The organism is Bacillus sp. FSL L8-0199 (assembly GCF_038005705.1).
GTDB classification, from domain to species: Bacteria; Bacillota; Bacilli; order Bacillales; family Bacillaceae_G; genus Bacillus_A; species Bacillus_A cereus.
Genome location: NZ_JBBOTS010000003.1, coordinates 1 through 57,671 on the forward strand (window position 1 = coordinate 1; position 57,671 = coordinate 57,671).

Consider the following 57,671-nt stretch of genomic DNA (forward strand, 5'->3'; position numbering starts at 1 on the left):
CACAATGAAGTGGTTAAAAAGGCATAGACTATGGACACCAGTAGTAAGATACTGGAATGGAAGTCCATACGCAATGATTAATGATTTGTATCCAAATATATATTTGAAAAGTTCATTCAGAGGATATATAAATAAATCTTAATATTATTAAACATAATTTAATTGACATGATAACTCGAATAATTAATAAAGGATTTTGTTTTAAAGTTTTCTAAATGAAACTACATTCTAGAAAAAGTCGTAAGGAAAGACATAAATGAGATATTTTAAAGGAAAACAGTTCAAGCAAGATATTATTTTAATAGCTGTCGGCTACTACTGTCATTTTTCTTTAACTTATCGTGATGTCTCTGAAATTTTTAAAAGAACGTGGAATCTCAATTCACCCAACAACTATCATGTGCTAGGTTCATGAATACGGAAACCTTAGCTATCAAATTTGGAAGAAAAAAATAAAAAATACAATTATCTTGGAAATTGGATGAGACCTATATAAACGAAAATAAAATTTGCAACAGAACTGATAATATTATAGCTAGAAAGCGTTGATATTCTTGTAACTTACTCTTTTTTCATAAATATTACTCCGATTTGAAATATGAAAATAAGACTTCTAAAATGTTAGGTCTTAGAAGTCTTAGATTTTCCATATATGGGTCTTGTAATATTATCTTTCTTGTCCTTCTGTTTGATTCGCTTGGAACTCCATTTTCAGCGCAATACTATCTCCCTGGAACATATTCTGGTCCATTTTATTGTCTTCAAAGATAAACTTTATCCAGAACCAATCCATCTTACCCACCTTTAATCCACCCGTCTCTGCCCATTTTGAAAGGAATATTTTATGGGACGTGACTTCCGGATTTTGTGATTTTAATTCTGCAAGAGTTGTTTCGTATATAGGACTTTTAGCTGGATCCCAATCCCAAAGAAATTGTACTTTAATATGTTTACCGAAATCATCTTCCTGATTATCTCGTTTTAAATCGTTCACGGTATAATCTACTTTCATTAGAACATCTTTAATATCTAACGTACCACTATTTTTTAAATTGAATTTCTTTAAAATTTTATCCCCAGGTTTTAAATTATCTAAATTAAGAGAAGTGGTAGGCTGCATAGCAAGATCTAATGTCCCCGCGGCTAATGCGTTATTTGTCACAACTTGATCACTAAAATAAGCATATGTCCCTCCACCAATTAAAGATAAACCAAGAGCGGCTGAAACCACTCCCACACCTAATTTCTTTTTCAAAGACATGTTTTATTCCTCCCTATATTATCTTTCCCTATTCAATCAAAAACCTTTCCTCATACAGCTGTAACATACATTCGAATTTTCTTATTAATCATAAGATACACCTATATTGAGAAAATCACAGGAAGATTCTTTATGTATTAGGTTCCCGTGTCCGTCGACATAAGAAACTTTATTCTCCCAAGTATCAAAAAATCTTATTCTTTCTAAATAAGTTAAATAGAAAGAACGACGAAGTAACCGATAAAAAAGAGACTAAAAAAATATTTCGTAGTCTCTTTTTTGATTTTACTTATTGAACCATGGCAGATACGATTACAGTAAATTCAGATGTAGCATTCTTAGGATTGGCAATATAAAGGGATCTTTTAGATATAACACTTGTGCGATTGCCGCTTAATACACCCGAGAAATGAGTAGGATCCGTTGCAGCCGACTTATCTTCCATTACATTAAAGCTAATAAAATCTGGATCTCCGCCACCTATAACCTCCCATTTCAAGTATTTTGTTCCTGCAGGAAGATTCTCAGTACTAAAGTTACCACTTGAACGATTTTTCTGTCCTGGTTGTGGCTCTTTACCTGATCTTACTCTTGCAATCTCTACTGTCGCTTTTGTTTCCATATCCATTCCCCATTTCATAATAAATATATTTTAGTTAGGTTACTACAGCAACCTAACTAAAATATACAATTTGTAGAAAAAAATGGGTATTGAGAAATATTGCGGCGTCTTTATTCATAAATTAAAGCATATATGTTTATTCCAACTAATGATGTAGCATTCCGAACATTATCAATGTAGAGTTCTTTATTTTGTACTACTTCAGTTCGATTTTCATGTAAAACATCACTAAAAATAAGGTCATCTATGTCCCAGAATTTATCTTCCATTACGTCAAAAAGAATATCATCTAAATCACCGCTACCTGCTAATTCCCATTTCAAAAAACTCGTGCCTTCGGGTAAAGTTGCAGTACTAAATAACTGACCTGGATATATAGTTGCTACCAATTGCCTCTTTTTTATCTTCATGTTCATTAGCCCCTTTTCCAATAAGCATCATTTACTAAAATATATATTTTTTAGAGGTATTTAGGTATTGATAAAATCTACAGAATACTTATTATTGGTGAATGCGAAAACATAAAGATAGTCTAAAAAAATTACTTTATTAGGTTGAGATTTTTTAACCGTTTACAAAGGTATACCTTTGTAAACAGGCGGTCTATATCTATGAAACATTGAAATATCAAGTTTATAAAGGTTATACGAATAATTTTATAAACGTTTATTTTTAATGAATACCTTTATAAACAAGTGTGGTATAATTGAGGTAACAAATGTAAGGAGAATACCAAATGTGGCAAATATTTATGGATATATACGTGTAAGTACAAAAGAACAAAATGAACAACGTCAGTTACATAAGATGATGGAACGAGGAGTGGAAGCTCGACGTATTTTTGTTGATAAAGCAAGTGGACGTAATTTTGATCGCCCACAATATCAATTATTAAGAAAAATATTGAGTCCAGGTGATATTGTGTATATAGATGCTTTAGATCGTATGGGACGTAATTATGATGAAGTAATTTCGGAATGGAAATACATAACAAGAGAATTACTAGCTGATATTGTTGTTTTAGAAAATGAAACATTGTTTGATAGCCGGAAGTTTCGTGAGATGGGAGATATGGGCAGGTTAATGGAGGATCAATTTCTATCTTTACTTTCTTATGTTGCGGATCAAGAGCGTAAAAAAATTCGTCAGCGACAAGCTGAGGGGATTGCTGTAGCCAAATCTCAAGGAAAGCATTTAGGGCGTCCTCAGTTTAACCTTTCAACATTAAATCCAAAGCAACTACAAATAATAGAAGAAACTTATCCAAAGTGGAAAAATAGAGAAATAACAGGGGTACAGTTTATGGGGTTAATTGAATTGAAGAAAAATACTTTCTATAAAATAATGAAAGAATACGAGGTAAACGATTTGAAAAATAGCTTCTAAAAAATAAGAGGCGAATTTTTCTTAACCTATATTTTCTCTTAAACCACCATATAACTAGTAGATAAATCCTGGAAACTATATTAAAGTAAAGAATTAGTGGATGTACTTATATTGTATAGTTGATTCAGAAGGGGGTACAATTAATTGCTGTAGTTGTAAACATTATTCCATTTGAGGAAGAAACTATGGATTGGATATCCTTCACGCTAAACATTTTTTGCGATGAAATAACATCATTTTGAATTAAAGAATTAAAGGTGTGTGAATTAATGTACAGTGAGATGTTAAAAGGAATATTAGAAGGTTGTATTTTGCATATTCTTACAAAAGAAGAGACTTATGGATATGAATTGAAAAGTAAGTTAGATTCATTTGGTTTTTTATTTGTAAGTAAAAATAGTATATATCCAGTATTATCACGTCTTCAAAAGGAAGGTTTAATTGTAGGGCAAATGAAAAAATCCTTAGCTAGTGGACCGGATCGTAAATATTACCAATTAACCCAAGAAGGATTGGAGCGCTTAAAGGTTTTCTATAATGATTGGTCAGAAGTCTCTGAAGCTGTAAATTGTTTAATTAATGATGTACATTCAGTTAAATTGAAACAATACAACCGTAGTATATAAATATTACAGTTGTATTGTTTTTTTAAAAATTTTATGTACACCAGGTATAAAGTTTTATTTTGATAACTTTTAATCGCGTTTATTATTATTTTTAAATAATTTCTATTTTAAAACAATTTTTAGTTTTAATACTTGATAAATAAAGAATCAGGATTGATTTGCTGGAAGAATGCAGTAAGAAATAGATTTTCAAGAAATATGCAATAATGCATATTCCTTGAAAATCTATTTCTTTTTATCGTGGTTCTATGATATTATCAATCACGAAATACTAATATACTAATTTATTTGAAGGGAAGTTATTTTATGAAAATTAAAAAAGTATTAGCAGGTACATTAGGTTTAGGAGTGGTAGGTTCTGTACTAACGCTTAATCAATTATCTGGTAGTGGTCTTGCCAATTTAACACTTCAGTACGACATTAGCGCAGTAAATGCAGGTCGAATTGTTAGTGCTTTAGAGTGGGCTTCTGATATGGGTGCGGTTATTGGCTTAGCGGGAGCAATTTTAGGAGCTGGAATTGGTGCTGCAGCTATCTCAGCGGCAGTTGCTATTGCGAAGAGAAAACTTCTTAAAGAAGGTAAAAAAGCAGCAGTATTATACTAAAATTTGTGTATTAACAAAAGAGAGTTATCAAGAATATACTTGGTAACTCTTTTAATTATATTGTATTGGAGATTTATGAATGGAAAACATACAAACAGCAAGTAGTTCGAACGTAAGTGGTGTAAAGTGGTTCGATTTTTTTATTAGCCCTAAAAGATTTTTTGAAAATGTAAAAGAAAAGCCAAATGTATGGAAGCCTTTTGTTCTTGCGACTATTCCGATCATATTAATGTATATGGTTATAGTACCTAATATGATGGACATGTTTACAAGTCATTTTTCAGACTTGAATTTCGGAGTATCAGGTCGAATTAAATCTCTTATGTATATACTGGTATGCTCATTTTCAATATTTCAGACTATCATGGCTTTATTCTTAGGGGCAATAATCCTGCATCTAATGTGTATTCCAATGTTAGGGAAAGGGAGTATAAGACAAACAACTTCATTGTTTATGTTTGTTAGTATCCCAAGTGCAATTAAAGCTATAGGAATTATAATTTTTAGTTTTGTTATGGGCTCTGATTTTTCTGAATTTATTAAAGGTTTTTTAGTTGAAAAAAATATTTATTTAAGCCTCTTTGATCCATTCTCTATATGGACGACATTACTAATAATTATTGCATTAAATGTTATCCATGAAATTTCTTGGTTAAAAGCTTCCATAATATCTATCATTCTTTTAGTAATTAAAATATTATTATCCTAATTATCTTATGTAATTAAGATAGTAACATTTAATTGCTTTTATTATAAAAATTCGGTATAGAGGTGAATGCTTCATTGAGGAACATTCTTAATTACATAAGAATATTTTGGGTAATTTATCTTGTCGATTTAAAAAGACTATTTAATCGCCTTATTTCTGTAATGCCTAGTAATTTAATAAAGGGGCAACCCAAAAAATATATATTTATTGCAATTGCTGTTTTTGGAACCTTAATGTTCATTTCAGTAATTGCTTTTATTTGCCTACTATTTGAACTACTCTCTAAAGATGTACTAAATGAGAGTATAGTTCTACCTGTTATAAGTAGCATTGTTTTATTTCATTTTATTTCTGGATGTATTGGTACTATACAATCTTATGAACGTGCAATACAACCAGAAGATTTTGAAATTATAGTTCGTAGCCCTACACCTAAGTTTCTTTTTATTATTAATCGCTTTGTTTCAACCAAACTATTTAATATGGTGTTTTTAATTATTTTTATAGTTGAGCCTGTATGCATAGCATCTACTTGGATATTTGGAGAAAATGTACTTGTATTATTGTTTGGACCTATAGTTACATGTCTATATTATATTTTTTATCTGGGATTCACAGGCATAGTTGGGTTTTATGGTTACAAAGTTATTCGTCAGTGGAACTTAACAGCTATTCGAATAGTTAGTAATGTCATTTTTATTATTGTAATGGGATGTACGGTAGTTCTTTCTGTTTTTTGGTTATTTTTTAATAAGGAACTTACCATAGAGGTTTTATTTGATTTTGTAACAGGATTAGCAAAAAATATAATGATTCCAACTAACTGGTATGTTTATTGCTTGGAATCATTAATTAAAGGTAATCAAATTACATTTTTAACTTGGTTCGCCATATTGATAATTTGCTCTATTTTAGTTTTTAGCTATTTTTTAAGGTTAACAAAATATGCAGATATAAAACCAATGTTTAGTCTTGTAATGGATGGAACATTGAAAAATAATTTTTGGATCTATAAGTTATGTGAAAATTTAGTTGCTAAAAGTGCATCTGATCATAATTATATCTTAAATAAAGATATAAAGAGCTTAATGAGAGTAAGCGAAATGGTACGTTATCGCTTATTGAAAATGTTTTATGTGATTGCTTTTATAATTGGTGGCGTAATGGGATTAGGGGTTATTTGGCAAAAATTTAATATTGGATACTGGGGAGTTATATTCATGAGTATCTTGCTGTCTAAACTATTCTGTTCATTTTTAGGAGAAGGTTTATTACCAATAACCTCTATTGATTCAGAGAAAAACAACATCAATCTATTTCTACATAAGGGAGTACAACCACAAAAATTATTTTGGTCAAAATTAATATTACATGTGTGTTGTCTATTGGTATTTAATCTCGGATTTATCATAATTGCATTACCATTTTTTACTTTTTCTGTAAGTATGATTATTACATGTATATGTTTAATTTTTATATTTTCTATAACGTATGGATGTATTCAAGTAGGAGTAACAGCTATCTACCCTAAATTTGATTGGGAGCATTATTTTGAAATTGGAAGATCGAGACGGGCAGTGTGGCTTGGGAATATATTGTCTACGATTTATTTGATGTTGATATTACAAGGAGCTGGAGGATTCGTAGCCTTGTATCATTTTAATAGTATTTCACTTTTAATAATGCAGTGTTTATTAATAATTTGGTACTTAGTTATCGGCGGAATTATGGTATCAATTAGTCTTGCGTTAATTAATAAGAAAGGAACTAAACATTGGGAGGGAATTCGTTGAGCCTATTAATTTTGAACGAAGTTGAAAAATCTTTGAGTGAAAGAAAAATACTAAAAAAGGTTTCTTTAGAAATTAATGAAGGAGAAGTTTATGGCATTTTAGGATCAAATGGGGCTGGAAAATCAACTTTGCTTCGTGTTATTGCAGGGTTAACAAGTATAGATGAAGGGAAAATTGAAGTGGCTGGATATTCATTAAGCAAATATCCAAGTGAATATAAAAAAATGTTAGGGTATGTGCCAGATATTCCATTTTTATATGGTTATTTATCAGGAAGGGAATATTTGAATTTTTTGGGTGATCTATGGGAAATTGAACGGGAGAGAAAAAGAGATTTAGTAGAAGAAAATCTCAAGTTAGTAGGACTACTAGAAAGTGCAGATGCAATGGTTACAACTTATTCCCATGGTATGAAGCAAAAATTAGCAATAGCCGGTGCTTTAATAACAAAACCACGTGTATTAATTTTAGATGAACCTATGACTGGATTTGATCCACCAAGTGCAAAATTTATGAAGGATTTTTTAAAAAATTATGCTAAAGAAGGAAATGCAGTAATAATTACAACACATATATTAGAATTGGCACAACATTTTTGTAATCGAGTTGGTGTATTAAGCGATGGGAATCTTAATGTTGAGTATAATGACCTGGAGAATTTAAAAAAAGATTTTGAAACTTTAGTTGTCACATCTATGGAGGGAATAAAATGAAGACTATTTTATATAGAAATAGAGTCGTTTTTATTATCTCAATACTAATTTATTTTGTTAGTTTTACCATAGGTATATTTTATCCGGATTTTATTTCTATTTTTAGTAGTAATAAGCATGTCGAACTGGAATATAAGAATCTTGTAATGAATAACTTAAATTCTATCTTCGCAATAATTTTAGGATTTTTCTCATTCGGTTTCATAAGTGTTTTCTGGCTTATTGCTAATGGAATGATAGTGGGCATGGTAGTCTCTTCTGCTTTAATGAATAATATTTCTTGGTATGAAGTATGTCTTACTATTTTGCCCCATGGAGTTTTAGAGATACCTGCATTAATTATTGCAGGTGCTGTTGGATTTAAAAGTTCAGATTGGTTAATTACTAAAATGTTAGGTAACTCTAGGAAGAATGTTATCAAGGATTCTTTGATATTAATCATGGTTTCAGTATTATTTATACTTATTGCCGGATTTATTGAAGCTAATATTACACCAATCGTGACTAAAACCTAGGGAAAGGTGATTAAGAAATGTTTCAAAAAATAAAAAATAGTAGGATACGTCGTCTTCTTGTTGCCGTATTTTGTTCATTTGGGGCTACAGTGTTTGTATTATTTAGCAAATTAAAAGGATTAATATTGTTAATTAAATGGGGGAAAATAGGGGGTACCATAATTAGTATGTTTGCATCTATGTGGGCTTACACATTATTGTATCCTTGGCAATTTGCAATTGGATTAGTCTTATTAATTTTTATTCACGAGTTGGGACATGTTGGATTTGCTAAATATAAGGGAATACCAATTACAGCCCCTACGTTTGTTCCTTTTTTAGGGGCCTTTGTTATAACTAAAAGAAAAGGATTATCGTTAGAAGAAAAAGCATTTATTAGTTATGGTGGGCCATTAATTGGATTTATAGGTGGATTAATATTTTGGGGGATTGCAACTTATGTGAGACAAGAATGGATGCTAGCGGTCTTAAATTTATTTTTATTAATAAATTTAGTTAATTCTTTTCCGTTTAAGCCTTTGGATGGATATTGGATTTTAAAGATAGTTGGCTATAAGAATAGCATAATCCAGAAAACGTTATTTGGTTTATTTATTTTAATGGGTTTTGGTTTAAGTATTTATTTTAAAAACTGGACAATATTCATTATTTATGTGCTTCTTCTGATAGAAACATGGGCAAGCAAAGAAGGGGACAAAAACAAGGTATATTCACAAAATAAGTTGTTAGTATCAAAATCAATATTCTCAGATAAAAATTTGATGATTCCAAGAAAAAAAAGAGAAGTATCTTTAACTTATAAATCAGAAAATAATACGGATGGGATTGATATTTATTATCCAGGCGTAGGGTTAATTGGAACAATTCAGGAGAAAAATAAGGAGATTAATATGTTTAAATTAACATCAACTGTACCACATGGAGAACAGTTGTTATTAACGATACAAGGAGAAGTTAGTAAAGATGATTTAAATAATGATGTTCCACTAAAAACTCAATATCGATATGCTGTTTCTTATATCAGTTTAATATTGGTTCAATCTGTTTTCTTATACTATATTCATGGGTAGGTAGATATCTACATAATATTTTTAAGGAGATTAATTATGTTATCAAGTAACGTTCAGGGTTCTACTAAAAAGAAAAGAAGAATTATTATTGGTGTTATTACACTATTTTCTATTATTATAGCAATTAATATTTTTTTAATACAAGGAAAGAAGAAAGAAAATAAAAAAGTAGATGCTGTAAGTTTGGAGAAGGTGACAGAGCGCAAGCTTAATAATACTAAGTTAATTTCTGGTCAGGTGAAGCCTGGGAATATTGAAAGTTTCTATGCGGATCCGACTAAAGGAAAAGTGAAAGATATTGCAGTGAAAGAAGGACAAGAGGTAGAGAAGGGAATGAAATTATTCTCTTATGATAATGAAGAAATTAATCTTCAAATAAAGCAAGCTGAGCTTGATCAGAAAATGGCTGATATGCGTTATGATCAAGGGAAAAAGAAGATTGATTCGTTGAAGAAAGAAATTAAGAAGGCAAAAGATGGCGGGGCTGGGAAAGAAGTAACAGACCCAATGGAAGAGCAAGTAAGTGAGTTAGAAATGCAGCAAAAAACAACTGATCTTGAGAAAGAAAAAGGGAAGTTGCAAAAAGAAGAGTTAAGTAAAAAACAAAAAGATCTTACGATTTATAGTAATTTCACTGGTGTTGTCCAAAAGTTAGATAAAGATGCAGCACAAAGTTCATCTCAAGCGTTAGGTGGTCAAGGGAAAGCATTCTTACAAGTAGCTTCTAAAGATCCGTTCCAAGTTCAAGGGACTTTAACAGAGCTTCAAAAGTCACAAATTCAAAAGGATCAAACGTTTACTGTAACTGCGAAAGCAAATAATAAGAAGAAGTGGACAGGTAAGATTACTGAAGTAAGTGAGTTCCCAACAAGTGCAGAGATGGCTCAAGGGGCTAGCTTAGGGGAAGCGTCTCAAAATATGTCTCAATATACATATAAAGCAAGTCTTGATAGCCAAGATGGCTTATCTCCAGGTTATCACGTCTCTTTACAAGTAAATTTAGAAAATAAGACGATGATTGCTGTTCCAAGTAAGAGCATTGTAGAAAAAGGTGAAGATGCATTTGTTTATATCGAAGAGAAAGGAAAGCTTCGTAAACAACATGTGAAAAAAGGTGCTACTGATGGAGACTGGACAGAGATTGTTGAGGGCGCAACAGTGGGGCAAAAGGTGGTTAAAAATCCTTCCGACAACGTGTATGACGGAATGGAAGTGAAAGAGAAATGATTACGTTAAATCATATTGCTAAAACGTATTATCAAGGGAAATTGGCAGTGCCAATTTTACATGGTATTAGTTTAACAATTCAGAGCGGTGAGTTCGTTTCTATTATGGGACCGTCTGGTTCTGGTAAATCAACGCTTATGAATATTATCGGTTGTTTAGATCGTCCGACAGAAGGCGAATATATGCTGAGTGATGTAAATATCTTAACGGCAGACGAGTCAAAACTAGCTTTAATTCGTAATGAATATATTGGCTTTGTGTTCCAGCATTTTAATTTACTGCCACGTCTTTCAGCAGTGGAAAACGTTGAACTTCCGCTCATCTATGGTGGGGTGAAGAAAGCAGAGCGCCGTCAAAGAGCTCTGGAAGCGCTTGGGAAAGTTGGATTGTCAGATAGAGTGCAACATTTACCTAGTGAGTTATCAGGTGGACAGAAGCAACGTGTAGCAATTGCGAGATCGATTGCAAATAATCCAACGTTCATTATGGCCGATGAGCCAACAGGTGCACTTGATACGAAGTCTGGTGAACAAGTTATGGATATTTTCACGAAGCTCAATGCAGAAGGTACGACGATTGTTATGGTTACACATGAAGAGGAAGTAGCAGCTTATTCTTCTCGTCGCATTGTACTGCGAGATGGGAAAATTACGGAAGATAGAAGGTGTGCAGTATGAGTTTACTAGATAGTATGAAAATTGCCCTCTCTTCTATATTAGCTCATAAATTGCGCTCAGCCCTTACGATGCTCGGGATTATTATCGGTGTAGGTTCAATTATTACTGTTGTAGCGATTGGCCAAGGCGGGGAAGCCGCCCTAAAATCACAATTTGTTGGATCAGGAAATCAAACAATTCCTATTCATTATAGTCCTGATATAAACGATTCTTTTAGTATGGATATGCTCGAAGTACCAAAGATAACAGAAGAAGATATTTTTGAAATCAAGAAGATCCCAGAGATTGCACATATCGTAACAACAAATTCAAGTATGGAATCTCTTGATATTGAAGATAAAAAAGAGATGGTGAATATTACAGGATTAGACAGTGAGTATTTCACGGTGAATAAAGTGAAAGTACTTAAAGGACGTTCGCTGCAAGAATTAGATGTGGATCAAGGTAATAACGTTGTCATGATTAATAAACAAATGGAAGAGAAGGTATTTAAAGATGTCAATCCAGTTGGTAAAATCATTGAAATAAAAAGTCAACCGCTGCAAATTATTGGTGTCTATCAATCAGATAATGAATTTATGGGAATGGGACCATCAGAAGCACTCGTTCCAATTTCATTATGGCCGACAATGTATGGAAAAGATGAGATTCAAAATATTTCTGTTCAAGCAAAAAATGTAGATCATTTAGAGCAAGCCGGTAAAAAAGCTGCGGATGTTTTAAACAGTCGCAAACCAAGTGATACAACTGGTAAATACGAAGTTATGAATTTAAAAGAGATTCAAGAAGGTATTTCAAAAATGACGGGTATTATGACAATGATCATCGGTGGTATCGCTGGTATTTCATTAGTCGTTGGTGGTATTGGTGTTATGAATATCATGCTCGTATCTGTTACAGAGCGTACACGTGAAATTGGTGTGCGTAAAGCACTTGGTGCAACACGTAGTAAAATTTTATTACAATTCTTAATTGAGGCAGTTATGTTAACGCTTCTTGGTGGTTTAATTGGTATTGGTCTTGGATATGGCGGGGCATATATTGTTTCGACATTTGCAAAATGGCCACCACTTGTTTCATGGGAAGTTGTTGTTGGGGGCGTATTATTTTCAATGACACTTGGTATTATTTTTGGATTAATTCCAGCAAATAAAGCTGCAAAATTAGATCCAATTGAAGCACTTCGCTACGAATAGTTTACTAGAGTAGTAGAGATAAGTACCTCTATTACTCATGTATATTGTTCGAATAAATTGTTTGAATCATCCTTGAAGAGGATTATATAAATCGAAGGAGGCGCTATAATGGAAGCGAATATGAATATACAAGATGTAGGTGCGAAAAAGCCATCATTATTTGGAATGATTACATCTCCTGGGGTACAATTTGAAAGAATGAAAACAAACAAGAAAGTTTGGGGTATGTTCCTCTTAGTAGCACTGTTACAAGGACTCCTAGGTGGTTTAAGTGCGTATGTTTTACATACCTCACCTGAGATGCTTGAAATGAAAAAAGAGTTAGGTGAATTGGCTGGACAAAGTTCACTTACATCCGAAGTGATTTCTGGAATTGGATCAAGCTTTGCTAGTGCGATGATTGGAACACTATTCATAGCAGCTATTTATAAGATGTTTATGATGTTTTTCGGGAATGATACCCCTTATAAAACCCTATTGAACATTGTAGTTTATACAAATATGGTCCTTATTATTGGTGGACTTATGAATACAATTTTAAGTCTAATCTTTGGTACTGGAATGACTCAATATACGAGTTTAGGGTTATTATTTACGGAAGGTACGTTTGCATATGGAATTGGTAATACAATTGAAGTATTCTATGTATGGAATTTAGTCTTAATTTGGCTTGGATTACATATTACAGCAGGATTAAGCAAAGTGAAAGCATCGATTCCAATTATTATTCTATTCATTATTAAAGCATTCTTCTTAGCGGCAATTATTGTATTACTAGCGAAGTTTTTACCAGGTATGCCAATGTAAATAAATTAAGTCATTATAAATAAGTTTAGTAAAAGATTTGCAACATCAATAACCAGTTCCTTAACGTACAAGGAACTGGTTGTTTTGTGTCCAAATTGTGTCTAAACGTACAATTTTCTTTTTTTGATATGGTGACCCCTTGAAGGGAAAAAATCGTATTGTAATCCAGGCGAAACGCTACGGAATGAAAAATAGAGTCGGCATCAGTGCCGTACAGGAGATATATGCAGCACAAGCCTATTACAAGGCACAAGAGGGCTGGGTTGTAACGAACAGTGTGTATACAAGACAGGCGAAAGAATTAGCGGAAGCTTGTCATGTAAAACTAATAGATCGTGTAGAACTTCAGAAATTGATTAATAAAATCAATCCCGAATATTCGGCTGAAGATGTGTATCAAGGGGTAACACCTGCAGCACGGAAATGTCCAACATGTAAACATGATTTAGTCGTTCGTAATTCAAATCAAACAGGAAATAAGTTTTTTGGCTGTTCACAATATCCGACATGTACACATACAGAACCAATCAATACATGAGCTGTGATGAAAATCCAGCTCTTTTTCTTTTTATTTAGGCGCTGTTAAAAATACTGCAAATGAATAATCCTCTATTATTTACGCAATCTAATCCATATTATGCAGTAAGTTTGGAGTCAATTATATGTTTAAATGGAAACTGTTAATGACATTTTGCGGAGTTATAATGATGGTTTTATTTACATCTCCAATAGAAGGAAAGGCAGAAAATATATCTAATAAAGATTTTTATGATTCTTATAATACTTTATTAGCTCCTTACGCAAGTGAGATTATCCGAAGTAAACTTGGACCAGAACACCAGTATAGTTTAACGGATACAAAAATTATAAAAATTGAGCGTTTTCAAAAATATACCTTCACCTTTATTGTAGTAGCTAAATATAGAACGTATACTAACGCTCACAATCCACCTAATCATGTTGTAACAATAACTTATAATGTTAGTCCAAGTGGGGTAAAAGTTATCGATTTCAAACAAAAAAAAGAAAGAAAGTGAGTTTACAACTCATTTTCTTCCTTTATCAATAGGCAGAGTAGCTGACTTTTGGAATTCAAATAAAACAGGAAATAAGTTTCTTGGTTGTTCTTACTATCCAACATGTACACATACAGAACCAATTCATACATGAGCTGTGATGAAAATCCGGCTCTTTTTTCATTTGTTTAAAGAATGCATGAAAAAAATCAGTTTAACTAAAAAATGAACCTTCAGATTTAGTTGTATGAGGTTTTGATATGGTTATTAATACAATAAGTCATATTTGTTATAAAAACGCATGTAAAGGTAGAGAGGGAATTTAAATGCGTTTTTAGGTTTTTTAGGAAAAATAAAAAGGGTAGCCATTATTTACGACTTAACCCTTTGTCTACAATCTGACGAATTGCTTCATTTCGGTTCTTCAGCTTATTTTCATGCCAATAATCTTCTATTTGTTCTACTTGTTCTTTTGTAAAAGTCACTAAAATTTGTGTGTACTTGTCTTTATTAACCGCCATATTACAACCTCCTCTTTAAAAATAATTATAAGTTATATAACTTATATTGACAACTGGAAAAATGAGTAATAGAATAGTTATATAAGTTATATAACTTTATTGAGGAGGTTATTATATGGAACGGAAAGTTAAAAAGATGATGGCTGATCTTCAATTTATTATGAATCATGGTCAAATAAGTGTAGATTTTATGGATCAAGGATATAAAAGAATGCTTTTTAGTGCATTAGAAGCTACGGGAAAACAGTTTAATGTGCATACCAATGAACATAATGAAACAACCCTGTTCTTAGAGTTAGTTTAGTAAATTTACGCAATGAGGAGCTGTTAATGATGGAACAGTTAACTATTTTTGACGTAATGGATGAAACTAAAAATAAGCTTTATGAGGTATTAGAGAAAAATGAATTAAATTATAAAATTCATAAATACTATTTATATTCGAATTATGAAGGGGCTGTTCAGTATTATTATATAAGAACAACTGATAATACAATTATTGATTTGTGTCTCTCGGATTTTCCAGAAATCTTCGCTGTCCATGAAGGAGTTAGCGATAAACAAATTAGAAAGATTTACAACTGGAACTTATAAGCTATATAAATAACAAATTTAATTATTGGAGGAATAGAAAATGAAAATTGGTGTATCTGAGTGGAAAGCATTGAAAAGAGAGACAAAGTTAAAGCTATTGCGCTATGCGATGTTAGAAAGTAAGTATAAGTATGCAAAATAAAAGCTCTTCATTTGCAAAAAGCAAACAAAGAGCAAAGACATGAGTGACCATCTGGGAAAGAAATTGGCACATTTCTTTCCCTCTTATTTTAACATATAAAAAGTTGTAGAGAAAAGGGGCATGTAGAATGGAAGAAGGTCGTATTTCCTTTCAGCAAAGGGTTAAAGAAGTACTTGTTATGATCGTCAGTTTTTGGGTTATTATGTTTCTCATGTATGGCGAAATCCTGTTACAATAGTTAAGAATAACTTGGTACAAATTGATAATGAAATGGGGAAATATGCTAGATGAAAGCAACCGGAGTAACTAGAAAAATAGATGAATTAGGGCGTGTAGTAATTCCAAAGGAACTTAGAAATACGCTTGGTATAAAAGAAAAATCACCATTAGAGATTTTTGTAGAAGGGGAAGACATCATTTTACAGAAGTATCAGCCTGGTCATGTTTGTGCATTAACAGGAGAAGTGTCAAATCGTAATATAGCATTAGCAAATGGCAAGATAACATTAAGTCTAGAAGGTGCAGAACTATTACTAAAAGAAGTAGAACAATATCTTGTAAAATAAGTGCTCCTTTCAAGGGGCTTTTTTGTAAGGGGAATATATAATTTCACGTACCGTAATGTTTAATAAAAAACTACATAAACAATAGTCTACATTTCATTTTGTGCCTAATTAATCCGCTTAATGAATTCCGTCTCGTCTGTTTTTGATACTATTTTATGTGAAATGGAGATATTATTTTTATTTCGGATAGATTTCTTGCGAAATATGTACCTAGAGCAGTATTTCAATTTAAATGTGATACGATAGTGATATATTCGTTTTGCTAGTAAAAGGGGATGAGTGTCGATGAAAAACCACATAAAAGTAAATGGAAAAATCCTTCAAACAAATAAAAAATGGTCACATCTCAAGCAAAGACAAAGACAACATATTTCTAATTGGTTACGTAGAGAATATACACAGTTTGTAAAAACACATTATAGAAAACCTAGAAAGTATGAACATGATGAGATTCTTCATGAAGTGATGAATCAAATACAGGAACGTGAAATTTGGATTCCTAATGGTGAAGTAAAAAGATATTATCTAAGCAAAATAGGAAAATGGTTTAGAAAAATAGAAAGTGAATGGGAATCACAAATATCCAACAGTGAAAAGCAGCAGGTATTAGAAGAAAAGTAAATACAAACAAACCAGGGGGCGCATTTCATGTTTAATTTACAAGAAGATATGTATGAACAATTGAAAGAGAAAAAAGAGGCAGTTACAGTATTTTTAAAGAATGGCGTTCCAGTACGTGGGAAGATCCTTGCAACAGATAAATTTACCGTCCTAATGATGGTTCATGGTAAACAACAACTAATCTATAAACAAGCCATTTCTACAATTGCTATATAAAAAATGATTGTATGCTATAAAAGGAGAGGGATATATTGATTTTTTTATTTCGATTTGACATAAAAGATGATGGAATAGATTTTATCTTAAACGAAAAAATAACTGAAGATATGATTCCTTACTATGATGAAATGCTTAGACCGCTTGCCGCTTCTTTAAGTCAAACATTAAACTTTTATCGAGCTTTTAGTAAACACCCTACCATACTATCTTGTCGAATTTTAGATAATAATGAACTGGAAATTATGTTGAGTAAAGGATTGGGACAGTATATAGATCCATACACTAAAAACCAAATTATTTTCGAAAATGGAAAATTAATAGCAGATATCTTAATGGAAGTTATGAACCATCAAACTATATACCGTTAAATTATATTATAAGGGGTCACCATACATGCCCATCAACTTAAGAAATTAGGTATTCCAAAAACAAAAAATAGGCTAATTGTTTTTATATTTTGTTTTATATTTATATAAAGAGGAGATAAAAAAAGACTTAATCCTTATGAGGAAATTAAGTCTTTTTATAGTATTGTTATTAGAAATTGTTGTTTATGTTAAGGGCATGGAAAACAACAACTGATTTACAAAACAGCTATAACCACAATTGCTATATGGCGTACCGCCAGCATTTCGGTAAAAAACCACGCTAAGAGTATACAAAGTTTTATGCAAAAAATAGGGAGACATAGGGAATCCAAAAGTCGCTCTAGAACAGGAATGTATAAAAAGATACATAGAGTCATAGAAAAATAAAAAGGCAAATCCCTTTTGAGAGTAAGGAGACACTTTTTTCTTCTCTACCGATAATGAGACGTTATGTTAACCAGGCATGAATATCTTATACAACCAAAATTTCGCAATACATCCTTTCTTCCGAATGATACAATAAGGGAAAAGATGGGAGTTTATCATGAATTAAAAAAGGAGAAGGTGATTGATCTTTTATGATTTCTATTTCGATATTACATAACAATTTGGATTACATTAACGGATTTATTGTTGATGGTCATGCGAATTATTCCTCTTATGGTGAAGATATTGTTTGTGCTAGTGTTTCAACAATAACAATTGGTACAGTGAACGCTATAGAAAAGTTTTGCCAAGTAAAAATGCAAACAGAGGTACGCGATGGATATTTAAAAGCAATAATACCCATTGATAGAAATGACAAAAAAGGATTTTCTAAGTCTGGTCATGATATACAATTATTATTACAGTCTATGGCATATACGCTTCGAGATTTAGAGAAAACTTATGCGAAACATATACGTATTACTACAAAAAATATATAACTGAAGAACTTCCAATAACGAATTTTACGTCAACTAGCTTCTTTTGCAGAGGCTAGTTTTTTTGCTTAGCGTGGGTTTTTTCCGAAATGCTGGCGGTACCCCATTAAGGATTCCTTTTTTGTATCTAAAATCCAAAAATAAAAAGATAAGATCCGGGAACAGGATCTTATCTTTAGCACAAGGAGTAAACAAAAGGATAACCATCATATTTTTATTATAATTTATTTTTTGCTAATTTTGAATATTGAAACCATAATTAACAAGTATATCTATATTGAGAAATTTATTACAAAATTAGTTATAAATAATCCAAAACCTCAATGTAAACTTTTAGGCAAAAGTTTACTTTCATTTCCCCTTAAACATTGACTTCTATCTAATTTCATTGATATTATAAAAATAGACAAAAAAGTATACATTCAAATCATTGAAAATAAAGGGATTGAAAAACAGATGGATAAAAAGCAACATTTAATCGATGTACAACCAATTCGAAGCAAAAAACAGCTCGAAGATATGAAATGGTCTCTTAAACGTCATTGTTCAGATCGAGATTACATTTTGTTCCTAATTGGAATTAATACGGGATTGCGTGTAAGTGATTTACTTAAAATGGAAACGAGTGAAATTTTAAAACTGAAGCGAAAAAAACGGAAAGAATTTAAAGTGAAGGAAGGAAAGACAAAAAAGGAGCGTATCATAAATATTACATCCATTTTTGAGGAAGTACTTCCATACGCTGAAGATCTAAAAAGTACCTGGTTATTTCCTTCTCGAAAAGGTGATAAACCTATTAGTAAAATACAGGCCTATCGACAGTTACAAAAAGCCGGAGATTTTGCCGGAGTCGAATCTTTAGGTACTCATACTATGCGTAAAACATTTGGATATTGGTTTTACAAGCAAACAAAAGATATTGCTATGTTACAAGAAATATTGAATCATAGTACACCACAAATTACCCTAAGATACATTGGAATTAATAAAGAGGAAAAAGATAATGTACTTGATACATTTCGCATCTAATTTAGTGGTCAGCAATAATAAATGAGTAGGTTATGTTTTTATTTAATTAATATAATTAAAAGAGAGACAATTTATGCACCAAGATTTAAAGAAGAGAGCAAGCATTGAAATAAAATAAGCATCCTTATAGATTATTAAATACGAATAGGTATATAAAATATGGAATTGAAAGTATAATTATAATGCCAAATATAGATTTATACAGATTAACACAACTATAAATTATAGTAAAAAGGGGATTGAAATTAATGTTGTACCAAGTGCACATGGAAGTAACAAACATTTCTGGATCTACCAAAAACTTACATCTATATGAATATGATAAAGAAGATAAAAATAAAATTATTGAAGAAATAATTTTACCATACCTACAAAAAGAAGAACTACAATTCGACGGTTATTTTTTAAAAGAGCCAAATATAGTTAGATTAAATGTGAAAACTACCGAATTGCCTATAAAAGCTATAGTAAGCAGAATAGACGCTGAATTACCATCTAATATGATTATGTTTATAGAAAAAGAGGATGCTTTTGACAGTGATCAATATACTAAAGATGTAACGACAGAAATATTAAAAGAAGCTAAAGTAAGAATGCAAGAACTTCCAAAGCTATCAGCAAGCCCTTCATCTACTGAAATTGATAATAAAAAAGTATTTATAGTACATGGACATGATGTGAGTGTAAAAATTGCCGTCGCTAGGTTTTTAGAAAGGTTAGATTTGAAACCAATAATTTTACATGAACAAGCTAGTGGTGGCACAACAATAATTGAAAAAATAGAAAATAATACAGATGTAGGTTTTGGAATTGTACTTTATACGCCCTGTGATTTAGGTAAGGCTAAAAATGATGATGAACTACAAATAAGAGCTAGACAAAATGTTGTATTTGAACATGGATATCTAATTGCAAAATTGGGAAGATCCAATGTTTGTGCATTAGTTAAAGATAATATTGAAAAACCAAATGATATATCAGGAGTTGTATATGTTAACTATGATTCAGGAACTGGTTGGCACATGGAGTTATTTAAAGAGCTAAAAAATGCCGGCTACGATTTAGATGCAAATAAGTTATTTTAATAATTTATTACAATTAATGTTGATTTAGAATTATTTATTCGAAATGACTAAAAGTTTGCAATTAGACTATAAAAAAGAGTCCTAATAATAAGGACTCTTTTTTATGATTATTTGATATTTTCAAGGTTTTTAATTCACACTCGCTTTTCGATTAGTTGAATTTGAAAAATGTCACTGTCATTAATACCAAGCACCTTCATTTCCTCTTTAAACGAACGCCAGGGTTCCACTTTAATGGATTTTATACTTTTATCCCGCAAAGTATATTCTCTTATATAATATGAATTTCGTTCTTTATTCTTCTTCAAATAATCTTCCTCCGTTATTTTTAATGGATGTAATCATAATATCTTTTTAACGAAAGCTTAGATTTAAATACCTACCTGTTTTATAATTTCTTCCTCTAAAACTTTATTTTCGATTAGCCGTAAAATGAATGTATTCCGTAGATGTTGTGCTGAAATTCCTTTTCTTATATTCGCTCTCTCAACTTCAAGTCGAATCATTTTTTGAACAGCGATTTCTGTTAAGGTCTTTGGAGCATCGTTTTCATATGACCAATGATAAGTTTTTCGAGTAAAATCAAATGCTACGAATAGTGGATCATTACTATGATAGTTGGGACGAACAGGTTCAGGAATAGTTTTATAATAGTTAAATAATATTTTTTTATCATCTTCAGTTAAAACAATATTTCTCTCTATCCCCACTATTCCTGGTATTAAGATCATGTTATTTTCAAAATGGACGTTCTTCATCTGTAAACCTACAAGTTCTTGTAAGGACAATCCATTATTAATAAGTAAATGCACAACAGCAATGTTACGATCCATAAGTATTGGACGAACGGAGCGTTGTTTTTCTGTTAATCCTTCTAATGAGGTTAAAATGTACTTTAACCTTTTTTCCTCTGTTTTAGAAATAAAATCTTCATCACGTAACGCACGATTGGGCTGAACTATAAGATTCATATCTTTTATTGGGTTAGGTAGGGCTAAATATTGATAAAGTCTACTTAGAACAATGTAAACACGATGTATCGTTTTATCTGAGTAATTTCGTTGCTTCTTTAAAACATTAAAATACTCTTCATAATCCTCTGTATTAAGTGTCGTCCATATATTGTGTAATGGAAGCCTTTTAGATTCTTGCAACCACTGACCAAAATCTTCAATATCATAAACATAACGTTTAATTGTAGATGATTTTCTTCCTTTATCTAATAAGAATAAAGAAAAATGCTGTACTGTATCTTTGAATTCCTTTGTTGGCATACCCATATCATCCTAATTTTTTCTTTTAGTATATCAAGTACTATATAGCTCATAAGAAAGACCTGTTTGCGATATCAGGCCTTTTATCTAACGATTCCATTTTTAAATTCATTCATTTTCGTTACGTATTATTTTTTCTTTTAATTGATTTTCAAAAATAACACGTCTATCTTCCATGTCAGTGTACATCTCAAATTTCCCTTTTCTTTTTTGAGTAGCAATTCTTCCTTTTGTTTGTGATGGGTGACAAACCTTACATTTTATTTCTCCACTATGTCTAGCACCTACTTGTGCTTTATATTCATTTCCACAAGTGCTACAAAGCCACCAAACGCTTTGGCTAGAATTAATCTTAGTTTCCTCAGGAGTTTTAACTCCATACTGTCCTTCATTTTTAGTAAAATTCCACTCTTTAGCCAACTCAGGATTTAAAAGAGCTAAAGAATTTTGAAACAGTTCACACTTCCGGCACCCTTTTCCATTCTTAACTCTTTCACTAATTTTTTCTCTCCATACATGCCCCTTTTCACAAATCCAATACGCATCCTCTGAAGAATTATACATCACATTATATGCCGTCCTAACTTCAGAATACGTGCTATTTTCAAATACAAACCAATTCTTTGCTATTTCTGGATAAATTGTGGCTAAGCAGTTATCCTCGCATACCTTCTTATTTGCACAATATGGGCAAACACTTTTATTTTTATGTCTACTCTCAATCGTTTCTTCCCATTCATGATTTCTTTTGCATTGCCACCATCTACGTACCCTTCCTTCATCGAATACAACAGCATCTGGAGTAATACCCTCATTTTTTATTGGATGCCATTGCTTAGCCAACTCAGGATCTACTTCCTCAAGAGTTTTAATCTGTCTTTCTTCTTTTACTTCAGCTCTTTTTGTGGCCTTTTTAAGCCTTAAACATTTTGGACATTCTTTTTTCTTTTGTCTATCGTAAATGCTCATTCCCCACTCATGACCTTCAGGACATATCCACCAAATATATTCATAACTTTCATTAGTTAATTCATCTGGATTAATCCCATGATTTTTAGTAGGATGCCATTCTGATAAAAATTTTCCAGACAATCCGTTATGAATGTTTAACGTTTCCAAAATACTCACCCTTCCATATTATCAATTAGAAACCATTTATCCTTGTTTATTACATCAACATCTATCTTGTATTCTTTAAACACACATTTTTCATCCTTTTCATCTAAATATGGTTTCACATAAATTTCCGCACTAGAATATCGGCTTCTATAAGATGTCTCTTCTTCAAATGCCATTATTTTTGTAATTTCTATTTTATATACATACAGTGGATGTGCTAACCTTTGTCCCACTTTTAACCACATTTCTAAGGAATTATTACTTCTCAGTTCTTCTACGTTTCTTCTTTGTGGTTCATGATAAAACGGACTCCCGAACATAATAAAACACCATCCTTGTTAAGGTTTAAATTTCCCTCTTTTATTATATCAAATTATTTTTTATTCTATCTATTCGGATTATTTCCGTAGAACGTGGAGCATTGATTTAAATTTAATTCCAAGTGGCCATACTCCGAATTAAATTGATACAATGATTCTAATAAAGGTGAAGGTAGAACTCAATTATAGGAGGAAATAATGTACGAATTAACAATAGGACTTAGATATAACAAACCATTAGAATTGAACCCAAAATACCGATATGACTTTGTGGGGATTGATTATCATAATGATTTTATTTATGGATGCATCTTTGTATTTCGAACAATTAAAGATGGTAAAGCAAAAGGTAATATATTAATTGATTTGGTTCATAACTCTAACATTAATGCCATTAGTGCTCATATGCATGGTGACTGTCATTTTCATATATTTAAAGACAGATTTTCTATGGGGAACAAACCTATCATAATTACAGAAAATATTTTTTTAGAGAAAATAGAAAACACATCAAATGACGAATATTATGTATCTCTAAAGGAACAACAATATAGATTGATTAATGGGGTCCCATCCATTGATTCTGATTGCAAACACTTCCCTATCGTAAAGTATCTATTATTTACCGAATATCATGAACCTCTTGCAAATATGGATACGCTTGAATTAGCTCCAATATTTAAATTACAAGAAGAACTTATCTGGCATAACAACAGGCACGAGAATTATAATGAAATTACTAAATTAGACATAAAAGATAGTAAACTAAATCCTTCTACAGAATGGTGTCATGTGAAAAAAATCATTAAAAATCAACGAGAACATTGGAGGGAACAAAGGCAAGAAAAATACAATCAAATTTTACATTTAAGAGATTCACAAAAATACCTTCCTATTGAATGATAATTTAAGAAATTAGATGTGTACTGTGATGAATTGGAGATACAATGGTAAAAGTAGCATTTGCTTATATAAAGAATTACATTATAAAATAGTAAGAAGAAATGAAAGACAGGGAGAGGAAATCCATGTCCACAAAATTAGTAAATTTACGAATTGATTTCGCGTTTAAACAGTTATTTGGAACGAAGGGAAACGAAGAAATTTTAATTGGATTTTTAAACGCTATCCTAGAAGAATCTTTAGATGCACCTATTGCCTCTCTACAACTAGAAGATCCACATCTTCATAAATCTTATGAAGATGATAAGTTATCCATATTAGACTTATTAGCAACATTAGACAACGAAACGCAAGTGAATATAGAGATACAACTTCGCAATACACATGATATGGTGAAGCGATCTTTATATTACTGGAGTAAACTCTATACATCCCAAATGCAAGAGGGGATGCCCTATCGTTCACTTCGGAAAACAATTACCATTAACTTATTAGATTTTATATTATTCTCCCAGGATGATTCATTTCATACCATAGGACAATTATGGAATAGCAAAAAACAGCAGATACTAAGTGATGATATTGAAATCCATTTTGTTGAAATTCCAAAATTGGTCAAACAATGGCATGAAGAAAAAGTAAATCCATGGGAAAATGTATTTGTCCGTTGGATGTTATTACTACCAGCACATGAAGATGAGCATTTAACTCAAACATTGGAGGAGATTGCGATGAATCAAGATCCAATTTTACAAAAAGCAATGAATAAATGGGAAAATATGAGCCATGACTCCTCATTCCGAACGGCTTATGAGGCTCGTGAAAAGTTACTTCTAGATGAACAAGCCAAGTTGGCACACGCTCGTGAAGAAGGATTAGAGGAAGGTTTAGAAAAAGGGATTCAAACAGGAAGAAAAGAAGGAATTGAAGAAGGAAAAATCCAATTAATCCGTGGTATGCATAAGAATGGTATGCCATTAGAAGATATTGCAAAATTCACAGGTCTTACTACGGAAGAAATACGAAAATTATTATTATAATTACATGGCATTATAAAAGCTTTGCGTAAAATCTCGCAAAGCTTTTTATAAAAAATCATCTTGTTTGATATCCTTGTGAAATTTACGATACAGTCCACGTTTCTTTAGCTCTTTTCCTAACATAGTTGAATCGCAACATAACTGTAATGATATCTTCCAGTAGCTTAATCTTTGTTCTCTGGGTAGAACCACAGCTTGCTCACATAAATTATCCCATCTCTTCCGAGCGTTTTCTTTTATTTATTCCTTTTTGTAAGAATCCCACATGGTTTAGATAAATCAGAAATTGAAAACATCGGCACTTGGATTTGTATAACTTTTAAATCCCGTGTAGTTCAGATGAACAGGACACTATGACCATATACATGTAGGCTGGCAAGAATTTATATCCCACTACGTTTTGATAAAACTCAAAATTTGGTGGCGCCCTACCTGTCCATACGTAGTTTATATCCCACTATGTTTTGATAAAACGAATGGTTGACCCTAAGCGAGATGCTAAGACGGCAATATTTACATCCCACATAGTGCAGATAATAAGGTAGATGGGGAGGATCATATGAACATTCAACTAATTTTAAATCCCAAATAGTTCCAGATAAAATGTTTGAGGGAGTTATAAACAAGTTTGGTAAACATGCTTTTATATCCCGTGTAGTTCAGATAAAACAATAAATGCGACAATGACATTCACAGTGCTATGGTACTTTATATCCCACGTAGTTCAGATAAAACGATATGAATGGAACGTATGCGTTTTATATTTTTCACAACTTTATATCTCACTTAGTTTAAATAAAAATGCTCCAAAACCAATAACAGGTGTTGCTTATATTACCTTTATATCCCACAACGTCTAGATAAAACCTAAAAACTCAAAAAAATTAAGCCAGTTGATTTCCGTAATTTAAATCCCACATCGTTCAAATAATACCGGAATGGCAGAATTTTTTGTGAAAAGAGTTGTCACTTTATACCCCACATTATTCAGGTAAAAAATTCAATTTCACCTTTAGTGTTTGCATCTCCTCCTTTTATATCCCATTTAGTTCAGATAAAACGTTCAAACTTCCTAATGGCAGCGATATTCAATAACTGATTTAAATCCCACATAGTTTAGATTAAACGATATGAATGGAGCGTATGCGTTTTATATATTTGTTAACTTTATATCCCGCATAGTTCAGATAAAATCCTATCTACACAAGGATGGTATACCTTATGATAGCAACATTTTACTACTTGTAGCAACCAACATCTTGCAACAAAACATCGATGGTGTTTTTTGTACTCTTTTACAACATGCTAAAATTCCTTATCATAGTAAGAGTTTCTACACGTTTGATAATAGCGGATGATCAATACAAAATTACGGAAGTGCCGCTAAACTTTAAATTTTACTATATCGAATCGGGAAAAAATCCTTATTTGAACAAAAATATTTTTCCATTTATTCCTACACATTTATTGAAATTTAATTTTCTGATAATTTATAATAGTTTTATATTAGAAAGCGAGGAGGAAGATGATGAGATTGAAAGTGAGCTTTACTTGCAAAGTAATTCCTCTCTCATATCGTTTTATGTTTGTGAGCTTTATAAAAGAAGCTCTAAAAATATCCAACGAAGTATATGCAGAGAACCTATATATCTTTGAGAATAAACCAAATAAAAAAAGTAAGAATTTTACGTTTTCTGTTTATCTTAAAGACTATATTTTAGAAAATGATGAATTCCTCCTTCAGAACGGATTGGACTGGATTATTAGTTCGCCTGATCCTGAATTTATCTCTTACTTAGTAGATGGTTTAAACGAAATTAAAGAATGTCAGTACAAAGGATACAAACTACAGAAGAAAAACATATCTATTCTACCGGAAGTCAAAGTGAAAAGTGATACAGTAGTGTTCCGCACCCTTTCCCCTATTTTTATTAAAAACCGCGATGGGAAACCTCTTGCTCCAACAGAAGAAGGTTATGAAGAGGGTTTTAATTACATTTGTGACATGACTTTACGTAATTATCATGGAAAAGGCTTGAAAAGACCTTTGCAATTCATACCTATGAATTTAACAAAACAAGTTGTAAAAGAAAAATTTGAAAATATCCCAAACTACCAACACTTTGAGGCTTATAAGGGAACATTCTTGTTAAAAGGAAATCAGGAAGACTTAGAAATCCTTCGTCAAATCGGTACATCCTTTAAAAAATCACAAGGATACGGATGCGTGTCCGTGGAGTACCAATGATTCGATTATATTTAGAAGATTGGGCTACGAACACTGGTATTTTGGGGTTTTATCGTATTTTAGAGCATGCTGAAACAGATTTATTTGAAAACGAAGAGACATATATAGATTTTGATCCAATATTGCTTCACGATTTTCCGAAATGGTTTTTCAATTATGCTTTTGATATGTTTTCTGTTGCAAATGAAAAAGAAAATAAGATGAATAATTCTCTAACATCCGCTACATCCAATTTTAAACGTTCTAAAGACTCTATCTTTACTGATATTAAAGGTACAGAAAATAAGTTGAATAAGCGTTTGCCAATTGAAGCTAGAGCTTTAAAGGAACTGTTTAGCAGCAAAAAAGATGTATCAACTATTGAAGAATTAAAGACAATCACAAAAGATTACTTAAAGTTGTTAAAGCAAGAACAAGTAAATGAAGTACTAACATTAAATATGATTCGGTTTCGTTTAGGAGAACTGCATGGTCAAACAAGTTTCTTACAAAGATCACGCAGTACCCTGAATCGTTCAGAGCATGAAGAATTCCTTGCCAGAGACTTTGTTCAACCTATTTTACTAGAACAAGAGGTTCTTTCTGTTCTTCGTTCTTCTAACAGCACTAACGAAGCAATAGAAGACTTAAACAAAATAATACAGCAATCTGATGATGAAGATATTAAAAAGTTAGCGAAACAAACAATCACGAAACTGAAGAAGGATGAATTACTGTATTGTCCTGTTATTGAGGGACAATTTGCTCTTACCGATTACACGGAAGCGATATTTCTTCCAAATGCAGTCAGTATAGCAAATGCAACGAATTACACATGGAATAATCAAAAAATGTTTCCTATATCTAATCTTTATCGATTAATCATGTTTTGTTCTGTTTTTGGGCTCTATAGAGATCATATAGACAAAGATACAGTAGTTTATTCCTTTATTCAAACTGATGAGGATTTTGATACACTAGCGGAAATTAATGATTTATTTGTTACCAATAAAAAGCAAAACAATCCTTTTGAATTGTTTTTATACAACACATTAAAAGAAGCCAAAGATAAAGCAAAGTGGATCTCTAAAAATATGCTAATTGTTGAATTCCAAAATAGTGGAAAAAAGACGACCCTTACACAGAATTTTTTATCAGAACATGCCATTCAATACCTTCAAGAGCGTGGAGGAAGAGAGATCGATCATATTAAATATCCACAGTTTCGGAACGTAATCCTACGTAAATTATTAAATGGAGAGCATTTTTTTCGTGATATCACTATTCAATTGAGGAAAAACGTAGATAACAATTATTCCAGTTATGATACGTATGCGGCCACTTTGGCTATGTTTCATTTAAATAGGATAAAGGAGTGTTATGGCATGTCTAACGAAACACGAGAAGCGCAATATGAATCTATGCAAAAGAGAATCCATTATGCGCTAATGGATGGACGCGAAGTACGTAGAAGGCTTACTGAACGTAGAATGGAGAATAAGATTCCAGGCATTACTTACCGTCTGTTAAATGCCTTAACTACCAATAACCGTCAACAATTCTTTGAAACATTATTCCGCACCTTTTTATTAGTGGAAAAGAACACTTCTATGTATGTGGATGCTACAAGGGAACATAGTAGTGAATTTGAAGGTATTGCAAGTGCTTTACTATCCGGATTAAATGACAAACCCTATAAAAAAGAAGGGGAGGAAACAAACTAATGACTGGATTAACATTAACAATCGTGTTTCAAGGAGATTCATTAAATTATGGAGAAGGGATCGGTAACGTCTCAGAATTAAAGAAGTTTAATCGTGGAAATGGAGATATTCATACATTTGCTTCACGACAAGCTATTCGATACGATATGGTTCGTTTAGGCGCTGAACGTTATGCTTGGAACTTAGATACAGTTGGCCGTGACAAAGGGGAAGGGGAAGGAAAAAACAAAAGCGTAGTTCAATATTCTCCTAGTGCTACTATTCAGGAATCAGAAGAAATGGATTTATTCGGTTACATGAAAACTGTAAAAGGTGATATGGGGAACAAACGTCCAGCTAGCGTTCGTTTGTCTCATGCTGTTTCTCTTGAACCATACCGAGGAGACTTAGAATTTTTAACAAATTTAGGACATGCTTCACGTATCAAAGAAAACCCAAATATTGCAACATCTGAGAGGCATACGAGTTTGTATTCTTATACCATTACTATTGATTTAGATAAAATTGGTGTAGATGGAGAAATTGAATTACCACCTGAAGAAAAGGCAAGACGAATCAAAGAATTCTTAGAAATTGTATTTTCCTTAAATCGTAATATCCGAGGGCGACAAGAGGATTTATCCCCTTTGTTTGTAATTGGTGGTCTATATGCTATTAATCAACCCTATTTCTTAGGTCGTACACAATTAGTTTCGGCAAAACGTGAATACCGTTTAGACTCTATTATGCTACAAGAAATTTTAGAGCGCCGCAGTATAAGTCATACTGTACAAGAACAAACGCATGTTGGTCTGTTATCTGGTGTTTTCGCGAATGAAGAGGAGCTACGAAACCTTGTTTCAAGCGACTCAACCCATACAATTCAAGGTATGCTCGATTATCTATTGCAACAAGTGGAGAATTATTATGTCGGCTAGTGCAGCATTACAAGTAAAGTTGTACCAACAAACCGCTTGTTATAAGAAACCAATGGCACAAAAAGCAAAGGAAACTTATCCTCTCCCACCATACAGTACGGTAAAGGGGTTCTTACATTATGTATTAGGTGCAAATGAATTAATTCCAATGGAAATTAGCATCCAAGGTACTCATGAGGGAAAGCTGTTTGATTTGCAAACACACCATTTTTACAAGTCAAAAGAAGTTACAACAATGCCCATGCATGTTCATATGCTAAAAGAAATCTCCCTTATTTTCCATGTACGTGCCGCACAAGATGTAATGGAACAATTACAAATAGCATTAGAAAATATCAATGAAGCACCAAGCCTTGGCCGACGTGAAGATTTAGCAGTCATTGAAAACGTGAAATTGGTAACGTTGAACGAAAGGCATACAAAAGAAATTATCAAACTCAAAAATGATTTTTATATACCACGTCATTGCATTGTTGATCGCCTTGATTATATGAATTATAAAGGGGTTTCCTATCGTTTAAATACGGTATATCAAGTGAAACAAGGAATTCGTACTTGGGAGACGGTTCAAACGCAGTTATTCCGTAAAGGAGAAGGATTAAATTCACCAAAGTATTTGGAAGATGAAGATGGTTATTTTGTATTTTTCCATGCCTTATAAGTAGGCATGGATTTTTTTAAGGAGGGAAACATGGAGGATTACATTTATGCAAAGTGGGACCAGCAAACAGGAGAATTTGAAACACTACAAGAACACACAGGACGGGTATTAGAAAATTTATCTCTACTAAAACACTCGTATGAATCCCTGTTTTCAGAAGAGATTTGGCAACTTGCACATGTAGCTGCCCAATACCATGATGCGGGAAAGATTTATGAGGGATTCCAACAAATTATTAAACTTAATATGGGATTATCTCCTTTAACAAAGCAAGAAATAGAAAAAAAGTATCCTAATGTTCCTCATGCTTTTATTTCCTTGCTTTGTGTTCCATTTTTAGAATTACATTATTCCAAAAGTACAGAACGGGTTGTGAAAGAGGCAATTGCACATCATCATGTACGAAACGTAATGTTTGATGCTCAAATACTAAATACAGTTTTACCAGATTTAAAAGGGAAAATAGACCGTTTGGAGCAAGAATTGTGCTGTTCTATTAATAAAGATCTTGATACTACAACTATAGGTTGGAAGCCAATTAAGAAAAAAGATAAAGAATATCCTCTTCTTGTGCTTGTAAAGGGACTTTTAAATCGTGTAGATCATGCGGCTTCTGCAGGAGAACTTGTGGAATATCATGCGGACAATGGAATTGGGACTTATGTCGATAAATTCCTAAAAAAGAATGGCCATAAACCACTCAATCTACAACTCTTTTCTTACGAGAATCGAAACAAGAATATTGTGGCTGTCGCACAAACTGGTATGGGAAAAACAGAAGCTTCTTTATTTTGGATTGATGAAGCTAAAGGTTTTATTACACTCCCTATCCGTGTAAGTTTAAATGCCTTGTATGAGCGTGTAACAAATGGAATGAGATATGTAGATGAAGAGGGGCAAGCAATTGCTGGGTTGCTACACAGTGGTAGTGTGGATTTTCTACAAACATTAAACAATGATCACAAAACCAATGAGCTTATCTATGAACAGTCTCGTTTATTGAGTAAAAAATTAACATTTAGCACAATTGATCAAATTTTGAAGTTTCCATTTTTATTTCGAGGATATGAGAAATACTTGGCCACAATGGCGTACTCTAAGATAGTTTTAGATGAAATACAAGGTTATTCTCCGAAAATCTTAGCTGTTTTACTCAAAGCATTGGAAATGATATACCAGATAGGCGGGAAGTTTATGATTATGACCGCTACACTTCCTACTGTTTTTATGGAAACAATGGAGAAACGAGGCAAAATCAAGGTAAGTGATTTTGTAAAAAAGGAATTCTATAATGACTTAATTCGTCACCGCATATCTGTACGCAAAACAATCATTGACGAAGATTTAGAACATATTCGTGAAGCTGGACGAAATAAACGTGTATTGATTATTGCTAATACCGTAAAAGAGGCAAAACGCATATATGCGTTGTTTAATAATGAAAATATAAGGCTGTTACACACACAATTTATTCAAAAGGATCGCGTCGTATTAGAAGAGGAAATTAAGAACTTCGCACCAAATGATAAAAACCGAGAAGAACAAAGTGGAATTTGGATTGCCACACAGCTTGTAGAAGCTTCATTAGATATTGATTTTGATTTGTTATTTACTGAAATCTCTACATTAGATAGCTTATTTCAGCGTTTAGGTCGTTGTTATCGTGGAAGATCCTATGAAGGTATAGAACCAAATGTCTTTGTTTATACAGAAGCACAAGGGATCGGTTTCGTTTACGATGAGGATATTGTTCATAACAGTTTAAAACTATTAGAGTCTTTTAACGGACAAAAACTACGTGAGAAAACAAAAATGGAGCTCGTCGAAACATTATATAAAACAGAAAATCTAAGTAAAAAATACTTAGATGAATTCTATCAAGCTTTAAAGGTGCTGGATACACTTCCCCTAAACGATATGGGAAATACAGAAGCACAAAGGTTGCTGCGTGATATTGATAATTATCAAGTTATTCCCTGGTCCATATATGTAGAGAATCGTGAGCTATTTACTACATTTAAACAGGAAAAAGATTCGAAACAGCGAAAAGTATTACGAATGCAAATCGAAAAGCTTACAACCTCTATTTCTAGAAAACAGGTTCAACGATATGGAATTGAAATAAAGGAAATTGATATTCCCGGACTTCAATACATACACACTTTAAATTGTAAGTATGACTTTGATAAAGAAAAGATAACGGGAATAGGAATTGTACTTCCGTAATTTTCAGTGAACCTCGTTTTTATAAAACATGATCGATGATTCGCTGCAAAATGTTAGTTGCTACATATGTTAAAATATTGCTAACATAATGTGTATCATCCGTATATAGAGAAGGTTTTATCTACACTATGTGGGATATAAAGGATACAATATAAGGTGTAAAGCCATTGTTCAAGTTGAGTTTTATCTGAACTATGCGAGATTTAAAGTTTGCTGATTTTGGTATATTTTCAGCACCGGCACAGGTTTTATTAAAACTTAGTGGGATTTAAAGGCATTAAACATTATGTTATTACCCATATAAATGCCAAGTATTATCTGAACCATGTGGGATTTAAAATTGTGAAAAATATAAAACGCATACGCTCCATTCATATCGTTTTATCTGAACTATGTATGATGTAAACTCTTTCCAGCCTACATGTACATGGTCATAGTGTCCTGTTTTATCTGAACCGTATGGGATATAAAACATCATAACAGAACTTTAAAGAAAAAAGACGATTCATTTTTATCTAAACCATGTGGGATTTAAAGGCTATTCTTTGATGTCTCACAAGCTGGATAAAGTGGTTTTATGTGAACGGTGCGGGATTTAAAGGCAAAGGCTTTATCATTCACATCAACAGATTTAGAGGTTTTATCTGAACTATGTGAGATATAAAGACTCCACGCGCTAACCCACCTTTGTAAGCAAGGTAGCTTTTTATCTGGACTATACGGGATATAAAATTATCATTGATCATAATATCTTTTCCCTTGTGGTTTTATCTGAACTGTATGGGATATAAAGTAGAAAATTGCCCATTCAATAGATTTAGCAATTACAAAGTTTTATCTAAACGTAGTGGGATATAAAGTAGCGTTCGTATGCTATATTGGCAAATCGATAGATTGTTTTATCTGAACTGTGTGGGATATAAACTACACCCAGCGTTTTAACTCTTGCTTGCTTCGATCTGGTTTATTTAAACGTAGTGGGATATAAAAGTTTATAATGAAACCATAGAAATAGAGTCTTAATTAAAAAGGGCTCTATTTCTATGGTTCCTACCTTCAAATTTTTTATCTTTCATTAGATCAATTTCACATTCAAGTTCTTTGGTTTTTATATTTAAAAAGTCCATTGTCATTGCAAGAACTTTTCCATCTCTCTCTCTTAGAACCCCATAAACGAACAGCTCTATTGATCTTACTATCTTCATATGTGATTTGAACTGTTCTTAATTCCTCTCCATCCACAAATTCACGATGTACCCAACATTCTTGAAATTTTAAATTCTCATCAGATTTATGCATGTTATAATTAAAAGTTGCTTCTTCTAGTCCTGTAAAGCCCAAACCTTTTTTCTATAAAGCAATATACTCAAAGTCCCAAAACTTTCTAAAATGATAGATAAGCTCTTTTTGACAAGACAAAATAACCCCTAAAAAAAAGCGTTATTCTTTCTGAGAAATCATAAGAAAGGATGGCGTTTTTTACTTTTTAGGAATACATTCTTTTTGCTCGATGGTGATGTGGTGTTATTGCAATATAAAACACTGCACAAAAGAAGATTAAAATGTATTTAAATATCTTGTTCATATTGGTACCGTCCTAAAAGGAACTAATTTGGATTTTAATATTGTATGTAAAAAGGGTGCGTTTATACAAGAGAAAGGTAGCTAGCAAAAGTAAACTAAAATCTTTACATGAATAAAAGAAGCCCCGTTTATCAACGGGGCTTCTAAGGGTAAATGTCAAGTAATGACGTACTCGACTAATTAACCATATCATGAATCTTTTGGTAGAAAACCTGGTAAATTCGTCCAAATGGGTAATGAAATGACTTGAAATTAAAAATATAAACCTTTGCCCACGGGCTGAACAGTTTCAAGCACAGTATCAACCATTTCTTCATTAATTAGGGTTCTTATAATCCAAGCTGAGAGATTTTGTGCAGCAAAGCAACCTGCAGCAGTCGAAATATTGCCTTCGTTTACGAAACTTTGTTCAATAACGTCTACATCAAATTCTTTAAGTTGTTTTACTACGGATGGATATGTAGTTGCTTTTTTGCCAGTTAATAATTTCTTAGCTCCTAGTAGTAGTGAACCAGAACACATAGAGCCTATTAATTGTTTTTGAGGATCTACATGAATGTTATTAAGATATTGTTGATTTTTATATAAATTTTGTACATCCTTACCACTTGCAAATATTACAGCGTCAGCAGAAGGGATATCGGATATGCTTCCTGTCATGGGTATACGTAAACCAGACATAGATACATGAGTTTTTTCTGTTCCTAATAGTTGGACCTCCCAATCAGAAACACCACCAACTAGACGTACACGATTTAATAAATCCCATGGTAAAAAAACATCTATATCAGTGAAATTATCGAAACAAACTATTGAAATTTTCATTTTCTAACCCTCCGTAATTTAAATATTTAAAATATTTAAATTATAACACTTTCAAGTATGGTTAGTGAGGTTTAAATTTTTTCACTAACTATAGTAGATAGGAAAAAGTGTATTGGATTGTAGAGAAACATCACAAAAAATTCATTTTGTATTAAGTTGGAACATAAAAAAGCACTTAGTAAAGCGCTCTCGTGACGGGACAAATTTTATAACGACTATTTTATAAAGACAGGAACTCAGGATATTAATATGTGAGTCAGTTAATTAAGTATCTTGTACAAATAAAGAGCAGCTAGCAAAAGCTAACTGCTCATATAAGGAAATCGGAGAAAGATAACCATGTGTCTACATCATTGCCAGAATATTTATTTTTATTCATAAAGAACTACGATTAACTTAATGCATAGCCCACAATCAAATATACATGTTGTCTTTTTTCTAATCCTCTCACGTAACAAAATGCATTTTTAAATTACTAAATAATTAATGGTACCTTTTGAAATATTTTTTGTTTCATTTCATTAGAAACAAGTCCGACTACATAAATAGAATATGTGTTATAATATCTATTGAACATATGAATAGGATAACAACTACCTGCTGTTGGCAAGTAGCAATTTATCTAATGAAAAAGATCACTTGTTTCCAAGACAAGTGATCTTTTTGTATACATTCCCTATACTATTTTTGAAATCGAATAGATATTTTAATCTGTGTAATTACAATAGACTTGATTAAATTTAAAACTGCAAAAAGCATAATATCGTTCATATTTGTAGTAAGAAATATATGAAAAACACCTTATTTGCATTAAGGTGTTTTTGACGTATTAATATTTCTCATATACTGAGGCAACTTTTAGAGCTTTAGATAGTTTTTTTGTTTTTAAGATTATTTGATTTTTTATAGGCATAACATAGAATGTTGGTTCTATTGTTCCTTTATCCTTATTGAAAGGAGCGGTTATTAAGTAATTACCACTACTGCTAATTACAATTTGGTCTTGATTGTTTTGATTGAAGATTAAATATCTCCTTTGTCTTTCAGCAGATTCTGCACCTAATCTAAAAGAAATGAACCCTAACACCAAAATAAAAACTATAATTGCAATTGTTTTAAATGGTTTAAATGGTGATAAAATCACCTGTATATATTTTTGTACAATGGGAGGAAGATAATAATATGCCAATGTAAATACATAAATAATACACCAGATTGATATGTACCAGTTACTATATATATCTATTATAAAGACCCACCCTATTAGAGGACTGATAAAGAATAAAATCATCAATGATAGAATTATTTTACTTTTAACTCCTTTCCGCTTTAACAGTAATTCTGGTATAAGGAAAACATATCTTGCAAAAATATAAATAGCTAAAGTAGTTGCTAACCAAGGAAATATTTCCAAAAAATATCGAGTTAAATCACTTGTATCTATTTTTAATAAAGAATAATCGATTAAATCATAATAACTATGGTATCCATATTTAAATAAAGCAGCATAAGCGTAGGCTAAAGCTGTAAATACTAGCACTATAATAGCAGCTTGATTAAATGTGGTAAGAATCATATTGCTTTCTTTTGAGTTAGTATTTTCAGTTGATACAGAAGAAGTGTTTGAATTTCCTTGGTTACAGCTTTGAACATTTTGTGTTTTTGAAGAACGTTTCTTTTTTGCCAAGATATGACCTCCTATAAAAATTTAAAATATTTATATCAATATATTAATCTAATTAGATTAAATGGTCAAAATAAAGAATGCAAATGTTACTTTGATATAGTGATAGATAAGCTCTATTAGACTTTGTAGCTTTGAAAAAAGATTTGATTAAATATAGTCTACAAATCCTTGTTCTCTGGTACATAAAATGAATGCATTTTGAAAAAGAAGATTGTTTAAAACTTATATAGAATTCTTTAGTCGAAAAGGACTAAAAAGAAAAAACTAATTTGTTAGACAAACCGTTTTTTCTTTTTATACTTTTTTCTATTTGGTAAGCTAGGAGGATTCTTCATTGTGTCAACAGCATGCATGAGCGTGAGATATGGATGTTTTAAGATCATTCTCGGTCCGCTTTTTTTCATAACTTCCTTAACTAAACCTTTCATATCTGGTTTATAACAATGAATTTTGCAATTTTGACATGCTGGTTTCTTTTCTTGAAATGGACATTTTGATAAACGAAAATAAGCATAATCTTTTAATTTTTGACATTCTTCACATACAGTATTTTGTTTATGTTCGTTTTTACAATACATATCAATCATAATGCTAATTGTTTTCTCTTCACGTTCAATTCGATTCATAAATTGGTGCCTCCTATTTTAAAGTCTCTGTGCTTTAATTGTAAAACTTTTTAGAGAGTTTACTTGAATTTTTAATGACAGTTTTTCTAATGTTTATCTCTTTCCTAAGATTTAAATATGGTTCCTTCTTTTTCTTGTGAGCTTCGGGTACCTAAACGACTCGAACAGCAAGAGTTCACTTGATTTTTCCATTTTATTAATTGATTCTATTGGAAGGTGGGGAGTATTTGAAGTTTACTGCTATATCAAATAATTTAGTCTTAGAGCACGGAATCTGCGTTTTGTTTTAGGAGCACTATAAAATTTTTAAATTGATGAATGTGTGGTGGTACCGCTTTTTATAAAATTGGATTTTTAACGGAATGAATGTTAAGTTAACTTTACATTTTGTTAATTATGGTATACATTGAGGGTAAGAGGTGGTGAACTTGACTATTTTTAACAAAGTAAAGGAAATTAGAGCTCGTTTTAATTTCACACAAAGTGTATTAGCTGAAAAAGTTGGAGTGACGAGGCAAACGATCGCAGCAATTGAAAAAGGGGATTACGTCCCTTCATTATTACTAGCATTGTCAATTTGTGATGTGTTTGATTTGAAGATGGAAGAAGTGTTTGTATTAAATAAGGAGGAAGAAGAGGATGAATAGATTGATGATTTCTTATGTGATTAATGTACTTATTATGGCATTAGCATGTTGGGTATTCATAGAACTTTATTACAGCATTATAGAACTTGCCAATATTATTGAAGCTAAGAAAGTAGCCTTTGAAGTATCATTAAATATTACACCAGTCTTATTCTTATTAGTTATAGGTATTGTAATAACAATTTTTTATAAAATACAGCGGAAGAAATATAACGCCCTTTCATATCTGATGTATCCACTATTGTTTCCCCTAGAAGACGAACGTGAAAAGTTAATTACTGAAAGAGCTTGTCGTACAGCATTTGTTTCAGTATGGTATGTGTTAATCATCGCAATTGGATTTTTAGTGCTTTCTCCTATTTTTAATATGTATATTCCAGGATATCCCTTATACATTGTATTTAGTGTTTTCTTTATTCAAATGACAGTTTTCTATTTATCTTTATACCGAAATAAAATAATGTAAAGTGAGACCCTCTTGTAAAAGCAAGAGGGTTCCTTTATATGCATGATTTATAGTGATTCCCTTAATAATTTTTTATTTTCTAACATATCATTTAATAGAATCTGTCCCATCATCATTGCAAAGTTATCCCTGGTCTTTGTATAGTAGTCATTAAGTTTTAACAGATAGTCTTTCCTGGGGACATAGGTGATTACAAGTCCACGGTTTATTTTTTTAGGAAAAGGAATATATGTATTCTTAACATCCTGGTTTGTAGTGTTCGAATTTTTAAATACTAAATCATTTAGATTACTAAAAAATACTTTTCCATTAGAGATAGGTTGAATTTTTTTAGCTATGTGAACACCATTATTATTTTTATTTGAATCTATTCCCCATATAATTACACCACCAGAAACATGAGAAAAAAACAATATAGCTTTTTCGTAATTCTTTTTATCATCTATTGAAAGGGTACTAGTTGTACAATTTTTTTTGCATTGAAATGTAAGGAATATATTCTCTTCTTGCTGTGCAATGATCATTTTTTGAATGTATGAAAATCCTTCTTGTTCAAACTTTATAAAAATTTTCTTCGCATTCACTAAATTAAATATTATCCTTTTCTATTTGTAATAAAATATTTAAAAGAGTAATTCAAAACAAGTAAATTTGTATATAAAATATATTTTTTAAAATTCTAATGCATTTGATTTGTTTTTGATTGTATTAATATCCTGGCCTTGCTGGGAGAGCTGAGCGCATTCATGAAAAGCAAAATGCTTACACCCTTCACATTTTGCTGTATTCAAATGTCTTAAAGCACAGTTAATTGCGTCTCCTGTATGATCAAAAAAATTCTCTTTTCCAATCTCAGCGTATAATCCATTTTTAGTTAGTGTTGTTTTCAACTCTGATTGTGTCCCCGAAATAAGAAGTACGCCACCTTGGTTTTTAAAATGTTGAACAATATTTCTAAAGTAGGATTCGCCTGTTGTATCAATAAAAGGAACCTTGCCCATACGTAATATTAATATTTTAGGGTTATAATGAATCGTTGCTAAAATGTTTTGTTCAAAAGTTTGTGCAGCTCCAAAAAATAATGGGCCTTCTATTGTATAAATACTAATTTGCGGACAATCATGAGCTTTATTTACCACATGCGGTAATAATTTTTCATTCTTTGTTGTATGATCAGGAAGAACTTTTGACATGACAAGCATATTACTCATACGTTTTGTAAATAAAATAATAGCTAAAATAAGACCGATTTCCACAGCTGTTGTCAAACTGGTAAATACAGTGAGGAAAAAAGTTACCAATAATACAAGAGAATCCCCTGTCTTCATTTTAAGTATATGAGCAAAATGCTTTTGCTCACTCATGTTCCAAGCTACAACCATTAAAATAGGAGCCATGGTAGCAAGTGGGATGTGCGAAGCGTATGGAGCTAGCAGTAGAAGTGTAAATAACACAAAAAATCCGTGAATCACACCTGACATGGGTGAAACAGCTCCACTTTTAATATTAGTTGCTGTGCGCGCAATAGCTCCAGTTGCCGGAATTCCTCCAAATAACGGAGTAACAATATTAGCAATTCCTTGACCAATAAGCTCTTTATTACTGTTATGTTTACTACTTGTCATACCATCTGCAACAACAGCAGATAAAAGAGACTCAATGCCCCCCAACATAGCAATAACAAATGCAGGGCCAATTAAATGTTGGATACGTTCTACTGTAATCTCAGGTATATTGAATTGCGGTAGTGCATTTGGAATCGTACCATATGCTGTACCAATAGTAGGCACATGACCTGAGAAAAATATAGTTGCAATTACAGTTGAAATCACAATACCTACTAATGAACCGGGTAGTTTTGGCAAAATTTTGGGTGTTATGAGTATAATGAAAAAGCAAATCAGAGCAGTCACTACACTATAAAAATTAGTGGTACCGATATGAGTACTGATTTCTTTCAAGTTTGCTATAAAAGCCTCATGTTTTTTTATGCCTGTTAAACCTAAAAAACTAGCAATTTGCCCAGTGAATATAATAACAGCAATACCTGACGTAAAACCAATTGTTACAGGACGTGGGATGAACTTAATCAGCGAACCTAATTTGAAAATTCCCATAAGGCATAAGATAATTCCAGCAAGTAAACCAGCAAGTAGTAAATCTTCATACCCATAAGTAATGACAATTCCTAAAAGTATGGGAACAAAAGCACCTGTAGGTCCTCCAATTTGATACCTTGAACCACCAAATAGAGAAATAAGTATTCCTGCAATACATGTTGTATATATTCCATACTCTGGTTTTACACCAGAAGCTATAGCAAAAGACATAGCAAGAGGAATCGCAACAACTCCAACAATCAGTCCTGAAAGAAGATCTTTTTGAAAATGCCCTAATGAATATCCTTTAAACCTTCCCGTAAATAAACCTCTCATTACAAACCCTTCTTTTCTATTTTTAATAAACCCGGATTACAAATGTGTTTTCAATTTGCTTATACAGGAGATTTTTATTTTCATAAAAGAGAACGACATCCTAATATTTACTATAGGTTTTGCTTAAATGACGTTCTAGTTTCCCTATATCTCCACCTTGTTGTACATGGAATTGTAATTTTTCTGCTAGAAGTTCTCCAGCCCGACTATCTAGCTTTTTCGTATCAATAAACGATGTGACTTTTACTTTATCTGGGGTAATATCTCTACGAAACATCTGTCCCGGAATATCAGCCCAAAAACTATTCCATTCTTCTAATAATCCTATTTGATCAAACAAAAAGTTCTGAATGCCGCATAACCATGCTGTACAAGCTGTATTCCTTTTTTGACATCCAATACCATCTTGTAAATGTTGACATGAAAAGCAACAAGAATATCCACTTTTAATGCAAACATTACAAACGTGATGAGCTCCTATAGAGTGAAATATCTCAATTCCATGTTGGATGATATCTTCTCTTTTAGCCTCATTGCTCAATGTATTCCTCCTTTACCATTTCGCTTTTTGCTTCATCTAGCTCTTCTAACATAGAAATTGTATCAATTAAATGATTGTTAAAAATTTTCCGCGCAACCACCAATAAATTCATAATCATAGGATCTCGAAGGGAGTATAATACTCGTTTTCCATCTTTAGTGCCAACAACAATATTTTTCGCTCGCAATACACTTAATTGTTGAGAAACTGCAGAACCTTCTTTTTTTAGAATGCTTTGAATTTCATTTACACTTTTTTCCCCTTCTGATAGAACTTCCAAAATCCCTATTCGTAAAGGATGCGATAAAGCTTTAAAGAAATCTGCTTTAAATTGTTGCATTTCAGTTCCCATTAAAACACCTCTAGTATTTATTTACATTTAACATTTCAGAAGTATTCTATACATCTTCAAATGTTTGAATATGTATAGAATACTTCTAAAGCCAAGAATTATCAATACAAATTTAGAAACTTAACATAGGTAAATAAATGGTTTTTGGTTGAAATTACGATACTTTCTTTTGTACACAAAAATCCTATGTATCCTAGACTATACTTCTAGAGAAACCTTATACCAACAGGTTCAAAGGCGATTGAATACGGGGAAAATAAATAATACATTTACATGAATAGACTCAAATAACGAAAAAACATTAAAGAAAAGAGGATTTACGGATCTATAAGAACGGAATATTTATTCAAGTATGGGTGAGCTGTAAAAAAATGTAACAATCTAGTTGTAGTATGACGAATAATGAAAAGAACCCGTTAGTAAAAAACGGATTCTTTCCACTAGGTGTGCAAGAAATTCAAGGTGACTCTGATAAAATCACTTGTATTTTTTTAGTGCACGCACAAGTTTGAACAAAATATTTATTTGAACGTAAAAAGGATTTATTCAAGATAAAGATGCTTTTTGAAAAAGTAGGTGAACGCCTAAAGGGAATTATTGAAAGACAAATTAATTTTGATGGGTTACTTGAAGAGTCGAGGGCAATTGTTATACACATTGATAAATAGTTGGTTACTTATATATTTTCTGAATTAGTAATTATAGAAATTAAAGAAGATGTATAAACTGCATATCCCTTATTCAGATTCACTATATTTGATAGATTACCTGTATTCGTAAAAGAAATATTAAATACAAAAAGGTATTAATACTATAAAAATACAATATATAAATTTAAGGTGTGTAAATCCATAAAAAGGCGATAATTTAGTATGTTTACAAAAACTGGTAGAAATTAATAATAATGTTTTGTTTGTTGAGGTGTATAAATAGAATTAATATTAAGAATATTCAATATCAATAATATCAATTTACTATAGTTTACAATTATGTAAAACTATAACCAAGATGGACTGTTCTTTAAAACTTATCACTAATAAAGATTTAAAGAAATTTTTGTTTTATTTGCCATCAAGAAGGAATGGATATTTACATATAAAAAATGTATACCAATTTGGATGTTACGTAAGTAGTTTGAGTAAACAGCTAATTTAATTTGGATTGTAAATAATTAATTAAAAGTTGTGATAGAAGGGATATGGAATAGAAGTATTAATGGCTTTCTTAAAAGAATTATCTGAAATACTAGTAGGAATTGCAGATAACGCAGTAGGGTGTGAAAATTTATCAAACAAAATGAGGTGAATGAAACATGAAAGAAGTTGCGAAAAAAGCACAAATGATACGATTACAGAGGGAGGAGCATTGTAATCGTCAAGGAGATACAGAAGAGTATAATGCCGAGCAGGGGAATCTAGAAAGAAAGTGTATCAAGCTAGACAAAAAATCAGTTAAAAATCGAACGACAGAAGAAAAATGGGATGAAAGATGTAAACAAGCAGTTCAATTATTTAATCAAGGGACTGAATATCCAGATATTGCGAAAATAGTAGGGTGCAAAGTGAGTAGTTTGTATAGAGAGCTGAAGAAACGTGGAGTATTAGAAATGCCAAAGCAAGCAGCACCCTCTAAAACATTAAGATCACCCATAATACCAGCAAAAACAAAAAAATCGAGGTTTGAACGATATAAAGAGTATTATATGTATAAATAGAAGGGTTAAAGGCTATATAGTTGTTTATCTGAAAAATAGCTGCATCTAAGATTCTCTATTTTTCGATTTATCATAAAGTACACTTTTAGACATTACATTTAAAATTCTTATCAACTCAGCTTTGGGGGATTAGTACAGATACCAAAATATTAAAAACATACATTTGAATAAATATTAAGGGGTTTTTGAGCACTTGATCCTTAATGTCTGCTAATATTTAGTGCTACACACTCTTCTAAAGTGTATTATTCAAGCTGTACGCCACAAATAATTAATGGTCGTAATATATAGGTATATATATGATTTCTGTAAATGGAGGAGATATATAATGTTAACTGAATTACAAAAAAATTTTTTCTCAAAATTAAAAATTCCACCAAGAGAAAATGTGAAATTTGAAGATTTACATACAATTCTTTTACAGATGGGGCACTTATTACCTTATGAAAACATAGACATTATGGAAGGAAATACGAAAAAATTTTCTAGAGAAAACATTGAAGAAAAGTTACTTTTAAAGAAACGTGGCGGATTATGCTATGAAATTAATTCTTTATTATATTATTTTTTGTGTGATTGTGGATTTAATGTGTATCGAATAGCTGGAACTCTTTATGATCCAAAAACAAGAAAGTGGAACCCTGATGATGGCCACGCACTTATCGTTTTACAACATCAAAATCAAAACTATATAATTGATGCGGGTTTCGCATCCTATCTTCCTTTATATCCTGTACCTTTTAATGGTGCCAGCGTGACTTCTGTAACGGGCGAATATCGTGTTCGTAAACAAAATACGGAGAAAGGAACCCATGTATTAGAAATGAAAAAAGGAAAAAATGGAGAAACTTCACATTTTTTTGATTCAGATCTTAGTGATACCTGGTCTATCGGTTATGCTTTTTATTTAAATGCAATTAATGAAAAGAAAGTAAATGCTATACAAAACATGGTTATAGAGCATCCAGAATCGCCAGTAAATAAGGGGAATATTATTTGCAAATTAATTGAACACGGGCATATTGCGCTTACTAAGCAAAGTTTTACAGAAACCCGGCATGGAAAGAAAACTAAAAAAGAAATAACAGAGAAACAATATCATCAAATACTTAAAAATGAATTCAATATTTATTAGACAAGTAAGATATAGAAACTAAACTATAAGATCTTTAACTCATTACGCCCTCATTTTTAGAAAAATGGGTTTTTTTTATTAATAAGTGCTTAAAAAGCTATGAAATATTTTTATTTTTATGAATTTTTCCTATTGTTAATAGGATGAATTTGGCGATATGTAATTTAAATTTACAATAAGATACTACAATTGCCTATTAAATAACAGTGAAAGTAAAATTAAATATATCCATTTCATTAAGATAGTACTACATTCATAAGAAATTTGTTCAATTGTATATATAGAGATATTATTTTAAATAGTTATTAATAACGAAGGAGGAGAGGGGAAATTATGTTCAATCAAAGAACAAGAAATGGCGTCAAAAAAATCCTAGCAATTACAGCAGCTAGTACGATGTTTTCGATGTTTGGCTCATCAATTTCTATCATAGAGGCGGCGTCTGCTCCAGGAGTTTATGTTACACCTAAAAATAGTGTTTCTTCAGATATTATTAGTATAGACTGGTCTCCTGTTCAAACAGCACCTTATACATATTGGGCTGTACATAACTGGAACCAGGGGGGAGAAGCTGGTGGTTATGCTGGATTCCAACAACAAAGCGGTTTTGATGAAAATGGAAAGCGTACTTTGCACTTTGCAGTTTGGGATCCTATTTCTTCTAAGGAAGCGATAAAAGCAGAATATGTATCACCTACATCAGTTGCAAGTAATTTTGGTGGAGAAGGAACAGGTCTTAAAATTCAGACGACATATGATTGGAAGAATTATAATTGGTATCGTATGACAATGCGTTCTTGGCAAGAGAATGGACACACAAAATTTGGACAGTGGTTAAAAGATGTTTCAAAAAACCAATGGAAGCTTATTGGGATTATGGACTTTCCAGTTCCTAACGTTACATTTAACTATGGACAAACGCTGTTTCAAGAAGACTGGCTTGGTAATGGACAAGATGTAAGAGAGGCACGTGTAAAAAATGGATATGGAAGAAATATCTCAGATAAAAAATGGACATCTTGGAATACTCAATCAATAGAGGGGCAAGAGCCATTGAATAATAATTGGGATGGGGGAGCTACTTCAGAATATCTTTGGTTTAAGGCTGGGGGAGACTCTCGATCAACTATTGGAACAGGAAAAACATTTACGTTAAATCAACCTAGCCAACCTGAAATAGGAAAACTAGATTATGATGTAAAGTCTATGTATTATGAAAATGAAAAATTAAATATAACTTGGCAATTAAAAGATAGTAGTACACCTCAATTTAAGGGAAAAATTGAAATTTATAATAATGAAAATATGACGGGCCAACCGATTAACGTAATTAATGATATTAAATCTTACCAAAATGGAATCAGTCAATCTATATCATTACCAACAAATACTTATGCAAAAATTGTATTAACAGATATATTTGATCAAACTGTGGAAAAAAAGGTGAAAATCAAAAATGAATCTCCAAACATTTTAGAAGGGGATCGGTTTGCATGGTCGATGAAGGGTATAGGAGATTTTGAATTTGCAAAACTTGATTTAAATAAATCAACAGAAGAATTGCAAGTTAGTTTAATAGCAGGTACACCACACAATTATTTTGATAGCACGTATGCAAGTATTAAAGTACAGGATACATCAGGTAAAGTGGTATATAACAAAGAGATTTATGGGAATAACAAACAAAATGCTGAATCAAAAACAGTCCCAGTAAAAGTAGGCAATTTTATTGAGCTTACACACCTAGAAGGTGGAGAGAGAGCGACATTAACAAATCTGGATAATAATAAACGCGAAAGCTTTGATAAAAAAGTAATATATGAAGTTACAAAGGATGGCCTGAAGAAAGTAAATCAAATTGTTAATCCAAAACCGGACACAGAAGCTCCAACACAACCACAAGGATTATATGCAAGCAATGTTGCATCAGACAGTGTAGAGCTAAAATGGAATCCTTCTACAGACAATGTGGGTGTAAAAGAATATCAAGTGTTACGTGATGGACAATTAATTCAAACAGTACAAGAAACAAAGTTTACTGATCAAAACCTTACAGCTAATAAAGAATATAAATATACTGTAAAGGCTGTAGATACGGCTGGAAATATCTCGGTTCAAAGCAACATCCTTACAGTAACAACAAAGAGTCAAAATGTAACGTATGAAAAATGGGATCCAAAGAAGGCATATACAAAGGGCGATAAAGTAGAGTATCAAGGGAAATTTTATGAAGCGGTTCAAAGCTATCAAGGAAATGGAGATCCTACTTGGATATTTGCCTTATCTTTATGGCAACCATTTAAAATGATATAAAAGTCTTTTACTTAATTTTTATATATTGGTTTAGTGATCGCAAAAATATGTTTAGATTTTAGCAGAAGATTTCAAAATCGTAAGGGGAAAACTTCAAAACTTAAAATCTGTATATAAAGTAAATGGTAGTAAAAATACCAAATCTAAATTTTGTTAAGAAAGTGTACTAAAAAAATGGATTATATCAAGGGGGAAATAGCTTTATCACTGAGAGAAAAAAGCCCTGCACACAGGGCATCTAAAAAGATACCTAAGCAATAACGACAATTAGGGAGAAGTATTAACTAAGGTATCTGGGTGGATGGTTGCATAGTAAATATGCAATTTTGAGCATTGTTGAATGTATTGGGATATTCAACAAGTTCAGAGTAACACAAAGTTTCTGTTAATTCAGCCGGTAAATTTGTCCCAAAATACGGATCTATAAATCCACTTTTTATCTCTAGTGTGGATTTATAGATCCTAACAAACGTGTGATTTGAATTTAAAGTAATACCTTTAGAGACTTTTACTTGTCTATTATGAAAATTATACGATTTAGGGAAGTTTCTGAGCATATCGTTAAGGTTAGACCACAGGATATATATAATACTTAAATCATGAGAATCGACAATATCTATGCATATCTTGTCATAACAACAAGACTTTTTGTAACTCTTTATTAATTAGGGGAGAGGTCGTGTTTGATGAGAATGATAATCTGATTAGGAGACATAGAGATGGAACTAACTAAATTGGAAAAGATAATTGTTATTAGTACATTTGTTCAAGGGTTAGGTGAGGAATCCCTGGAAAATAGCAAGGAAAACAATTCTTTAAAACAACTACTTAGAGAGATAGAAAAGGTGTTTAATGATTCAACACCGGATCAAATGCGAGAAGCAGCTGAAAGTGTATTAGAAAAATTCATTTATGATTTAATAAAAGAAAACAATCTTCCACTACTAAAAAATTAATTAAGGCTTAGTGCGAGAACGAGAGGGCAGTAAGGACATGCCTATAAGGAATCGTTACCGTATCCCTATAAAAATTAATATTAAGCTTGCATAAGGAATGATATATAAAGAGTTTATTATTTTAGCCAAGAAGACTCCTTCCTCAAGGAACGCGAAGTGAGTAGGTGGGAGATGAATTGGCTTCGAACAAGGGATGGCAAGAAGCCATCTTAATTGTTCGACATACATAAAGTGTTACTTCACTATCCATCGAATGTACGTTTGGTATATAATAGTCATATACCGAAATGGAGGTGAATCAAATGATAATTAATAAAGCCTATAAATTTCGTATCTATCCAAATCAAGCACAAGCAATTCTAATTAACAAAACGATAGGTTGTTCTCGCTTTGTATTCAATCATTTCCTATCCCTATGGGATCACGCATATAAAGAAACTGGGAAAGGTTTAACATATGGTACATGTTCTGCCAAACTTCCTGCCATAAAGAAAGAGTTTGTTTGGCTAAAAGAAGTGGATAGTATTGCGATTCAGTCGTCTGTTCGCAACCTTGCGGATGCGTATACACGCTTTTTCAAAAAACAAAACAGCGCACCGCGCTTTAAATCTAAGAAGAACAACGTACAATCTTATACCACAAAACAAACAAATGAAAACATTGCCGTTGTAGGGAACAAAATAAAGTTGCCAAAACTAGGCCTTGTTCGATTTGCCAAAAGTCGCGAAGTAGAGGGGCGTATTGTAAATGCTACAGTTAGACGGAACCCTTCTGGTAGATATTTTGTGTCATTATTAGTTGAAACAGAAGTACAAGAACTTCCGAAAACACATTCTTACATTGGAATAGATGTAGGACTAAAAGATTTCGCTATTTTGTCAGATGGAACACACTATGAAAATCCGAAGTTTTTCCGATCATTAGAAGAGAAATTGGCGAAAGCACAGTGTGTTCTTTCTAGAAGAATGAAAGGATCTTCTCGTTGGAATAATCAACGAGTAAAGGTAGCTAGAATTCATGAATACATATCAAATGCTAGAAAAGATTACTTGGACAAAATTTCAACTGAAATCATCAAAAACCACGATGTTATCGGTATAGAGGATTTGCAAGTATCAAATATGTTAAAGAATCATAAGTTAGCAAAAGCAATTAGTGAGGTATCTTGGTCGCAATTTCGATCCATGTTGGAATACAAAGCAAAATGGTATGGCAAACAAGTCATTGTCGTATCGAAAACATTTGCTTCCAGCCAATTATGTTCGTGTTGTGGATATCAAAATAAAGACGTTAAAAATCTAAACCTACGTGAATGGGACTGTCCTTCTTGTCGTACATACCATGATAGGGATATTAACGCAAGTATCAATCTAAAAAATGAAGCGATAAGGCTTCTAACCGCAAGGACTGCGGGGTTAGCCTAATCAATTAGAGTTCGATAGAACTCTTTACTTAGGAATCCCTCACTTCTAAACGAAGTGAAAGTGGGGGTAGTTCAATCTCTTTATATATGCCAAAAGTCAGTTACTTGTTTTCGAGAATCATGTTTTCTAACTATCTTCATTATTTTTTGCATTGTATTTGGTGATGGTACATAATCCTTGTCATTACACAGTTGGCCTAATGTATTTCTGTTTACTTTACTAGCTTTAGAAAAATCCTGAATTGAGTAATCGTAGCTAGCTAAAAATTTAGCTAGCTTTGTTCTATGTCTCCCAATACCTCTACCCCACACGCTAATCTCCTCCATAATCTTTTTTAATCATCCTTGTCCAAAATGCAAAAAACTATACGCAATTGCAAAGAAAAATTTGCATATTGTACAAGCTATTCACAATAAGATGTATCAAGGTTGCTACCAAAGTAGCTATCAAGGTAACTCTACCAAATTTCTGAGTTTGTAAGCCCAGGTATCATCAACATTCAAAATTCTGTTTATAAAGGGGAAATTTATATGTTAACTACATTTATCTCTTTAGGAGCTTTAGGAGTAACGACAATTGGAGGGGCGTTGTTAGAAAAGCATCTTGTGAAAAACGATCATGTTGCAGCAGCGAAACTTTTAAGTGATGGAATATATCATGGAATGAGGATAGGTGGAGTTTGTTTCATTGGTTATGTATTCATTCAAATTGTGGAGATGTTTTAAGGAGGAAATTACATGGGGATTTTAAAGGATTGGCTTCATAAACAAAGTTTGAAGAATCGACTTATAGAGGTATTTGTAAAGGCAGGCTTATATGTAGACCATCAAACAAGAGGTGGAAAAGTACCCATTTACCCGAAGATACATGACATTTTTCCCTCGAAAGAAAAGGTTCGATACATATTTACCATTCCAAACGGATTAGATCCGAAAAACATTGAAAAGAAGTGGTTTTGCTTTCAACAAATATTAGGGCGTAATGTAGCAATTGAAGGTGATATTAAAAGGTTTGTACTTAATGTGTTTCATTCGGATGCTGGGCTACAAGCATACAATTACAGTTATAAGAAGTGGCAACCATTACTTATACAACATCATCTTCCCGTAATTGTAGGGCGTGACCAATTTGGAAATATGATTACGTATGACATGATTGCTTCAAACACGCCGCATCTTCTAATTGCAGGAGAGACAGGGAGCGGAAAAAGTAGTATGGTACGCGTTGTACTGTCCACACTCATTCAATATATGTCTCCTGATAAATTACATTTGTACCTGGGTGATTTGAAGAATTCCGAATTTCATTTCTTGCGAAGGGTGAAACACGTAAAAGAGGTTTGCATGGAAGAAATAGAAATGAAGATTATGCTGCAGAAAGTGTGGAAGGAAATACGCGAACGTAGAAAATTGATGGAAGAGTATGAAGTAGATCATATTGACGAATACAACAAATTAAATCCTGATAATCAGAAACCATATATCTTACTTGCTATCGACGAAGTGGTCATGTTGCAAGATGAAAAAGAATGTATGTCTATAGTTGAAAAAATATCGGCAGTCGGAAGGGCACTTGGAGTTTTTTTAATGCTAAGTATGCAACGCCCTGATGCAAAAGTGTTGGATGGTAAGTTAAAGCTCAATATGACGGTTAGAATGGGCTTTAAATGTGATAGTACAATTAACAGTAATATTATGGGTACTCCTGGTTCAGAACGCTTGGAGCAATCTGGCCAAATGATATTAAAGTTAAATGGATTAAAGAAAGTACAATCTCCTTTTTTAGAATTAAGTAAAGCCAAGAAGATAGTTGAACCTTATCGTGTTCCGAAAGAGAATATAAAGTTGCAAAACCCACCACAAGAAGAAAATCAATTATTCGGGGTGTTAGATTATGAGGAATAGAGACAAAGCCATACTAAACAATTTGAAACGTTTTAGATGCATGTCTCGTGATGACATTATTGATTTGCATTTTCAAGGATTAAAGAATGCGGTGACATGCTGTAATACAGTGATGAAGCGATTAAGAAGGGATGGTCATGTGGATGCCAATATCTCGCAACAACCATACATTTACTTCCCTCAATCCAGCACACTTCGCAAAACTAGTCAAAAGATTCCCCACTTTCTTGGCATAGTAGATGTGTATAAACAGCTTATCTATTATGAAAAACCTAAACTGTTTAAAGTGGAGCCAAAGTACGGTAAAGAATTCATGGAACCTGATGCATTTACAATTTGGCGTAGATCTCCATTCTTCATTGAGGTCCAGAGGTCAGTTTACAGCAAAAAAGTTATGCAAGATAAAATAAATAGGTATGAATTATACTTCCACAGTCAGGAATGGCATAACGAATCTTGGCAGCCAAAAGAATCTAAATACTTTCCATCAATACTTATAATTACTGAAAAGTATTATAATATCAGCTCTTTTAGCCTACGTATTTTTCAAGCTTCTTCAATTCGTAATTTCTTGAATAGCCTTGTTGTAAAAGCACAGTAACAGCCCCTAATTAGGGGTTTTTTCTCTAAAGAGGTTTCTTAATTTAAATCTACGTTTATGAGGTCATCATTGACTGAATTAGTTAATATATTATTTTGCCAATGTGAATTCTAATACAGTTTCTGTTATTAATACAAGTAGCAATGTTGTTATCGCGACAATTTCAGTACATACATTCTTTCAGTGCATCGTCTCTTTAGTCGCCGAATCAATTCCACATACTTTTGGAAGGAGGAATATTACCTAGGATTTCAAAAATGTTTACATATCCATATAACAATAATTGATATTGAATGTTTTCTACCTTAAAAGCTAGTTTGGCGATAAAAATAACATGAATGGACATAATAAGTTTGGTAAATCATGTATTACTTTTTTAATCCCAGGTATTATATTGCTTACAAAAGGATGTGTTAGAAGTGAGAATTGGAGTAGTTAAAGAGATAAAAAAGGGAGAAGCACGTGTAGGAATGACTCCTGAAAATGTTCGGAAGTTAGTTGAAGAAGGGCATCAAATCTTAGTAGAAAAAGATGCAGGTATTGGATCAGGATATACCAATGATGAATATACAGGCGCAGGTGCAAATTTAGTAGCACAAGGAGAAGCTTGGGAAGTCGATATGGTAGTTAAAGTAAAAGAACCATTACCTGAAGAATATCGTTACTTTAAAAAAGATCTTATAATTTGGGGTTTTTTACATTTGGCTGCGTCGAAAGAATGCGTAGAAGCAATGAGAAATGCTGGTACTACTGCAATTGCAGGAGAAACAATTAGCGAAGATGGTGTTTTGACATTATTAAAGCCAATGAGTGCAATTGCTGGGCGTCGTGCTGTATTTATGGGAGCATATTATTTAGAAAAACAACATCAAGGAGAAGGGATTTTATTATCAGGTATTGAGGGAATCCCTGCCGGAAATGTAGTTATTTTAGGTGGAGGAAATGCTGCAACTAATGCCTGTGATATGGCAATTGGAATTGGATGTAGTGTTACAATCCTAGAGGTTAATCAAGAAAGAATTGCATATTTAAGAAAGCAATACGCAACAGAAGAAGTAAATATAATTGAATCTAATACTGAAAATTTAGAGCGAACGATTAAAGAAGCAGATTTATTTATTTCAACAATTTTAATACCAGGATCTCGCCCTCCTAAAATTGTTAAAGAGTATATGGTTCAATCTATGAAGCCAGGAAGTGTCATTGTGGATATTGCAATAGATCAAGGTGGTACGGTAGAGACAGTTGATCATTATACAACTCATGATAATCCTGTATTTGTTAAACATGATGTGATCCACTATGCAGTACCCAATATGCCTGGTGCTACTCCACGTACTTCTACCATGGCCTTAGCAAATGGAAATATTGAGTATTTACTAGAAATAGCTAAAAATGGATTAGAGAATGCAATCCAAAATAAACCGGCTTTGGTGACGGGGGTAAATATTTACAAGGGTACAATAACTTATGAGAATTTAGGTACAACACTAGAATTAGATTATAAGCCATTGAAAGAAGTGTTAGTATGAGTAATGAGATTTTACCACTGAACATTGAGAATATAAAAAAAGCACAAAAAATTTTAGATGGAAATGCTAGAAAAACGCCTTTGGTTAAATCTTTCTATTTAACCAGTAAAACCGGTGGAGAAATTTATTTAAAGTTAGAAAACATGCAGTTAACTGGGTCATTCAAATTTCGTGGTGCATTTAATAAAATTTCCCAACTAACAAATGAAGAAAAAGAACGTGGTGTAATCGCTTGTTCAGCTGGAAATCATGCACAAGGTGTTGCATTATCTTCCCATTTACTCAAAATTAAAAGCAAAATTGTAATGCCGACCTCTGCACCGCAAGCTAAAGTGGATGCGACAAGAGGATATGGTTCTGAAGTTATTTTATACGGTGATACGTTTGATGATGCAAAAGCGAAATGTGAAGAGATTATAAAAGAAACAGGCGAAACATACCTACATCCATATGATGATGTAGAAGTAATGGCTGGCCAAGGGACAATTGGCTTAGATATTCTAGATGATATGTGGGATGTTGATACTGTCATAGTACCTATTGGTGGGGGAGGTATTATTTCAGGAATTGCTGTAGCACTGAAATCATTTAATCCCTCTATTAATATTATTGGGGTTCAAGCTGAAAACGTACACGGTATGAAAGCTTCTTATGATGCTGGAGAAATTGTATCACATTATAATGCCCCAACAATAGCAGATGGTTGTGCAGTTAAAACACCTGGAAATTTAACCTTTGAAATTGTAAAAAAACTAGTAGATGACATTGTAACTGTATCGGAAGAAGAATTAGAAGTAGCGATGAAAGACTTACTGCAACGCGGAAAAGCTGTCGTAGAAGGGGCGGGAGCATTAGCCACAGCCGCTCTTCTTGCAGGCAAAGTTGATAAATATGTACAGGGTAAAAAAGTAGTAGCGGTTATTTCAGGTGGCAATGTGGATTTAAAACGTATTTCAAGTGTATGTGAACATTTCTTTGTTGCCAATGAAGTAAAATAATGATTGAGGAATATAAATAATAAGTTGATATTGCTAAAAAAAGAGCTAGGATGAAATATCTTAGTTCTTTTTTGTAATATCAGGATACTATTGAGGCAGAATGGTTTAAAAACAAACTCTTATACAAGGGGTACCGCCATCACTATCAAGCTAAGCTCATACAACGTCAATCATAGTAGAGGTTGTAGCGATATTTTGACTCATCTATATACATAAAGCGACTAAATCTTTTGCTTGGTACTTACTGGTTCGTTGTACAAAACCAGCATCTCTAGCAAGAACCCGTAAGGCATTTTGAGATAGGGCACTTTGAATCTCTTGCTTGGGCAAATAGTTGTAATTAGTCAGACACAGAAACAAGCATAAAAAACGCCATCCTTTCCCATAATTCTACAGAAAGAATATCGTATTTTTACACTTTAAAGAAGAATAAGAAAAATAATCAAAAGAAAAGTAGATATTTAAAAAGAATTTTGAATACTTGATAAGATAAAAAGGGATTGTCAAGAAATCTGTGTAAGTTTTTGAAACGAACACATAGAATAGCAAATATTAAGGCAAGATCGCTTCTGTCTTTTTTATCTTCTTTTGACTTTCGGTTTGTGTGATAATTAAATCGAAAGGTCGTGGAAGAATGAAGATAGCGGTGATACAAGCAAGTACCCAAACTAGCAAAAATGAACTGATTTTTGAAGAGACAAAAAGGGCTGTGGCGAGGCATGGATATGAAGTGCTCAATTTTGGTGTTACAGTTGAAGAATCCGAGTTAAGTTATATCCAAGTGTCCTTAGCTGTTGGTCTACTTCTAAATTCAGATGCAGTTGATTTTGTCGTCACTGGATGTAGTAGCGGTGTTGGTATGTCGATTGCCTGTAATACACTTCCGAATGTCATTAGCGGTTATCTGCCAACTCCAACAGATGCTTTCCTATTCGGTAGGATAAATAACGGAAACTGTGCATCACTGCCACTTGGATTGAACTTCGGTTGGGCGGGCGAATTAAATCTTCGCTTCACGCTTGAGAAACTATTTGAAGAACCGTTCAATACTGGGTACCCTGAAGAATCCGCCAAGCGAAAGAAACGTGATGCAGAACTTTTTAAAGCAATCAAGAGTTTTTCACATCATGGCATCGTTGAGATCCTAAGTCAGCTAGATGGAGCTGTTATTAATCCTGTTCTTCAAAAGCAAGATTTAGTGGAATTCCTCTTGCGGAATGGCACTAACACAGATATATCAAATTATCTTATCGAACAAATGAAGTATTTAAATTACGGTAGGTAAATACTATATTTTTCAATACGTTTGGAGAATTTATCGTTAACCATAAGTTGATTCAACACCATTGAACAATTACAGATATGACCGCCATTCCATTTGTTTTGGAGTTCTTTTACACGTAAATACAGAACCTTTAGTAAGGCATTTTCGTTCGGGAAAGTGCCTTTTTTCGTTACCTTACGGAAACTTGAATTGACACTTTCGACAGCGTTTGTCGTATATATAACTTTGCGAATGTCAGAGCCGTAGTCAAAGAACTGTTCGACATGCGAGAAGTTGCGTTTCCACACGTCAATCGCGACCAACGCTTCTCGAATGCGTCAAACGCCACGTGGCTCGCTTTGAGTGATGAAGCACCATAGAATTTGTTCAAATCTTTACAGAATTCCTTGTAATCTTTACTTAGCACATAGAGAAGTGAATTACGCACCAAATGAACGATACAACGCTGTACGACAACTTGTGGGAAGATAGCCCGAGCGCGCCATCTTCAAGACCCGAAACTCCGTCGATAGAGATGAAGGATACATCTTCGACACCGCGAGTTTTGAGTTCGCCAAAAATCTGCATCCAGCGATTCTTCAATTCAGTTTGATTGAGCCAACTTCACGGATTTTGAATCTCTTTTCTTTCTAACCACAAGTGTAACCACTCCTTCGTAATAATTTTAGAAAAAAAAACGTGAAGCACCCCACTACCTAGGATGGTAGGTTACTTACACGGTTTATATTACACTCTCATAAAAATCTAAAAATTGTTATTTTTTCTGAATATTACTTAACCCTTTTTCTAATTCGTTCTCTATTCCCTTTTCTAATCCTTTTACCAATTCTTTCTCCGTTCCTTTTTCTGTCTCTTTCTCCGCTTCTTCATTCTTCTTACTATGCCCCTCTAACATCCCCACCAATATTTCTGTAATTATTGACATAGGTACACCTTTATCCAATAACATTTTAAGAAATTCAAATATACTGAGACCCTGTGAGTTAATTGCATTATATTTGTTATTGATATGTTGTTCTATATTTTTTTCGGAAAGTTGATTATCCCTAGTCTTACTTTCAGGAATATATTTTTGATTATTGTTTACTATACGTGAAGTTGTAGTACTTAGAGATTTATTATTTAAAACTGTAGTATTTAAAGGATAAAACCTGTTATTTATGTTTGAACTGATTTTCATCTCTCATTTTCCTCTTTCTTTTTTGATAAATTTAATATGAAAGTTCATTCCATATTGTTATATCACATATCCATTTATTACAAGTATAATATAAATTACTTTTAAACTAAATAGAATGCTATATAAATATATAAATTCTATTTTGCAATGCTTAAAAGTCACTATAAATAGATAAAATTCTATTCTTCTATGTAGGAAACCTATAGGACTGAAATACATTTGAATATTAAATATAAATTTAGACATAAAAAATACAATCTATTCTTATGTTTTTATAGAAAGAATAGATTGTGTTTTTTCATTTAGGGGTTATATGAAAGCCTTAGCTTAATAGAAACGTGGCGGTACCCCCTATAATTAAATTTAAGAGGGTATTGCAAGGGTAATAATTTATCTACAATGAGTTATTAATGTGGATTTAGCTCATTTTTTACATGTAGCAGGTGATTCTTTGATTGTTGTCGTACTTCGGTTTGAATTACAGTGAGTTACATTCATCCAAAAAACACCGCTGATTTCCTATAAATAATAGAGGTCATCAGCGGTGTTTATCGGTGTATAAAACTTCAATATTATTAATAAGTCTTCTTTTAAAATATAAATAGTTAAACATATGAAAAAACTTTGATTGTTATATCATCTTTTATTTTTGAAATACAGGTGCTATTTTATCAATGCGGTTTGTCCAAATTCCACCTGTATAATCGTCAGGAAGACGTTTTATATCTTCAAGCGAGTCAAATCCACTTGAAAATCCAAATCC

Annotated in this window: 59 protein-coding genes and 8 pseudogenes (1 of these 67 running past the window's edge); 46 read left to right on the forward strand and 21 right to left on the reverse strand. The window is 32.3% G+C overall.

All coding sequences use genetic code 11. The features are described 5' to 3' along the window. Window positions 1–142: pseudogene (locus NST86_RS34975) on the forward strand (DUF4046 domain-containing protein); the annotation flags it as partial. Window positions 143–256: 114 nt separating this feature from the next. Next, window positions 257–495 (forward strand): annotated as a pseudogene (locus tag NST86_RS30370) (IS6 family transposase); the annotation flags it as partial. A gap of 172 nt (window positions 496–667) precedes the next feature. Here the strand turns inward: NST86_RS30370 and NST86_RS30375 are convergent. From NST86_RS30375 to NST86_RS30385, 3 genes are all read right to left on the reverse strand, one after another. Continuing rightward, complete coding sequence (locus NST86_RS30375; RefSeq protein ID WP_086423624.1) at window positions 668–1,261, reverse strand: TasA family protein; 594 nt, start codon at window positions 1,259–1,261, stop codon at window positions 668–670. 289 nt (window positions 1,262–1,550) lie between these two features. Continuing rightward, the gene (locus tag NST86_RS30380) at window positions 1,551–1,883 is read right to left on the reverse strand and encodes a hypothetical protein (protein ID WP_000448097.1); all 333 of its coding nucleotides are present in this window, start codon (window positions 1,881–1,883) and stop codon (window positions 1,551–1,553) included. Window positions 1,884–1,993: 110 nt separating this feature from the next. Beyond that, a complete protein-coding gene (locus tag NST86_RS30385) occupies window positions 1,994–2,293 on the reverse strand; it encodes a hypothetical protein (RefSeq protein ID WP_000694314.1) in 300 nt (99 codons plus the stop codon). Window positions 2,294–2,558: 265 nt separating this feature from the next. Between NST86_RS30385 and NST86_RS30390 the strand changes: the two genes are divergently transcribed. The 15 genes and pseudogenes from NST86_RS30390 to NST86_RS30460 form a co-directional block, all read left to right on the forward strand. Further along, the gene (locus tag NST86_RS30390; RefSeq protein ID WP_080559836.1) at window positions 2,559–3,269 is read left to right on the forward strand and encodes a recombinase family protein; all 711 of its coding nucleotides are present in this window, start codon (window positions 2,559–2,561) and stop codon (window positions 3,267–3,269) included. A 269-nt stretch (window positions 3,270–3,538) separates the two neighbouring features. Then, entirely contained in the window at window positions 3,539–3,895 is a 357-nt protein-coding gene (locus NST86_RS30395; RefSeq protein ID WP_000286775.1) for a PadR family transcriptional regulator, read from the forward strand. Between the two features lie 306 nt (window positions 3,896–4,201). Further along, window positions 4,202–4,501 carry an uberolysin/carnocyclin family circular bacteriocin gene (locus NST86_RS30400; protein ID WP_000694486.1) on the forward strand — a complete coding sequence of 100 codons (300 nt, stop codon included), beginning with the start codon at window positions 4,202–4,204 and terminating at the stop codon, window positions 4,499–4,501. Window positions 4,502–4,580: 79 nt separating this feature from the next. Further along, complete coding sequence (locus NST86_RS30405) at window positions 4,581–5,210, forward strand: Yip1 family protein (RefSeq protein WP_000428008.1); 630 nt, start codon at window positions 4,581–4,583, stop codon at window positions 5,208–5,210. A gap of 74 nt (window positions 5,211–5,284) precedes the next feature. After that, a complete protein-coding gene (locus tag NST86_RS30410) occupies window positions 5,285–7,003 on the forward strand; it encodes a hypothetical protein (protein ID WP_086423625.1) in 1,719 nt (572 codons plus the stop codon). Continuing rightward, entirely contained in the window at window positions 7,000–7,716 is a 717-nt protein-coding gene (locus NST86_RS30415) for an ABC transporter ATP-binding protein (RefSeq protein WP_086423626.1), read from the forward strand. The genes NST86_RS30410 and NST86_RS30415 overlap by 4 nt, the downstream gene beginning before the upstream one ends. Continuing rightward, on the forward strand, window positions 7,713–8,231 hold the full coding sequence (locus NST86_RS30420; protein ID WP_000849261.1) for a stage II sporulation protein M: 519 nt from the start codon (window positions 7,713–7,715) through the stop codon (window positions 8,229–8,231). The genes NST86_RS30415 and NST86_RS30420 overlap by 4 nt, the downstream gene beginning before the upstream one ends. Before the next feature lie 17 nt (window positions 8,232–8,248). Next, complete coding sequence (locus NST86_RS30425; RefSeq protein ID WP_000486722.1) at window positions 8,249–9,301, forward strand: site-2 protease family protein; 1,053 nt, start codon at window positions 8,249–8,251, stop codon at window positions 9,299–9,301. Between the two features lie 36 nt (window positions 9,302–9,337). After that, entirely contained in the window at window positions 9,338–10,528 is a 1,191-nt protein-coding gene (locus tag NST86_RS30430) for an efflux RND transporter periplasmic adaptor subunit (RefSeq protein ID WP_086423627.1), read from the forward strand. After that, window positions 10,525–11,205 carry an ABC transporter ATP-binding protein gene (locus NST86_RS30435; RefSeq protein WP_086423628.1) on the forward strand — a complete coding sequence of 227 codons (681 nt, stop codon included), beginning with the start codon at window positions 10,525–10,527 and terminating at the stop codon, window positions 11,203–11,205. Before NST86_RS30430 ends, NST86_RS30435 begins: the two co-directional genes overlap by 4 nt. Further along, window positions 11,202–12,401 carry an ABC transporter permease gene (locus tag NST86_RS30440; protein WP_000054395.1) on the forward strand — a complete coding sequence of 400 codons (1,200 nt, stop codon included), beginning with the start codon at window positions 11,202–11,204 and terminating at the stop codon, window positions 12,399–12,401. Before NST86_RS30435 ends, NST86_RS30440 begins: the two co-directional genes overlap by 4 nt. A 108-nt stretch (window positions 12,402–12,509) precedes the next feature. After that, the gene (locus NST86_RS30445; RefSeq protein ID WP_016123847.1) at window positions 12,510–13,208 is read left to right on the forward strand and encodes a Yip1 family protein; all 699 of its coding nucleotides are present in this window, start codon (window positions 12,510–12,512) and stop codon (window positions 13,206–13,208) included. A gap of 139 nt (window positions 13,209–13,347) precedes the next feature. After that, window positions 13,348–13,746: pseudogene (locus NST86_RS30450) on the forward strand (restriction endonuclease); the annotation flags it as partial. Window positions 13,747–13,870: 124 nt separating this feature from the next. Further along, on the forward strand, window positions 13,871–14,245 hold the full coding sequence (locus NST86_RS30455; protein WP_086424299.1) for a DUF3888 domain-containing protein: 375 nt from the start codon (window positions 13,871–13,873) through the stop codon (window positions 14,243–14,245). 52 nt (window positions 14,246–14,297) lie between these two features. Further along, a pseudogene (locus tag NST86_RS30460) lies at window positions 14,298–14,378 on the forward strand (restriction endonuclease); the annotation flags it as partial. A gap of 214 nt (window positions 14,379–14,592) precedes the next feature. On the opposite strand, the gene NST86_RS30465 reads toward NST86_RS30460, so the two are convergent. Then, window positions 14,593–14,745: a hypothetical protein gene (locus NST86_RS30465; protein WP_176343007.1), complete on the reverse strand. Its 153-nt coding sequence runs from the start codon at window positions 14,743–14,745 to the stop codon at window positions 14,593–14,595. Between the two features lie 115 nt (window positions 14,746–14,860). Between NST86_RS30465 and NST86_RS30470 the strand changes: the two genes are divergently transcribed. The 9 genes from NST86_RS30470 (at window position 14,861) to NST86_RS30510 (ending at window position 20,292) form a co-directional block, all read left to right on the forward strand. Further along, complete coding sequence (locus NST86_RS30470; RefSeq protein WP_002204218.1) at window positions 14,861–15,049, forward strand: hypothetical protein; 189 nt, start codon at window positions 14,861–14,863, stop codon at window positions 15,047–15,049. Between the two features lie 26 nt (window positions 15,050–15,075). Further along, the gene (locus NST86_RS30475) at window positions 15,076–15,339 is read left to right on the forward strand and encodes a hypothetical protein (protein WP_086424300.1); all 264 of its coding nucleotides are present in this window, start codon (window positions 15,076–15,078) and stop codon (window positions 15,337–15,339) included. A gap of 429 nt (window positions 15,340–15,768) precedes the next feature. Then, on the forward strand, window positions 15,769–16,047 hold the full coding sequence (locus NST86_RS30480) for an AbrB/MazE/SpoVT family DNA-binding domain-containing protein (protein ID WP_002193623.1): 279 nt from the start codon (window positions 15,769–15,771) through the stop codon (window positions 16,045–16,047). 285 nt (window positions 16,048–16,332) lie between these two features. Then, the gene (locus NST86_RS30485) at window positions 16,333–16,668 is read left to right on the forward strand and encodes a hypothetical protein (protein ID WP_000788513.1); all 336 of its coding nucleotides are present in this window, start codon (window positions 16,333–16,335) and stop codon (window positions 16,666–16,668) included. Between the two features lie 27 nt (window positions 16,669–16,695). Continuing rightward, on the forward strand, window positions 16,696–16,884 hold the full coding sequence (gene hfq / locus NST86_RS30490; protein WP_086424301.1) for an RNA chaperone Hfq: 189 nt from the start codon (window positions 16,696–16,698) through the stop codon (window positions 16,882–16,884). A 35-nt stretch (window positions 16,885–16,919) separates the two neighbouring features. Beyond that, complete coding sequence (locus NST86_RS30495) at window positions 16,920–17,255, forward strand: hypothetical protein (protein ID WP_086424302.1); 336 nt, start codon at window positions 16,920–16,922, stop codon at window positions 17,253–17,255. Between the two features lie 578 nt (window positions 17,256–17,833). After that, entirely contained in the window at window positions 17,834–18,181 is a 348-nt protein-coding gene (locus NST86_RS30500) for a ribosomal-processing cysteine protease Prp (protein WP_000623657.1), read from the forward strand. 453 nt (window positions 18,182–18,634) lie between these two features. Further along, on the forward strand, window positions 18,635–19,207 hold the full coding sequence (locus NST86_RS30505; protein WP_086423986.1) for a tyrosine-type recombinase/integrase: 573 nt from the start codon (window positions 18,635–18,637) through the stop codon (window positions 19,205–19,207). Between the two features lie 248 nt (window positions 19,208–19,455). Further along, window positions 19,456–20,292: a TIR domain-containing protein gene (locus tag NST86_RS30510; RefSeq protein WP_086423985.1), complete on the forward strand. Its 837-nt coding sequence runs from the start codon at window positions 19,456–19,458 to the stop codon at window positions 20,290–20,292. Between the two features lie 134 nt (window positions 20,293–20,426). On the opposite strand, the gene NST86_RS30515 is transcribed toward NST86_RS30510, so the two are convergent. The 4 genes and pseudogenes from NST86_RS30515 to NST86_RS30530 all read right to left on the reverse strand — a co-directional run bounded on the left by NST86_RS30515 (window position 20,427) and on the right by NST86_RS30530 (window position 23,005). Next, window positions 20,427–20,600, reverse strand: coding sequence for a hypothetical protein (locus NST86_RS30515; protein ID WP_166669690.1), 174 nt, complete (start codon window positions 20,598–20,600; stop codon window positions 20,427–20,429). 20 nt (window positions 20,601–20,620) lie between these two features. Continuing rightward, a pseudogene (locus tag NST86_RS30520) lies at window positions 20,621–21,566 on the reverse strand (tyrosine-type recombinase/integrase). 108 nt (window positions 21,567–21,674) lie between these two features. Next, complete coding sequence (locus NST86_RS30525; RefSeq protein ID WP_086423983.1) at window positions 21,675–22,694, reverse strand: zinc-ribbon domain-containing protein; 1,020 nt, start codon at window positions 22,692–22,694, stop codon at window positions 21,675–21,677. After that, window positions 22,691–23,005, reverse strand: a complete 315-nt coding sequence (locus tag NST86_RS30530; RefSeq protein WP_086423982.1) for a hypothetical protein — start codon at window positions 23,003–23,005, stop codon at window positions 22,691–22,693. The genes NST86_RS30525 and NST86_RS30530 overlap by 4 nt, the downstream gene beginning before the upstream one ends. A 198-nt stretch (window positions 23,006–23,203) precedes the next feature. Here NST86_RS30530 and NST86_RS30535 point away from each other — a divergent pair, with 198 nt between their 5' ends. From NST86_RS30535 to NST86_RS30565, 7 genes are all read left to right on the forward strand, one after another. Beyond that, a complete protein-coding gene (locus tag NST86_RS30535) occupies window positions 23,204–23,908 on the forward strand; it encodes a hypothetical protein (RefSeq protein WP_086423981.1) in 705 nt (234 codons plus the stop codon). A gap of 125 nt (window positions 23,909–24,033) precedes the next feature. Further along, window positions 24,034–24,948 carry an Rpn family recombination-promoting nuclease/putative transposase gene (locus NST86_RS30540; RefSeq protein WP_086423980.1) on the forward strand — a complete coding sequence of 305 codons (915 nt, stop codon included), beginning with the start codon at window positions 24,034–24,036 and terminating at the stop codon, window positions 24,946–24,948. A gap of 1,528 nt (window positions 24,949–26,476) precedes the next feature. Further along, the gene (cas6, locus tag NST86_RS30545; RefSeq protein WP_086423979.1) at window positions 26,477–27,196 is read left to right on the forward strand and encodes a CRISPR-associated endoribonuclease Cas6; all 720 of its coding nucleotides are present in this window, start codon (window positions 26,477–26,479) and stop codon (window positions 27,194–27,196) included. After that, window positions 27,193–28,899, forward strand: a complete 1,707-nt coding sequence (gene cas8a1, locus NST86_RS30550) for a type I-B CRISPR-associated protein Cas8b1/Cst1 (protein ID WP_340935164.1) — start codon at window positions 27,193–27,195, stop codon at window positions 28,897–28,899. The genes cas6 and cas8a1 overlap by 4 nt, the downstream gene beginning before the upstream one ends. Beyond that, complete coding sequence (cas7i, locus tag NST86_RS30555) at window positions 28,899–29,816, forward strand: type I-B CRISPR-associated protein Cas7/Cst2/DevR (protein WP_098617348.1); 918 nt, start codon at window positions 28,899–28,901, stop codon at window positions 29,814–29,816. The genes cas8a1 and cas7i overlap by 1 nt, the downstream gene beginning before the upstream one ends. Further along, on the forward strand, window positions 29,806–30,477 hold the full coding sequence (gene cas5b, locus NST86_RS30560; protein ID WP_098617347.1) for a type I-B CRISPR-associated protein Cas5b: 672 nt from the start codon (window positions 29,806–29,808) through the stop codon (window positions 30,475–30,477). The genes cas7i and cas5b overlap by 11 nt, the downstream gene beginning before the upstream one ends. Before the next feature lie 30 nt (window positions 30,478–30,507). Continuing rightward, window positions 30,508–32,703: a CRISPR-associated helicase/endonuclease Cas3 gene (locus NST86_RS30565; RefSeq protein WP_098617346.1), complete on the forward strand. Its 2,196-nt coding sequence runs from the start codon at window positions 30,508–30,510 to the stop codon at window positions 32,701–32,703. Window positions 32,704–33,722: 1,019 nt separating this feature from the next. Here NST86_RS30565 and NST86_RS30570 read toward each other — a convergent pair. From NST86_RS30570 to NST86_RS30585, 4 genes and pseudogenes are all read right to left on the reverse strand, one after another. Continuing rightward, window positions 33,723–34,122: pseudogene (locus NST86_RS30570) on the reverse strand (hypothetical protein). 417 nt (window positions 34,123–34,539) lie between these two features. Next, window positions 34,540–35,112, reverse strand: coding sequence for a DJ-1/PfpI family protein (locus NST86_RS30575; RefSeq protein WP_086423973.1), 573 nt, complete (start codon window positions 35,110–35,112; stop codon window positions 34,540–34,542). A gap of 829 nt (window positions 35,113–35,941) precedes the next feature. Further along, window positions 35,942–36,799 (reverse strand): hypothetical protein, encoded by an 858-nt coding sequence (locus tag NST86_RS30580; RefSeq protein ID WP_086423972.1) that lies wholly within the window; start codon window positions 36,797–36,799, stop codon window positions 35,942–35,944. 272 nt (window positions 36,800–37,071) lie between these two features. Next, window positions 37,072–37,425 (reverse strand): nitrous oxide-stimulated promoter family protein, encoded by a 354-nt coding sequence (locus NST86_RS30585; RefSeq protein ID WP_025966372.1) that lies wholly within the window; start codon window positions 37,423–37,425, stop codon window positions 37,072–37,074. Window positions 37,426–37,853: 428 nt separating this feature from the next. On the opposite strand from NST86_RS30585, the gene NST86_RS30590 reads away from it, so the two are divergent. Continuing rightward, window positions 37,854–38,072 (forward strand): helix-turn-helix transcriptional regulator, encoded by a 219-nt coding sequence (locus NST86_RS30590; RefSeq protein WP_000151822.1) that lies wholly within the window; start codon window positions 37,854–37,856, stop codon window positions 38,070–38,072. Continuing rightward, window positions 38,065–38,538 (forward strand): DUF2178 domain-containing protein, encoded by a 474-nt coding sequence (locus NST86_RS30595; protein ID WP_065229953.1) that lies wholly within the window; start codon window positions 38,065–38,067, stop codon window positions 38,536–38,538. Before NST86_RS30590 ends, NST86_RS30595 begins: the two co-directional genes overlap by 8 nt. A gap of 47 nt (window positions 38,539–38,585) precedes the next feature. Here NST86_RS30595 and NST86_RS30600 read toward each other — a convergent pair whose 3' ends face one another. The 4 genes from NST86_RS30600 to NST86_RS30615 all read right to left on the reverse strand — a co-directional run bounded on the left by NST86_RS30600 (window position 38,586) and on the right by NST86_RS30615 (window position 41,866). After that, window positions 38,586–39,134 (reverse strand): hypothetical protein, encoded by a 549-nt coding sequence (locus NST86_RS30600; protein ID WP_086392965.1) that lies wholly within the window; start codon window positions 39,132–39,134, stop codon window positions 38,586–38,588. A 75-nt stretch (window positions 39,135–39,209) separates the two neighbouring features. After that, window positions 39,210–40,973, reverse strand: coding sequence for a SulP family inorganic anion transporter (locus tag NST86_RS30605; RefSeq protein WP_086392966.1), 1,764 nt, complete (start codon window positions 40,971–40,973; stop codon window positions 39,210–39,212). A 100-nt stretch (window positions 40,974–41,073) separates the two neighbouring features. Continuing rightward, the gene (locus tag NST86_RS30610; protein ID WP_000064032.1) at window positions 41,074–41,514 is read right to left on the reverse strand and encodes a hypothetical protein; all 441 of its coding nucleotides are present in this window, start codon (window positions 41,512–41,514) and stop codon (window positions 41,074–41,076) included. Beyond that, window positions 41,504–41,866, reverse strand: a complete 363-nt coding sequence (locus NST86_RS30615; RefSeq protein WP_025966368.1) for an ArsR/SmtB family transcription factor — start codon at window positions 41,864–41,866, stop codon at window positions 41,504–41,506. The genes NST86_RS30610 and NST86_RS30615 overlap by 11 nt, the downstream gene beginning before the upstream one ends. Window positions 41,867–43,178: 1,312 nt before the next feature. Between NST86_RS30615 and NST86_RS30620 the strand changes: the two genes are divergently transcribed. The 5 genes from NST86_RS30620 (at window position 43,179) to tnpB (ending at window position 49,408) form a co-directional block, all read left to right on the forward strand. Continuing rightward, complete coding sequence (locus NST86_RS30620; protein WP_050822715.1) at window positions 43,179–43,580, forward strand: hypothetical protein; 402 nt, start codon at window positions 43,179–43,181, stop codon at window positions 43,578–43,580. A gap of 328 nt (window positions 43,581–43,908) precedes the next feature. Beyond that, the gene (locus tag NST86_RS30625; protein ID WP_086392967.1) at window positions 43,909–44,715 is read left to right on the forward strand and encodes an arylamine N-acetyltransferase family protein; all 807 of its coding nucleotides are present in this window, start codon (window positions 43,909–43,911) and stop codon (window positions 44,713–44,715) included. 333 nt (window positions 44,716–45,048) lie between these two features. Continuing rightward, window positions 45,049–47,028 (forward strand): DUF3472 domain-containing protein, encoded by a 1,980-nt coding sequence (locus tag NST86_RS30630; protein ID WP_086392968.1) that lies wholly within the window; start codon window positions 45,049–45,051, stop codon window positions 47,026–47,028. Between the two features lie 719 nt (window positions 47,029–47,747). Next, window positions 47,748–47,984: a hypothetical protein gene (locus NST86_RS30635; protein ID WP_086392969.1), complete on the forward strand. Its 237-nt coding sequence runs from the start codon at window positions 47,748–47,750 to the stop codon at window positions 47,982–47,984. 302 nt (window positions 47,985–48,286) lie between these two features. After that, window positions 48,287–49,408: an IS200/IS605 family element RNA-guided endonuclease TnpB gene (tnpB, locus tag NST86_RS30640; RefSeq protein ID WP_086392970.1), complete on the forward strand. Its 1,122-nt coding sequence runs from the start codon at window positions 48,287–48,289 to the stop codon at window positions 49,406–49,408. Window positions 49,409–49,488: 80 nt separating this feature from the next. Here tnpB and NST86_RS34980 read toward each other — a convergent pair whose 3' ends face one another. Further along, window positions 49,489–49,734, reverse strand: coding sequence for a helix-turn-helix domain-containing protein (locus NST86_RS34980; protein ID WP_003254726.1), 246 nt, complete (start codon window positions 49,732–49,734; stop codon window positions 49,489–49,491). A gap of 204 nt (window positions 49,735–49,938) precedes the next feature. On the opposite strand from NST86_RS34980, the gene NST86_RS30645 reads away from it, so the two are divergent. The 5 genes from NST86_RS30645 (at window position 49,939) to tdcB (ending at window position 54,443) form a co-directional block, all read left to right on the forward strand. Further along, window positions 49,939–50,133 carry a hypothetical protein gene (locus tag NST86_RS30645; protein ID WP_000958229.1) on the forward strand — a complete coding sequence of 65 codons (195 nt, stop codon included), beginning with the start codon at window positions 49,939–49,941 and terminating at the stop codon, window positions 50,131–50,133. Between the two features lie 12 nt (window positions 50,134–50,145). Continuing rightward, window positions 50,146–51,312 (forward strand): FtsK/SpoIIIE domain-containing protein, encoded by a 1,167-nt coding sequence (locus NST86_RS30650; RefSeq protein WP_086392971.1) that lies wholly within the window; start codon window positions 50,146–50,148, stop codon window positions 51,310–51,312. Then, window positions 51,302–51,913 (forward strand): replication-relaxation family protein, encoded by a 612-nt coding sequence (locus tag NST86_RS30655; protein ID WP_029960618.1) that lies wholly within the window; start codon window positions 51,302–51,304, stop codon window positions 51,911–51,913. Before NST86_RS30650 ends, NST86_RS30655 begins: the two co-directional genes overlap by 11 nt. Before the next feature lie 419 nt (window positions 51,914–52,332). After that, complete coding sequence (gene ald / locus NST86_RS30660; protein ID WP_086392972.1) at window positions 52,333–53,445, forward strand: alanine dehydrogenase; 1,113 nt, start codon at window positions 52,333–52,335, stop codon at window positions 53,443–53,445. After that, complete coding sequence (tdcB, locus tag NST86_RS30665) at window positions 53,442–54,443, forward strand: bifunctional threonine ammonia-lyase/L-serine ammonia-lyase TdcB (protein ID WP_086392973.1); 1,002 nt, start codon at window positions 53,442–53,444, stop codon at window positions 54,441–54,443. The genes ald and tdcB overlap by 4 nt, the downstream gene beginning before the upstream one ends. A 207-nt stretch (window positions 54,444–54,650) precedes the next feature. Here the strand turns inward: tdcB and NST86_RS30670 are convergent. After that, a pseudogene (locus tag NST86_RS30670) lies at window positions 54,651–54,807 on the reverse strand (IS4 family transposase); the annotation flags it as partial. Window positions 54,808–55,077: 270 nt separating this feature from the next. Here NST86_RS30670 and NST86_RS30675 point away from each other — a divergent pair. Next, the gene (locus NST86_RS30675) at window positions 55,078–55,728 is read left to right on the forward strand and encodes an RpiB/LacA/LacB family sugar-phosphate isomerase (protein WP_086392974.1); all 651 of its coding nucleotides are present in this window, start codon (window positions 55,078–55,080) and stop codon (window positions 55,726–55,728) included. On the opposite strand, the pseudogene NST86_RS30680 reads toward NST86_RS30675, so the two are convergent. From NST86_RS30680 to NST86_RS30690, 3 genes and pseudogenes are all read right to left on the reverse strand, one after another. Then, window positions 55,716–56,316, reverse strand: a pseudogene (locus tag NST86_RS30680) (transposase); the annotation flags it as partial. The gene NST86_RS30675 and the pseudogene NST86_RS30680 overlap by 13 nt on opposite strands. 166 nt (window positions 56,317–56,482) lie before the next feature. Next, window positions 56,483–56,908, reverse strand: coding sequence for a hypothetical protein (locus NST86_RS30685; RefSeq protein ID WP_086392975.1), 426 nt, complete (start codon window positions 56,906–56,908; stop codon window positions 56,483–56,485). Window positions 56,909–57,551: 643 nt separating this feature from the next. Further along, a protein-coding gene (locus NST86_RS30690; protein ID WP_086392976.1) for a glycerophosphodiester phosphodiesterase family protein crosses the window boundary here: on the reverse strand, window positions 57,552–57,671 show its 3' portion. The gene runs 864 nt beyond the window's last position; the window shows 120 of its 984 coding nt (coding positions 865–984); its start codon lies beyond the right edge, outside the window; its stop codon occupies window positions 57,552–57,554.

Coding starts and splice junctions, on each gene's coding strand:
- NST86_RS30375 (WP_086423624.1), bottom strand. CDS start 1,261: ATGTCTTTGAAAAAGAAATTAGGTGTGGGAGTGGTTTCAGCCGCTCTT.
- NST86_RS30380 (WP_000448097.1), bottom strand. CDS start 1,883: ATGGAAACAAAAGCGACAGTAGAGATTGCAAGAGTAAGATCAGGTAAA.
- NST86_RS30385 (WP_000694314.1), bottom strand. CDS start 2,293: ATGAAGATAAAAAAGAGGCAATTGGTAGCAACTATATATCCAGGTCAG.
- NST86_RS30390 (WP_080559836.1), top strand. CDS start 2,559: ATGAATACCTTTATAAACAAGTGTGGTATAATTGAGGTAACAAATGTA.
- NST86_RS30395 (WP_000286775.1), top strand. CDS start 3,539: ATGTACAGTGAGATGTTAAAAGGAATATTAGAAGGTTGTATTTTGCAT.
- NST86_RS30400 (WP_000694486.1), top strand. CDS start 4,202: ATGAAAATTAAAAAAGTATTAGCAGGTACATTAGGTTTAGGAGTGGTA.
- NST86_RS30405 (WP_000428008.1), top strand. CDS start 4,581: ATGGAAAACATACAAACAGCAAGTAGTTCGAACGTAAGTGGTGTAAAG.
- NST86_RS30420 (WP_000849261.1), top strand. CDS start 7,713: ATGAAGACTATTTTATATAGAAATAGAGTCGTTTTTATTATCTCAATA.
- NST86_RS30425 (WP_000486722.1), top strand. CDS start 8,249: ATGTTTCAAAAAATAAAAAATAGTAGGATACGTCGTCTTCTTGTTGCC.
- NST86_RS30430 (WP_086423627.1), top strand. CDS start 9,338: ATGTTATCAAGTAACGTTCAGGGTTCTACTAAAAAGAAAAGAAGAATT.
- NST86_RS30435 (WP_086423628.1), top strand. CDS start 10,525: ATGATTACGTTAAATCATATTGCTAAAACGTATTATCAAGGGAAATTG.
- NST86_RS30440 (WP_000054395.1), top strand. CDS start 11,202: ATGAGTTTACTAGATAGTATGAAAATTGCCCTCTCTTCTATATTAGCT.
- NST86_RS30445 (WP_016123847.1), top strand. CDS start 12,510: ATGGAAGCGAATATGAATATACAAGATGTAGGTGCGAAAAAGCCATCA.
- NST86_RS30455 (WP_086424299.1), top strand. CDS start 13,871: ATGTTTAAATGGAAACTGTTAATGACATTTTGCGGAGTTATAATGATG.
- NST86_RS30465 (WP_176343007.1), bottom strand. CDS start 14,745: ATGGCGGTTAATAAAGACAAGTACACACAAATTTTAGTGACTTTTACA.
- NST86_RS30470 (WP_002204218.1), top strand. CDS start 14,861: ATGGAACGGAAAGTTAAAAAGATGATGGCTGATCTTCAATTTATTATG.
- NST86_RS30475 (WP_086424300.1), top strand. CDS start 15,076: ATGATGGAACAGTTAACTATTTTTGACGTAATGGATGAAACTAAAAAT.
- NST86_RS30480 (WP_002193623.1), top strand. CDS start 15,769: ATGAAAGCAACCGGAGTAACTAGAAAAATAGATGAATTAGGGCGTGTA.
- NST86_RS30485 (WP_000788513.1), top strand. CDS start 16,333: ATGAAAAACCACATAAAAGTAAATGGAAAAATCCTTCAAACAAATAAA.
- hfq (WP_086424301.1), top strand. CDS start 16,696: ATGTTTAATTTACAAGAAGATATGTATGAACAATTGAAAGAGAAAAAA.
- NST86_RS30500 (WP_000623657.1), top strand. CDS start 17,834: ATGATTTCTATTTCGATATTACATAACAATTTGGATTACATTAACGGA.
- NST86_RS30505 (WP_086423986.1), top strand. CDS start 18,635: ATGGATAAAAAGCAACATTTAATCGATGTACAACCAATTCGAAGCAAA.
- NST86_RS30510 (WP_086423985.1), top strand. CDS start 19,456: ATGTTGTACCAAGTGCACATGGAAGTAACAAACATTTCTGGATCTACC.
- NST86_RS30530 (WP_086423982.1), bottom strand. CDS start 23,005: ATGTTCGGGAGTCCGTTTTATCATGAACCACAAAGAAGAAACGTAGAA.
- NST86_RS30535 (WP_086423981.1), top strand. CDS start 23,204: ATGTACGAATTAACAATAGGACTTAGATATAACAAACCATTAGAATTG.
- NST86_RS30540 (WP_086423980.1), top strand. CDS start 24,034: ATGTCCACAAAATTAGTAAATTTACGAATTGATTTCGCGTTTAAACAG.
- cas6 (WP_086423979.1), top strand. CDS start 26,477: ATGAGATTGAAAGTGAGCTTTACTTGCAAAGTAATTCCTCTCTCATAT.
- cas8a1 (WP_340935164.1), top strand. CDS start 27,193: ATGATTCGATTATATTTAGAAGATTGGGCTACGAACACTGGTATTTTG.
- cas7i (WP_098617348.1), top strand. CDS start 28,899: ATGACTGGATTAACATTAACAATCGTGTTTCAAGGAGATTCATTAAAT.
- cas5b (WP_098617347.1), top strand. CDS start 29,806: ATGTCGGCTAGTGCAGCATTACAAGTAAAGTTGTACCAACAAACCGCT.
- NST86_RS30565 (WP_098617346.1), top strand. CDS start 30,508: ATGGAGGATTACATTTATGCAAAGTGGGACCAGCAAACAGGAGAATTT.
- NST86_RS30575 (WP_086423973.1), bottom strand. CDS start 35,112: ATGAAAATTTCAATAGTTTGTTTCGATAATTTCACTGATATAGATGTT.
- NST86_RS30585 (WP_025966372.1), bottom strand. CDS start 37,425: ATGAATCGAATTGAACGTGAAGAGAAAACAATTAGCATTATGATTGAT.
- NST86_RS30595 (WP_065229953.1), top strand. CDS start 38,065: ATGAATAGATTGATGATTTCTTATGTGATTAATGTACTTATTATGGCA.
- NST86_RS30605 (WP_086392966.1), bottom strand. CDS start 40,973: ATGAGAGGTTTATTTACGGGAAGGTTTAAAGGATATTCATTAGGGCAT.
- NST86_RS30615 (WP_025966368.1), bottom strand. CDS start 41,866: ATGGGAACTGAAATGCAACAATTTAAAGCAGATTTCTTTAAAGCTTTA.
- NST86_RS30620 (WP_050822715.1), top strand. CDS start 43,179: ATGAAAGAAGTTGCGAAAAAAGCACAAATGATACGATTACAGAGGGAG.
- NST86_RS30625 (WP_086392967.1), top strand. CDS start 43,909: ATGTTAACTGAATTACAAAAAAATTTTTTCTCAAAATTAAAAATTCCA.
- NST86_RS30630 (WP_086392968.1), top strand. CDS start 45,049: ATGTTCAATCAAAGAACAAGAAATGGCGTCAAAAAAATCCTAGCAATT.
- NST86_RS30635 (WP_086392969.1), top strand. CDS start 47,748: ATGGAACTAACTAAATTGGAAAAGATAATTGTTATTAGTACATTTGTT.
- tnpB (WP_086392970.1), top strand. CDS start 48,287: ATGATAATTAATAAAGCCTATAAATTTCGTATCTATCCAAATCAAGCA.
- NST86_RS34980 (WP_003254726.1), bottom strand. CDS start 49,734: ATGGAGGAGATTAGCGTGTGGGGTAGAGGTATTGGGAGACATAGAACA.
- NST86_RS30645 (WP_000958229.1), top strand. CDS start 49,939: ATGTTAACTACATTTATCTCTTTAGGAGCTTTAGGAGTAACGACAATT.
- NST86_RS30650 (WP_086392971.1), top strand. CDS start 50,146: ATGGGGATTTTAAAGGATTGGCTTCATAAACAAAGTTTGAAGAATCGA.
- NST86_RS30655 (WP_029960618.1), top strand. CDS start 51,302: ATGAGGAATAGAGACAAAGCCATACTAAACAATTTGAAACGTTTTAGA.
- tdcB (WP_086392973.1), top strand. CDS start 53,442: ATGAGTAATGAGATTTTACCACTGAACATTGAGAATATAAAAAAAGCA.
- NST86_RS30675 (WP_086392974.1), top strand. CDS start 55,078: ATGAAGATAGCGGTGATACAAGCAAGTACCCAAACTAGCAAAAATGAA.
- NST86_RS30685 (WP_086392975.1), bottom strand. CDS start 56,908: ATGAAAATCAGTTCAAACATAAATAACAGGTTTTATCCTTTAAATACT.